52 protein-coding genes, 1 tRNA gene and 1 riboswitch (1 of these 54 running past the window's edge) are annotated in these 56,678 nt (G+C 64.7%); of the genes, 39 read left to right on the top strand and 14 right to left on the bottom strand.

The window, feature by feature from the left end:
• From AC3A4M_RS21985 to hisF, 11 genes are all read left to right on the top strand, one after another.
• Positions 1 to 988: the 3' portion of an RsmB/NOP family class I SAM-dependent RNA methyltransferase gene (locus tag AC3A4M_RS21985; protein ID WP_498738642.1), read on the top strand. The gene continues 563 nt to the left of window position 1, outside the view; 988 of the gene's 1,551 nt are visible here — the last part of the coding sequence; the start codon falls outside the window, past its left edge; it ends in the stop codon at positions 986 to 988.
• Between the two features lie 8 nt (positions 989 to 996).
• A complete protein-coding gene (gene rpe / locus AC3A4M_RS21980) occupies positions 997 to 1,656 on the top strand; it encodes a ribulose-phosphate 3-epimerase (RefSeq protein WP_498738640.1) in 660 nt (219 codons plus the stop codon).
• Between the two features lie 75 nt (positions 1,657 to 1,731).
• Positions 1,732 to 1,876: riboswitch (FMN riboswitch) on the top strand.
• A 113-nt stretch (positions 1,877 to 1,989) separates the two neighbouring features.
• Positions 1,990 to 2,691, top strand: a complete 702-nt coding sequence (gene pnuC / locus AC3A4M_RS21975; RefSeq protein WP_498738638.1) for a nicotinamide riboside transporter PnuC — start codon at positions 1,990 to 1,992, stop codon at positions 2,689 to 2,691.
• Positions 2,688 to 3,773, top strand: coding sequence for a bifunctional diaminohydroxyphosphoribosylaminopyrimidine deaminase/5-amino-6-(5-phosphoribosylamino)uracil reductase RibD (gene ribD / locus AC3A4M_RS21970; protein ID WP_498738636.1), 1,086 nt, complete (start codon positions 2,688 to 2,690; stop codon positions 3,771 to 3,773). The genes pnuC and ribD overlap by 4 nt, the downstream gene beginning before the upstream one ends.
• A complete protein-coding gene (locus AC3A4M_RS21965) occupies positions 3,773 to 4,429 on the top strand; it encodes a riboflavin synthase (RefSeq protein WP_498738635.1) in 657 nt (218 codons plus the stop codon). The genes ribD and AC3A4M_RS21965 overlap by 1 nt, the downstream gene beginning before the upstream one ends.
• On the top strand, positions 4,426 to 5,124 hold the full coding sequence (ribB, locus tag AC3A4M_RS21960) for a 3,4-dihydroxy-2-butanone-4-phosphate synthase (protein WP_498738633.1): 699 nt from the start codon (positions 4,426 to 4,428) through the stop codon (positions 5,122 to 5,124). Before AC3A4M_RS21965 ends, ribB begins: the two co-directional genes overlap by 4 nt.
• A 29-nt stretch (positions 5,125 to 5,153) precedes the next feature.
• Positions 5,154 to 5,792 carry a GTP cyclohydrolase II gene (gene ribA, locus AC3A4M_RS21955; protein WP_498732004.1) on the top strand — a complete coding sequence of 213 codons (639 nt, stop codon included), beginning with the start codon at positions 5,154 to 5,156 and terminating at the stop codon, positions 5,790 to 5,792.
• An 87-nt stretch (positions 5,793 to 5,879) separates the two neighbouring features.
• Positions 5,880 to 6,365: a 6,7-dimethyl-8-ribityllumazine synthase gene (gene ribH, locus AC3A4M_RS21950; protein WP_139003677.1), complete on the top strand. Its 486-nt coding sequence runs from the start codon at positions 5,880 to 5,882 to the stop codon at positions 6,363 to 6,365.
• Between the two features lie 80 nt (positions 6,366 to 6,445).
• Entirely contained in the window at positions 6,446 to 6,709 is a 264-nt protein-coding gene (locus AC3A4M_RS21945) for a phosphoribosyl-ATP diphosphatase (RefSeq protein ID WP_074702518.1), read from the top strand.
• A 99-nt stretch (positions 6,710 to 6,808) separates the two neighbouring features.
• Positions 6,809 to 7,651 (top strand): ATP phosphoribosyltransferase, encoded by an 843-nt coding sequence (hisG, locus tag AC3A4M_RS21940; protein ID WP_498738630.1) that lies wholly within the window; start codon positions 6,809 to 6,811, stop codon positions 7,649 to 7,651.
• 15 nt (positions 7,652 to 7,666) lie between these two features.
• Complete coding sequence (hisF, locus tag AC3A4M_RS21935) at positions 7,667 to 8,437, top strand: imidazole glycerol phosphate synthase subunit HisF (protein ID WP_139003675.1); 771 nt, start codon at positions 7,667 to 7,669, stop codon at positions 8,435 to 8,437.
• 18 nt (positions 8,438 to 8,455) lie between these two features.
• Here the strand turns inward: hisF and AC3A4M_RS21930 are convergent, their stop codons facing one another.
• Positions 8,456 to 9,100 carry a TIGR03085 family metal-binding protein gene (locus AC3A4M_RS21930; protein WP_498731885.1) on the bottom strand — a complete coding sequence of 215 codons (645 nt, stop codon included), beginning with the start codon at positions 9,098 to 9,100 and terminating at the stop codon, positions 8,456 to 8,458.
• 108 nt (positions 9,101 to 9,208) lie between these two features.
• Between AC3A4M_RS21930 and hisI the strand changes: the two genes are divergently transcribed.
• The 11 genes from hisI (at position 9,209) to pyk (ending at position 24,301) form a co-directional block, all read left to right on the top strand.
• Positions 9,209 to 9,646 (top strand): phosphoribosyl-AMP cyclohydrolase, encoded by a 438-nt coding sequence (hisI, locus tag AC3A4M_RS21925; RefSeq protein ID WP_498738628.1) that lies wholly within the window; start codon positions 9,209 to 9,211, stop codon positions 9,644 to 9,646.
• Positions 9,646 to 11,217: an anthranilate synthase component I gene (locus AC3A4M_RS21920; RefSeq protein WP_498738626.1), complete on the top strand. Its 1,572-nt coding sequence runs from the start codon at positions 9,646 to 9,648 to the stop codon at positions 11,215 to 11,217. Before hisI ends, AC3A4M_RS21920 begins: the two co-directional genes overlap by 1 nt.
• Positions 11,217 to 11,831, top strand: coding sequence for a Trp biosynthesis-associated membrane protein (locus AC3A4M_RS21915; protein ID WP_498738624.1), 615 nt, complete (start codon positions 11,217 to 11,219; stop codon positions 11,829 to 11,831). Before AC3A4M_RS21920 ends, AC3A4M_RS21915 begins: the two co-directional genes overlap by 1 nt.
• Positions 11,832 to 11,921: 90 nt before the next feature.
• On the top strand, positions 11,922 to 12,203 hold the full coding sequence (locus AC3A4M_RS21910; RefSeq protein ID WP_498738622.1) for an HGxxPAAW family protein: 282 nt from the start codon (positions 11,922 to 11,924) through the stop codon (positions 12,201 to 12,203).
• A 2-nt stretch (positions 12,204 to 12,205) separates the two neighbouring features.
• Positions 12,206 to 13,033, top strand: a complete 828-nt coding sequence (gene trpC, locus AC3A4M_RS21905; RefSeq protein WP_498738620.1) for an indole-3-glycerol phosphate synthase TrpC — start codon at positions 12,206 to 12,208, stop codon at positions 13,031 to 13,033.
• Between the two features lie 90 nt (positions 13,034 to 13,123).
• On the top strand, positions 13,124 to 14,449 hold the full coding sequence (gene trpB / locus AC3A4M_RS21900; RefSeq protein WP_498731891.1) for a tryptophan synthase subunit beta: 1,326 nt from the start codon (positions 13,124 to 13,126) through the stop codon (positions 14,447 to 14,449).
• Positions 14,446 to 15,249 (top strand): tryptophan synthase subunit alpha, encoded by an 804-nt coding sequence (gene trpA / locus AC3A4M_RS21895; RefSeq protein WP_498738618.1) that lies wholly within the window; start codon positions 14,446 to 14,448, stop codon positions 15,247 to 15,249. Before trpB ends, trpA begins: the two co-directional genes overlap by 4 nt.
• A 40-nt stretch (positions 15,250 to 15,289) precedes the next feature.
• The gene (gene lgt / locus AC3A4M_RS21890; RefSeq protein ID WP_498738617.1) at positions 15,290 to 16,390 is read left to right on the top strand and encodes a prolipoprotein diacylglyceryl transferase; all 1,101 of its coding nucleotides are present in this window, start codon (positions 15,290 to 15,292) and stop codon (positions 16,388 to 16,390) included.
• 284 nt (positions 16,391 to 16,674) lie between these two features.
• Positions 16,675 to 21,303 (top strand): glutamate synthase large subunit, encoded by a 4,629-nt coding sequence (gene gltB / locus AC3A4M_RS21885; RefSeq protein WP_498738615.1) that lies wholly within the window; start codon positions 16,675 to 16,677, stop codon positions 21,301 to 21,303.
• Positions 21,296 to 22,762, top strand: coding sequence for a glutamate synthase subunit beta (locus tag AC3A4M_RS21880; RefSeq protein ID WP_498738613.1), 1,467 nt, complete (start codon positions 21,296 to 21,298; stop codon positions 22,760 to 22,762). Before gltB ends, AC3A4M_RS21880 begins: the two co-directional genes overlap by 8 nt.
• 60 nt (positions 22,763 to 22,822) lie before the next feature.
• On the top strand, positions 22,823 to 24,301 hold the full coding sequence (gene pyk, locus AC3A4M_RS21875) for a pyruvate kinase (RefSeq protein ID WP_498738611.1): 1,479 nt from the start codon (positions 22,823 to 22,825) through the stop codon (positions 24,299 to 24,301).
• A 71-nt stretch (positions 24,302 to 24,372) separates the two neighbouring features.
• Here pyk and AC3A4M_RS21870 read toward each other — a convergent pair whose 3' ends face one another.
• Positions 24,373 to 24,966 carry an ANTAR domain-containing response regulator gene (locus AC3A4M_RS21870; protein ID WP_169994733.1) on the bottom strand — a complete coding sequence of 198 codons (594 nt, stop codon included), beginning with the start codon at positions 24,964 to 24,966 and terminating at the stop codon, positions 24,373 to 24,375.
• A gap of 150 nt (positions 24,967 to 25,116) precedes the next feature.
• Between AC3A4M_RS21870 and AC3A4M_RS21865 the strand changes: the two genes are divergently transcribed.
• Positions 25,117 to 25,201, top strand: a tRNA-Leu gene (locus tag AC3A4M_RS21865).
• Positions 25,202 to 25,609: 408 nt separating this feature from the next.
• Here AC3A4M_RS21865 and AC3A4M_RS21860 read toward each other — a convergent pair.
• Together AC3A4M_RS21860 and AC3A4M_RS21855 are read right to left on the bottom strand one after the other, a co-directional pair.
• Entirely contained in the window at positions 25,610 to 25,957 is a 348-nt protein-coding gene (locus AC3A4M_RS21860) for a hypothetical protein (RefSeq protein WP_498738609.1), read from the bottom strand.
• 1,013 nt (positions 25,958 to 26,970) lie between these two features.
• The gene (locus tag AC3A4M_RS21855) at positions 26,971 to 27,111 is read right to left on the bottom strand and encodes a hypothetical protein (RefSeq protein WP_498738607.1); all 141 of its coding nucleotides are present in this window, start codon (positions 27,109 to 27,111) and stop codon (positions 26,971 to 26,973) included.
• Between the two features lie 1,558 nt (positions 27,112 to 28,669).
• Here AC3A4M_RS21855 and AC3A4M_RS21850 point away from each other — a divergent pair.
• Positions 28,670 to 29,032: a hypothetical protein gene (locus AC3A4M_RS21850; protein WP_498738605.1), complete on the top strand. Its 363-nt coding sequence runs from the start codon at positions 28,670 to 28,672 to the stop codon at positions 29,030 to 29,032.
• Between the two features lie 62 nt (positions 29,033 to 29,094).
• Here AC3A4M_RS21850 and AC3A4M_RS21845 read toward each other — a convergent pair whose 3' ends face one another.
• Positions 29,095 to 29,796, bottom strand: coding sequence for an SCO1664 family protein (locus AC3A4M_RS21845; protein WP_498738604.1), 702 nt, complete (start codon positions 29,794 to 29,796; stop codon positions 29,095 to 29,097).
• A 13-nt stretch (positions 29,797 to 29,809) separates the two neighbouring features.
• The gene (locus AC3A4M_RS21840; protein WP_498738602.1) at positions 29,810 to 30,469 is read right to left on the bottom strand and encodes an MSMEG_4193 family putative phosphomutase; all 660 of its coding nucleotides are present in this window, start codon (positions 30,467 to 30,469) and stop codon (positions 29,810 to 29,812) included.
• Positions 30,470 to 30,565: 96 nt separating this feature from the next.
• On the opposite strand from AC3A4M_RS21840, the gene AC3A4M_RS21835 reads away from it, so the two are divergent.
• The gene (locus AC3A4M_RS21835; protein WP_498738600.1) at positions 30,566 to 31,954 is read left to right on the top strand and encodes a magnesium chelatase ATPase subunit I; all 1,389 of its coding nucleotides are present in this window, start codon (positions 30,566 to 30,568) and stop codon (positions 31,952 to 31,954) included.
• A gap of 27 nt (positions 31,955 to 31,981) precedes the next feature.
• On the top strand, positions 31,982 to 33,985 hold the full coding sequence (locus tag AC3A4M_RS21830; RefSeq protein WP_498738599.1) for a vWA domain-containing protein: 2,004 nt from the start codon (positions 31,982 to 31,984) through the stop codon (positions 33,983 to 33,985).
• On the opposite strand, the gene ligD (AC3A4M_RS21825) is transcribed toward AC3A4M_RS21830, so the two are convergent.
• Positions 33,980 to 35,218 (bottom strand): non-homologous end-joining DNA ligase, encoded by a 1,239-nt coding sequence (ligD, locus tag AC3A4M_RS21825; protein ID WP_498738597.1) that lies wholly within the window; start codon positions 35,216 to 35,218, stop codon positions 33,980 to 33,982. The two genes, AC3A4M_RS21830 and ligD (AC3A4M_RS21825), sit on opposite strands and share 6 nt — an antisense overlap.
• A gap of 62 nt (positions 35,219 to 35,280) precedes the next feature.
• A complete protein-coding gene (gene arfB, locus AC3A4M_RS21820) occupies positions 35,281 to 35,703 on the bottom strand; it encodes an alternative ribosome rescue aminoacyl-tRNA hydrolase ArfB (protein ID WP_498738595.1) in 423 nt (140 codons plus the stop codon).
• Between the two features lie 162 nt (positions 35,704 to 35,865).
• Here arfB and AC3A4M_RS21815 point away from each other — a divergent pair, with 162 nt between their 5' ends.
• Entirely contained in the window at positions 35,866 to 36,693 is an 828-nt protein-coding gene (locus AC3A4M_RS21815) for a VOC family protein (protein ID WP_498738593.1), read from the top strand.
• A 73-nt stretch (positions 36,694 to 36,766) separates the two neighbouring features.
• Here AC3A4M_RS21815 and AC3A4M_RS21810 read toward each other — a convergent pair whose 3' ends face one another.
• Positions 36,767 to 38,239 (bottom strand): MFS transporter, encoded by a 1,473-nt coding sequence (locus AC3A4M_RS21810; RefSeq protein WP_498738592.1) that lies wholly within the window; start codon positions 38,237 to 38,239, stop codon positions 36,767 to 36,769.
• 67 nt (positions 38,240 to 38,306) lie between these two features.
• Here AC3A4M_RS21810 and hrpB point away from each other — a divergent pair, with 67 nt between their 5' ends.
• The gene (hrpB, locus tag AC3A4M_RS21805) at positions 38,307 to 41,003 is read left to right on the top strand and encodes an ATP-dependent helicase HrpB (protein ID WP_498738591.1); all 2,697 of its coding nucleotides are present in this window, start codon (positions 38,307 to 38,309) and stop codon (positions 41,001 to 41,003) included.
• A gap of 25 nt (positions 41,004 to 41,028) precedes the next feature.
• Here the strand turns inward: hrpB and AC3A4M_RS21800 are convergent, their stop codons facing one another.
• Positions 41,029 to 41,766, bottom strand: a complete 738-nt coding sequence (locus tag AC3A4M_RS21800; protein WP_498738654.1) for a VOC family protein — start codon at positions 41,764 to 41,766, stop codon at positions 41,029 to 41,031.
• 135 nt (positions 41,767 to 41,901) lie between these two features.
• Between AC3A4M_RS21800 and AC3A4M_RS21795 the strand changes: the two genes are divergently transcribed.
• A complete protein-coding gene (locus AC3A4M_RS21795; RefSeq protein ID WP_498738589.1) occupies positions 41,902 to 42,495 on the top strand; it encodes a DnaJ family domain-containing protein in 594 nt (197 codons plus the stop codon).
• A gap of 153 nt (positions 42,496 to 42,648) precedes the next feature.
• A complete protein-coding gene (locus AC3A4M_RS21790) occupies positions 42,649 to 42,714 on the top strand; it encodes a hypothetical protein (RefSeq protein WP_498738652.1) in 66 nt (21 codons plus the stop codon).
• Between the two features lie 53 nt (positions 42,715 to 42,767).
• Here the strand turns inward: AC3A4M_RS21790 and AC3A4M_RS21785 are convergent, their stop codons facing one another.
• Complete coding sequence (locus AC3A4M_RS21785; protein ID WP_498738588.1) at positions 42,768 to 43,433, bottom strand: alpha/beta hydrolase family protein; 666 nt, start codon at positions 43,431 to 43,433, stop codon at positions 42,768 to 42,770.
• A 120-nt stretch (positions 43,434 to 43,553) separates the two neighbouring features.
• Between AC3A4M_RS21785 and AC3A4M_RS21780 the strand changes: the two genes are divergently transcribed.
• Positions 43,554 to 45,734: an elongation factor G-like protein EF-G2 gene (locus AC3A4M_RS21780; RefSeq protein WP_498738586.1), complete on the top strand. Its 2,181-nt coding sequence runs from the start codon at positions 43,554 to 43,556 to the stop codon at positions 45,732 to 45,734.
• Between the two features lie 5 nt (positions 45,735 to 45,739).
• Here AC3A4M_RS21780 and AC3A4M_RS21775 read toward each other — a convergent pair whose 3' ends face one another.
• Entirely contained in the window at positions 45,740 to 46,360 is a 621-nt protein-coding gene (locus AC3A4M_RS21775; RefSeq protein WP_498738583.1) for an L-threonylcarbamoyladenylate synthase, read from the bottom strand.
• 83 nt (positions 46,361 to 46,443) lie between these two features.
• On the opposite strand from AC3A4M_RS21775, the gene ligD (AC3A4M_RS21770) reads away from it, so the two are divergent.
• The 3 genes from ligD (AC3A4M_RS21770) to AC3A4M_RS21760 are packed head-to-tail and all read left to right on the top strand — an operon-like array spanning position 46,444 to position 49,932.
• Positions 46,444 to 47,463, top strand: a complete 1,020-nt coding sequence (gene ligD / locus AC3A4M_RS21770) for a non-homologous end-joining DNA ligase (RefSeq protein ID WP_498738581.1) — start codon at positions 46,444 to 46,446, stop codon at positions 47,461 to 47,463.
• An 11-nt stretch (positions 47,464 to 47,474) separates the two neighbouring features.
• Positions 47,475 to 48,782 (top strand): type I glutamate--ammonia ligase, encoded by a 1,308-nt coding sequence (locus tag AC3A4M_RS21765; protein ID WP_498738579.1) that lies wholly within the window; start codon positions 47,475 to 47,477, stop codon positions 48,780 to 48,782.
• Positions 48,772 to 49,932, top strand: coding sequence for an amidohydrolase family protein (locus AC3A4M_RS21760; RefSeq protein WP_498738577.1), 1,161 nt, complete (start codon positions 48,772 to 48,774; stop codon positions 49,930 to 49,932). Before AC3A4M_RS21765 ends, AC3A4M_RS21760 begins: the two co-directional genes overlap by 11 nt.
• 30 nt (positions 49,933 to 49,962) lie before the next feature.
• Here the strand turns inward: AC3A4M_RS21760 and AC3A4M_RS21755 are convergent, their stop codons facing one another.
• A complete protein-coding gene (locus AC3A4M_RS21755; protein WP_498738576.1) occupies positions 49,963 to 50,322 on the bottom strand; it encodes a nuclear transport factor 2 family protein in 360 nt (119 codons plus the stop codon).
• A gap of 196 nt (positions 50,323 to 50,518) precedes the next feature.
• On the opposite strand from AC3A4M_RS21755, the gene AC3A4M_RS21750 reads away from it, so the two are divergent.
• Genes AC3A4M_RS21750 through AC3A4M_RS21740 form a run of 3 tightly spaced genes read left to right on the top strand, consistent with a single transcriptional unit; the run spans position 50,519 to position 52,525 of the window.
• The gene (locus AC3A4M_RS21750) at positions 50,519 to 51,709 is read left to right on the top strand and encodes an inorganic phosphate transporter (RefSeq protein ID WP_498738650.1); all 1,191 of its coding nucleotides are present in this window, start codon (positions 50,519 to 50,521) and stop codon (positions 51,707 to 51,709) included.
• On the top strand, positions 51,706 to 51,930 hold the full coding sequence (locus AC3A4M_RS21745; RefSeq protein ID WP_498731934.1) for a hypothetical protein: 225 nt from the start codon (positions 51,706 to 51,708) through the stop codon (positions 51,928 to 51,930). Before AC3A4M_RS21750 ends, AC3A4M_RS21745 begins: the two co-directional genes overlap by 4 nt.
• A gap of 22 nt (positions 51,931 to 51,952) precedes the next feature.
• A complete protein-coding gene (locus tag AC3A4M_RS21740; protein ID WP_498738574.1) occupies positions 51,953 to 52,525 on the top strand; it encodes a dihydrofolate reductase family protein in 573 nt (190 codons plus the stop codon).
• A 26-nt stretch (positions 52,526 to 52,551) separates the two neighbouring features.
• Here the strand turns inward: AC3A4M_RS21740 and AC3A4M_RS21735 are convergent, their stop codons facing one another.
• Entirely contained in the window at positions 52,552 to 53,034 is a 483-nt protein-coding gene (locus AC3A4M_RS21735; protein WP_498738572.1) for a hotdog fold thioesterase, read from the bottom strand.
• Here AC3A4M_RS21735 and polA point away from each other — a divergent pair.
• Together polA and AC3A4M_RS21725 are read left to right on the top strand one after the other, a co-directional pair.
• Complete coding sequence (gene polA / locus AC3A4M_RS21730) at positions 53,033 to 55,804, top strand: DNA polymerase I (protein ID WP_498738570.1); 2,772 nt, start codon at positions 53,033 to 53,035, stop codon at positions 55,802 to 55,804. The genes AC3A4M_RS21735 and polA overlap by 2 nt on opposite strands.
• A gap of 103 nt (positions 55,805 to 55,907) precedes the next feature.
• Positions 55,908 to 56,660, top strand: a complete 753-nt coding sequence (locus AC3A4M_RS21725) for a DUF8692 domain-containing protein (protein WP_498738569.1) — start codon at positions 55,908 to 55,910, stop codon at positions 56,658 to 56,660.
• Positions 56,661 to 56,678 lie beyond the last annotated feature (18 nt).

Raw genomic sequence — 56,678 nt, 5'->3', positions numbered from 1 at the left:
CCCCGTCGCCGCTGCAGCTTTGGTGCACAGCCATCCGGAGTGGATAGTCAGGGCGATGCGACAGTCCCTCGTCGGGCACGGCCGCAGCGTCGGGGAAATCGAGGACCTACTGGCGGCGGACAATGCTGCACCGGTGGTGAACCTCGTGGCCCTGCCCGGGCTAGGCACATTGGACGAAGCGATTCAGGCAGGCGCGGAACCGGGCTCCCTGGTACAGGATTCGGCGCTGTTCTCCGGAGGCGACGTGGGACGGCTGGAATCCGTCCGGAAGGGAACAACGAGAGTTCAGGATGCCGGCTCCCAGCTGGTCGCCCGCGCCCTGGCCGAAGCGCAGACTCTGACCTCGGGTCCGGAGCGCTGGTTGGATCTTTGTGCCGGGCCCGGGGGCAAGGCCGCACTGCTGGCTGCCCTGGCCGCCAAGAAGTCCGCGACCCTGCTGGCCAACGAACCGGCCGAGCACCGGGCCGAGCTCGTACGGCAGTCTCTTCGGCCCGTCGACCGTGAGGTCTGGGAAGTCCGGACCGGGGACGGCCGCGACCTTGGCCAGTTACAGCCTGAAGGGTTCGACCGGATCCTCGTAGACGCTCCCTGCACCGGCCTGGGTGCTCTGCGGCGCCGTCCTGAGTCGCGCTGGCGGCGCAAGCCGTCGGACGTTGCCCAACTGGCGCCTTTGCAGCGCGAACTGCTTGATTCAGCGCTGGCTGCGGTGAAGCCTGGCGGGCTGGTAGCGTACGTCACATGTTCGCCGCACCCAGCGGAAACCACCGCCGTGGTCACGGACGCGCTGCGCCGCCATCCTGACATTGAACTGCTGGATTCGGCGTCGGCGCTGGATGCAGTCAGTCTGTCGGGACAGCTCCAGGCTGGCCACGCACAGGCGGAAGGAACGACGGCCCAGCTGTGGCCGCATATCCACGGAACAGACGCAATGTTCCTGGGCTTGCTGCGTAAGAAGACCTCAGACGATTCAGCCGGAAACGCAAAGTAAGGATCCAGATGGCACAGTGCTGCATACACCCAAGTATTTTGTCTGCCGATTTCGTCAATCTGGAGGCCGAGCTGGGGAGGATCGGGTCGGCCGACGCCGTGCATGTTGACGTTATGGACAATCACTTCGTGCCGAACCTGACCATCGGGCTGCCCGTGGTAGAGCGGATCCAGGAGATCAGCCGACTTCCGTTGGATGCGCACCTCATGATTGCGGACCCGGACCGCTGGGCGCCGGCCTATGCGGACGCAGGGCTTGACTCGGTGACCTTCCATGTCGAGGCTGCATCCGCACCCGTCCGCCTGGCCCGTGAGCTGCGGAAGCGCGGAGCCAAGGCAGGCATGGCGCTGAAGCCCGGCACCGCCGTCGAGCCCTACCTTGATCTGCTTCCCGAAATGGACATGCTGCTGATCATGACCGTAGAACCCGGATTCGGTGGGCAAGCTTTCCTTGATGTAACACTTCCCAAGATCCGCCGGGCAGCCTCGGCAATAGCCGGTTCGGGCCTGCCCGTGGCGATTCAAGTGGACGGCGGCGTGACCGAAGAAACCATCCAGCGGGCAGCGGAAGCGGGAGCCAACGTCTTCGTCGCTGGGTCGGCCGTATACGGTGCCGGCGATCCGGATGCGGCCATCTCCGCCTTGCGCAAATCCGCCGAAACAGCTTGATGTGTCATGTATTACACGACATGACAGGAATATGAGGCCTGCCATGCAGGTTGTGGCAGAATAACAACCACAAACAACGTGCTCCGGGGTCGGTGTAAGTCCGAACCGGCGGTTATAGTCCGCGACCCGTCGCCACGGATTCCGCAAGGAATTCAGGGCAACGGTTGAGCCGGTGAAATTCCGGTACCGACAGTTAAAGTCTGGATGGGAGAAGCACGTACAGTTGGCAGAACAGCCAGCGGTGCGTAGGTTCCGTGCGGAACCACGTCCACTGCCTGAACCTACCGCACTGTCGTTACCCCGGAGCCGCCGCGGCTTTCGGAAAGGAACGACATGGATTTTCTGCGGTGGCTCTTTGAAGCTCAGATTCCCGTCGCCGGCAGTTCACTGCTGCTGCGCGAAGTCGTAGGGAACATCTTCGGCCTCCTCAGCGCCCTTGGCGGCATGCGCCGCAAGGTATGGGCGTGGCCCGTCGGCATCATCGGCAATGCCCTGCTGCTTACGGTTTTTCTCGGGTCGCTTTTCGGCTCAGCCAATACTGCGAATCTGCTCGGACAGGCCGGCCGCCAAATCATGTTTATCGCAGTGGCGGTCTACGGATGGCAGCGCTGGCGCCAGAGCAAGCAAGACGGCGCGGGCCATGCTGTAACCCCTCAATGGGCATCTGGCAATGCCCGGATCGGCTTGGTGGCAGGCCTGATCCTGGGCACCGTCGCTCTGACGCCGCTCTTCGCCGCACTCGGTTCGTATGGACCTGTCTGGGCTGACGCTTGGACGTTTATGGGATCGTTGCTTGCGACCTACGGCATGGCGCGCGGCTGGGTGGAGTTCTGGCTGATCTGGGTTGCGGTCGACATTGTGGGAGTCCCGCTGCTGTTCAGCGCCGGTTACTACGCGTCCGCCTTCATGTATCTCTTCTACGGCGTGTTCACCCTGATCGGGTTCTTTGTCTGGTGGCGGGCCAAGGAACGGGCCACGCCCGAGGTCGAAACTCTTCTGCCGGATGTCCGCGTCAGTGCGGGGGGTCGATCATGAGCAGTCAGGGGTTCTCGCCTGCGGAAAACCGGGCGATGGAGCTGGCGCTGGACACCGCCAAGCTTGGATACCGCGGCGCGAATCCTTTGGTCGGCGCGGCAGTTCTGGACGCCACCGGTGAAGTGCTCAGTATCGGGTACCACAGCGGTGCCGGCTCGCCGCATGCGGAAATCGACGCGCTGGCCAATCTGCGCCACCGGATATCCCAGCAGCACGATCTTTCCGATTGCACCATGGTGGTGACCCTTGAACCCTGCAATCATCAGGGCCGCACGGGACCGTGCGCGGCAGCCATCGTCGATGCAGGCATCGGCAACGTCATCTATGCAGCTGCGGACCCTACGCCGGAGGCTACGGGAGGGGGAGATGTCCTCCGTAACGCAGGCCTCGGCGTACGCAGCAATCTGCTTCAGGAGCGGGCGCTTGAGCTGAACCACAGGTGGTTCCGGGCCAAATCGGAAAACCGTCCGTTCACCACCATGCACATTGCTCAGACGCTCGATGGGCTGATCGCAGCGCAGGACGGAACAAGCCAATGGATCACTTCCGCGGAGTCGCGGCAGGACAGCCACGGCATCCGCAGCCGCGTGGGCGCGATCATCGCCGGCACCGGAACAGTTCTGGCAGACAACCCGCGGCTGACTGCCAGGGACGAATCGGGCGCGGCAACGGAGTTCCAGCCGCTGCGAGTGGTCATGGGGCTGCGCGATGTTCCCGAAGACTCCGCCATCCGTGGGGACGATGGACGGTTCCTGCAGCTGCGAACGCATGATCCGGCCGAGGTGCTGGGCGAACTGGCAGAGCGCGGAGTCGCGCATGCCATGGTCGAAGGCGGTGCAGCGGTGGCGGGAGCCTTCCTGCAGGCGGACCTCGTTGACGAACTGGTCCTCTATCTGGCGCCCATGCTCCTGGGTGATGGGACCAGGTCCACCGGCGACTTGGGCATCCGGACGTTAGCTGAGGCCTATCAGTGGCGCTGGGACAACAGCGGCGGCGGCCGCACCTCAAATCTTGGCGCAGATCTGCGCCTTCATCTGGAACCGATGCCACTCGGCATCCCAAGCGGCAGGAAAGGCCTCTAATGTTTACCGGAATCATCACTGAGCAGGGCAGCGTGGAATCGCTGGTCCTGAACCCGGCGAAGGACAGTGCTGTCCTGACCATCAAGGCAGGGGAAGCGATCGCGGACCTTGAACTGGGCGGGTCCCTGGCCGTCAACGGCGTTTGCCTGACCGCCGTGGAATCTAAGCCGGGCGTTGTCAGCGTAGACGTCATGGGGGAGACGCTGACCCGGACGACCACCGGTGAGCTCAAATCCGGCGCCAGCGTAAACCTCGAGCGGTGCGTTCCAGCCGGAGGGCGTATGGATGGACATGTGGTGCAGGGACACGTGGACGGTGTCGGCGCACTGCTCGAACGCGAAAATATGGGCGACTGGGAGCGGCTGCGTTTCAGTGTCCCCTTCCAGCTCGCCCGCTACATCGCTGAAAAGGGGTCCATCGCGATTGACGGTGTCTCCTTGACCGTAACGACGGTCAGCCCGGTCGACGCAGAGGACGCCTATTTTGAGGTGGGGCTTATTCCCACCACCCTGGCCGAAACTAGCCTGGGCGCCAAAGCCACCGGCGACAAGGTCAACCTCGAGGTAGATGTGCTCGCCAAGTACGCAGAGCGGTTGCTGGCTTTCTCCCAAGCGGACAAGGCAGCAGCCCGCCACGTAGCAGGAGCGCACTCATGAGCGCGGCAGTGGAACCTCGGATCCGGCTCGACGCCATCGAGCAAGCCATCAGCGCCATCGCCGCCGGCCAGCCGGTTGTGGTAGTCGACGACGAAGACCGGGAGAACGAAGGCGACATCATTTTCGCGGCCGACGCCTCCACGCCTGCCTTGATGGGCTGGACGGTCCGGTACACGTCCGGAGTGATCTGTGTCCCGATGCCGGGCAGCCGTGCTGATGAGCTTGGCCTTCCGCCGATGGTTGAAGTCAACCAGGACGCGAAGGGTACCGCCTACACGGTTTCCTGCGATGCGGCCACCGGAGTTACCACCGGCATCAGCTCCACCGACCGTGCACGAACGGCGCAGGTGCTGGCGTCTGAGCTGAGTACTGCCAGCCAGCTGAACAGGCCTGGTCATATCTTCCCGCTCCGGGCTGTCGACGGCGGCGTCCTGGCGCGCCGCGGGCATACCGAAGCTGCCGTCGATCTCTGCCGGCTCGGCGGCCGGTCGCCGGTAGGCGTGATCGCGGAGCTCGTGCACGACGACGGGGAAATGATGCGGCTGCCCGCGCTGCGCGACTTTGCCAATGACCACGGTTGCCCGCTCGTATCCATCGAGGACCTTGTCCAGTTCATCACGGCCGAAGGAACGGGCACACAAACTAGGCAGTCGTTCCAGACACGTGAACCCGCCGGGCAGGAGGCGCACCAGTGACCACCAGAAACGACCCATCGCCGGCTCAGGTGTCTGTTCCGCCGGCCACCCTTGCGCAGGTGACCGGCGGTCCGGCCGTGCAGCTGCCCACGGCTTTCGGCTATTTCACGGCGCGGGCTTGGACAGACAGTGCCACTGGCGTGGAGCATCTGAGCATCACTTCGCCGGTGCGCCCGGACACGGCTCCGCTGGTTCGGCTGCATTCGGAATGCCTGACAGGGGATGTGTTTGCTTCCTTCCGCTGCGACTGTGGTGAGCAGCTGGACCAGGCCCTGGCTTTGATCGCCGAACAGGGCGGCACCGTGCTGTACCTGCGCGGCCAGGAGGGGCGCGGTATCGGACTGGCGAACAAGATCCGTGCGTACGCCCTGCAGGAGGACGGCGCGGACACAGTTGAGGCCAATGAACAGCTGGGTCTGCCGGTGGATGCGCGCGACTATTCGGCCGCGGCGTCGATCCTGCACAGCATGGGGCTGGACACGATCCGGCTCCTGAGCAATAACCCGGCCAAGAGCAGTACGCTCTCGGGTTATGGCATCAGCGTCGTGGAAATGATCTCCTCCGAGGTGCCATCCCGGGAGCAGAACTTGCGGTATCTGCAGACCAAGCGGGATCGAATGGACCATCGGCTGGCCTTGCTTGAAGACCACCCGGTCCACCAAAGCTGATAACAGCGGTACCTTCCCAGTACTGACGATGAACCCGCCGCCAATCCCGGCTGGGTACGAACATTCACAGAAAGCAGAGAGTAAAACATGAGCGGACACGGAGCACCAGTTATCGACGTCGCCGAACTGAACGGCAATGCGGGCGAACTGAAACTGGCCATCGTCGCAGCCAGCTGGCATACGCAGATCATGGACGGCCTGATCGACGGCGCCCTGCGGGCCGCCAAGGAAGCCGGCATCGCCGAGCCCGCCTTGGTTAGGGTTCCCGGCAGCTTCGAGTTGCCGGTGGCGGCTGCGCGGCTGGCACCGCACTATGACGCGGTGGTGGCCCTCGGCGTCGTTATTCGTGGTGGAACCCCGCACTTCGAGTACGTCTGCCAGGCAGCCACCGAGGGGCTGACCGACGTCAGTGTCAATACCGGGACACCCGTAGGATTCGGGGTCCTGACGTGCGATACGGAGCAGCAGGGGCTTGACCGGGCCGGGCTCGAGGGCTCAAACGAGGATAAGGGCCACGAGGCCGTCACGGCCGCACTGGCGACGGCGGCCACCCTCCGCCAGCTCGGCGTCTAAACGCCTCCGGACAAGGGGATTCGTCACATAGCCCGGGCCGGTTTGCGGCCCGGGCCATGTGCTGGCGTAATCTTGGGAGCGTGAAATCCTTCGAATCCCTTTTTGCCGAGCTGAGCGAGAAAGCGCAGACGCGCCCGGAGGGCTCGGGTACCGTAGCCGAACTGGACTCAGGTATCCATGGCATCGGGAAGAAGGTTGTGGAAGAGGCGGCCGAAGTATGGATGGCTGCGGAGTACGAGTCGGATGAAGCGGCGGCGGAAGAAATTTCCCAGTTGCTCTACCACCTGCAGGTCCTGATGATCGCCAAAGGCCTGACCCTGGCAGACGTATACAAGCATCTGTAGCGGGACGCCGCCAGAGGTGTTCCGCCAAGCCTGCCCGGGGCAGTTTCCCCAAAACCGGCCGTCTTACGGCCAACCGATCCTCTGCAGAAAGTCATCTTCATGCTACGCGTAGCCGTCCCCAACAAAGGTTCCCTGTCCGAAGCCGCGTCCGAAATGCTCACCGAGGCCGGATACCGGCAGCGTCGTGACAGCCGTGAGCTGGTCATGATGGATCCGGACAACGACGTCGAATTCTTCTTCCTCCGTCCGCGAGATATTGCCGTCTACGTTGGCAAGGGAACGCTGGACGTCGGCATCACCGGCCGCGACCTTTTCCTCGATGCACAGGTGGAGGCCGAAGAGCTCCTGAGTCTTGGCTTCGCCGTCTCAACGTTCCGGTTCGCCGGCCCGGTTGGTGAATTCTCCGATGTGCAGCAGTTGCAGGGCAGGCGCCTTGCCACCAGCTACGACGGACTGCTGCAAAGCTACCTGACCGAGCGCGGCGTGCATGCCAAGGTGGTCCGGCTGGACGGAGCCGTGGAGTCCTCCGTGCGCCTGGGGGTCGCCGACGCCATCGCGGATGTGGTGGAAACCGGAAGCACGCTCAAGGCTGCCGGCATGGAGATCTTCGGCGAACCCATCCTCCGGTCCGAGGCCGTCCTCATCGGACGCAGGGGCGAGGTACCCGCGGGCCTGGAGGTCCTGATCCGCAGGCTCCGCGGCGTCATTGTCGCCCGCGAGTTCGTGATGATGGACTACGACATCCGCAAGGAACTGGTGGAGCAGGCTGCCGCCCTGACACCCGGTCTGGAGTCGCCCACCGTTTCGCCGCTGCGCGACTCCGAGTGGGTCGCGGTACGCTCCATGGTCAGCCGCACGCAGACCAACCGGATCATGGATGAGCTGTACGACCTGGGCGCGCGCGCCATTCTGGTCAGCACCATCCACGCCTGCCGCATCTGATCGGGGGAAGTACAAGTGTCTGTAGCAATCCGCGTCATTCCCTGCCTTGACGTCGACGCCGGCCGGGTAGTCAAGGGCGTCAACTTCGAAGGCCTGCGCGACGCCGGGGATCCGGTTGAATTGGCACACCGCTATGACCGTGCCGGGGCCGACGAACTGACCTTTCTGGATGTGACCGCCTCTTCCGGCAACCGCGAGACGACGTTCGACGTCGTTGCGCGCACCGCGGAGGAAGTTTTCATCCCGCTGACGGTCGGCGGGGGTGTCCGCAGCGTCGCCGACGTCGACAGGCTGTTGCGCTTCGGTGCCGACAAGGCGTCGATCAACACCGCGGCCGTGGTCCGCCCGGAGGTCATCGACGAGATTACCAACCACTTCGGCTCGCAGGTCCTGGTGTTGTCGCTGGATGCCCGGCGGACGGCTGATTCCTCAGTGCCATCCGGCTTCGAGGTCACGACGCACGGCGGCAGGCAAGGCACCGGCATTGATGCGGTGCAGTGGGCCAAGGAAGCCGCCGACCGCGGGGTAGGAGAAATTCTGCTGAACTCCATCGACGCCGACGGCACCAAAGAAGGCTTCGACCTCGAGATGATCCGGACCGTGCGTGCCGCGGTGCAGGTTCCGCTGATCGCCTCCGGCGGCGCTGGCAAGCCCGAGCATTTCCCGCCGGCGGTGGCGGCCGGTGCCGATGCCGTCTTGGCCGCGTCCGTGTTCCATTTCGGACCCGATGATGCCATCGCCCAGGTGAAGAACGCTATTCGCGCCGCAGGCTACCCGGTGCGCTGAGACCGGACGTGTCCGGAGTCAGAGACCGATTTCGGCGCTCTGCAGCAATGCGACGGCGTCCGGCTGGCCTTCGAAAGTTACGAGGGCGTGCTGGGTACGTCCATGTGCGTGCATGAGCAGTTCCCCGGGCTCTCCGACGATCGCTACCGACACCGGGGCACGCTTCGCAACGTGCCGGGGGCCATCGGGGCGCACCAGCACGATGCCCAGATCCACCCCGCGGTACAGGAGGGCGGCCCGCTTGATCAGGTCGTCCCACAAGGCGTTGGAGTATTCCTCATCCAAAGCGCGCGGTGCCCACCGGGTGGTGGCACGCCGGACGTCTTCGGTATGCACAAAGTATTCAATAAGATTCGCGGCGGCATCCACCGACTTGAACTTCAGCGGCGAGAGGCGGGGCGGGCCGGCGCGGAAGGCCTTGACCAATTTGCTGTAGCCCGCTGTTCCCCGGGACTTGTCCGCCAGCTTTTTGGTCGCTTCGTCCGAAACCTTCGACAAGGGCTTGAAGGCCATGCCCAGTTGGGCCGTCAACCGGTGTTCGCGCAGATACAGATGCGCCGCCAGTTCGGCAGTCCGCCAGCCTTCACAGAGCGTGGCGGAGTCCGGGCCGGCTGCTAGCAGAGTCTCGGCCAGAACTTCACGGGACGGGTCAACGAAATGCATCAATCCTGAACCTAGCATGAAGCGGCCATTTTTGGGCCGCCCATAACGTTGTGTGGCCTCGTTGGCGCGCGGCAAGCGGCCCACTGCCGAAGCACTAGACTTGAAGGGATGTCCTCCCAGCCTGAAACCCAGAACGTATCCTTGGCCGGCGCCGGCAGCGAATCCCTGCCCTCCGCCGTTGCAGACCTGCTCAAGCGTGATGCAGCCGGCCTCGTCGCCGCGATCATCCAGCAGCATGACACCTCCGAAGTGCTCATGCTGGGCTGGATGGATGACGAGGCGCTGCGCCGGACGCTCTCCTCCGGGAGGGTGACGTTCTATTCGCGGTCACGCCAGGAGTATTGGCGCAAGGGCGATACGTCCGGGCACGTGCAGTGGGTAAAATCCGTTGCGCTCGACTGCGACGGCGACGCCCTCCTGATCCAGGTCGACCAGGTCGGCGCAGCCTGCCACACCGGCACCAGGACCTGCTTCGATGGCCGCAGTGTCGACGTCGTTGTTGGAAACCGTGCCATAGAAGAACCGCTAGCGAAAGAAAACAAGTAATGCAGGACCTTGGTGTCATCAGCCCCACGCTGGAGGAGTTCCGCTCCCTTGCCCGCGACCGGCGGGTTATCCCGGTCTCCCTCAAGGTGCTCGCTGATGACCAGACACCCATCTCCCTTTACCGCAAGCTCGGCGGCGGGCAGTCGGGAACATTCCTGCTTGAGTCCGCTGCAGTGGGCGGGGTCTGGTCCCGCTACTCGTTCATCGGAACCCATTCCAAGGCCACGCTGACCAGCAAGGACGGCCAGGCGCACTGGCTGGGGGAGCCGCCGGCCGGCGTACCGCTGGACGGCAATCCGGTGGAGGCGCTGCGCCAGACGGTGGAGGCGCTGCGCACCGAACGTTTTGACGGGCTCCCGCCGTTGACGTCCGGACTCGTGGGCTTCGTGGGTTGGGAAGCGGTGCGTCGTTGGGAAAAGCTGACGAGCCCGCCCGAAGAGGACCTTCCGTTGCCGGAGCTGGCCATGTGCCTGGTCACGGATATGGCCGTCCACGACAACGCCGAAGGGACCGTTACCCTGATCGCCAACGCCATCAATTTCGATGGCAGCGACGAGCGGGCGGACGATGCCTGGCGCGACGCGGTTGAGCGCGTCCGCCGGATGCTGGCCCAGCTCAATGAGCCGCTGGTCCAGCAGATTTCCGTACTGGAGAACAGTGCGCTGTCGACCGATGAGCTGATGGACTCCGTCACGCACAGCTGGGCCGAAGAGCAATACCTGGCGGCTGTGGACCGGGGCAAGGAAGCGATTGTCGACGGCGAAGTCTTCCAGGTGGTGATTTCGCGCCGGTTTGAAACGGAGTGTTCGGCCTCGGCGCTGGACGTCTACCGGGTGCTGCGCAACCTCAATCCGAGCCCCTACATGTACCTGTTCAGCCTGGAAGACGCCGAGGGCAACGCCTACTCCATCGTCGGGTCTTCGCCCGAGGCGCTGGTCACGGTGACCGGGGACGAAGTCATTACGCACCCGATCGCAGGATCCCGCCCGCGCGGCAAAACCGTGGAACAGGACCGCGAGCTCGCAGAAGAGCTGCTCGCCGACCTGAAGGAGCGCGCCGAGCACCTGATGCTCGTGGACCTGGCGCGGAACGACATCTCGAAGGTCTGCGATCCGGGCACCGTGGATGTCAGCCAGTTCATGGAGGTGGAGAAATTCAGCCACATCATGCACCTCGTTTCCACCGTGGTCGGCAGGCTCTCTGACGATAAGTCGGCCTACGACGTGCTGGCCGCTACTTTTCCGGCAGGCACGCTCTCCGGTGCACCGAAACCGCGGGCCCTGCGTCTGCTGGACGAACTCGAACCGCACCGCCGCGGCATCTACGGCGGCGTAGTGGGCTATCTGGACTTTGCCGGTGACATGGACATGGCTATTGCCATCCGTTCCGCCCTGCTGCGCGATGGCCGCGCCTATGTTCAGTCGGGCGGCGGAATCGTGGCGGACTCGGATCCCGCAAAGGAAGCCATCGAATCCGTGAACAAGGCCGCGGCTCCGCTGCGCGCGGTGACCTTGGCCACCCGGCTGCATGCCGCCGATCCGGCAGCCATCGTCACCGGTGAAGGCAACTGATGGCTGAGCGGACCGAAGTGAAGCCACCGTCGCGGTGGCAGCGCAAGAGCACCGTAGTGATGGCTTCCATTCTGGCCTCGCTGGCTGCCTTCGGCGCCACTACCCAGACCTGGCTCAACGTGAGGCTGCCGCAGAGCACGGTGCAGACGCCGGACCTAAGCGTGGCCGGCAGCGAGGCCGCCATCGCGGTCACGGCGCTGGCGTTGGTAGGACTGGCCGCGGCACTGGCGGCGTCCATCGCCGGGCGGATTGCCAGAATTGTCATTGCCGTGCTGCTGGCGTTGGCCGGCGCCGGCATCGCACTCTCCAGCTACCAGGTCATCGCGGATCCGACTGGTGCGGCCTCAACCGCCATTGGGGAGGCCACAGGACAGGTCGGGCAGGCCGCCGAAATCACTTCCACGATGTTTCCCGTACTGGCGATGGTGGCGGGTCTCCTGATGGCCGCTTGCGCGGTATGGCTGGTGCTCGCCGGCCGCCGCTGGCAGGCCAGCAGGAAGTACACCAGCGCGACCGTTCGGCAGGCGGACGGTTCGCCGTCCGACCGGGGCGGTCCTGTGGACGAGATCGACAGCTGGGACCAGCTCAGCCGCGGCACGGATCCCACAGACTAGGGGACAGGGCGGGCCTAAAGTCATACTGGCCGGTCCGCCGAAAATCAATGGCAGAATATAGTCAGTACCGTTTCTTCAGGGAGTTAGATAATGGGCAATCACGCCACCGTCACCGAGAAATCATCCAATGAGCAGGCCGTTGCCAGCATCCACGACGAAGTCATTGGCCACGGAAACAGCCCGGCGGCCTGGACCTGTGTCCTGATCATGATCGTAGGCAGCATAGTCTCCGGTATCGGTTTCGTCATGGCTTCGCACCTGTTTTTCTGGAGCGGCGTTGTTGTCATGTTCATCGGCTTGATCGTTGGCTGGATCATGAAGAAGGCCGGCTACGGCGTGGACGGCGACAAGCTCATGAACAGCGGTCACTGAGAGTGACTGTTCTCGACGACATCATCGTTGGGGTCAGGGAAGATCTTGAAGCCCGTCGGGCGGAACTTCCGCTGGAGCAGCTGACGGAACGCGTTTCCGCCGCGGCTGCGCCGCGTGACGCCTATGCCGCCCTCGGCGGCCCGGCCAGCCCTCGAATTGAACTCAAGGTGATTTCCGAGGTCAAGCGCAAGAGTCCGTCCAAGGGCGAGCTGGCGCAGATCACAGACCCGGCCGAACTGGCACGCCGCTATGAAAAAGGCGGTGCGGCAGTTATCAGCGTGTTGACGGAGCAACGCCGCTTCGGCGGGTCGCTCGCGGATCTGGATGCCGTGCGCGACGCCGTCAACATTCCGGTCCTGCGCAAGGACTTCACGGTGGACGAATACCAGATCTGGGAAGCGCGGGCACATGGTGCGGACCTCGTCCTGCTCATCGTCGCTGCGCTGGAAGATTCCCAGCTGCGCGCGTTCCTGGACCTGACGCACCGTTTGGGCATGAACGCTCTGGTGGAAACACATACAGCCGAGGAGATTGAACGTGCCGTTGCCGTCGGTGCCCGGATCATCGGGGTCAACGTGCGCAATCTCAAGACGCTGGACGTGGACCGTTCCATCTTCTCCTCGCTGGCCGAAAAGATTCCGTCGGAGGCGGTCATCGTGGCCGAATCCGGTGTGCGCAACGCCGACGACGTTGCCGACTACGCGGCGAACGGCGCCGATGCGGTGCTGGTCGGCGAGGCACTGGTGATCGGCAACGCACCGGAGAAAGCCGTCGCCGATTTCGCTGCAGCCGGTGCCCGGGCAATCGCGGACCGCGGCCAGGGCAGCTAACACAAGCAATACCTTCTCGGCGGCAGGCCCGGCTCTTCAGGTTCCGGGCCTGCCGCCGAAAGGTTCGAAACAGACAGGACGGCCCAGGCCATGACGCAGAGCCCCGAGACGCCCGACGCCGGCGAAAAGCCGGACGCGGCAGATGCATTCCTTTCCGGCGGAAGCCTCCGCCATGCCCCCGGTCCCTACTTCGGCAACTACGGCGGGCGCTGGATGCCCGAATCCCTGATCGCCGCACTTGATGAACTGCAGGACACGTTCGACAAGGCCAAGGCCGATCCGGAGTTCATCGCCCAGGTGGCGGAGCTGAACCGGAACTACTCAGGCAGGCCGTCACTGCTGACGGAGGCCAAGCGGTTTTCGGCCCATGCCGGCGGCGCCCGGATCTTCCTCAAGCGCGAAGACCTGAACCATACCGGCTCCCACAAGATCAACAACGTGCTGGGCCAGGCCCTGCTGGCCAAGCGGATGGGCAAGACCCGCATCATCGCCGAAACCGGCGCAGGACAGCACGGCGTGGCAAGCGCGACGGCGGCGGCACTCCTCGGCCTCGAGTGCGTTGTTTACATGGGTGCCGAAGACACGCGGCGCCAGGCACTGAACGTCGCCCGGATGGAACTGCTCGGCGCCACGGTTGTCCCTGTCACCGCCGGCTCCCAAACCCTGAAGGACGCCATCAACGAGGCGCTGCGTGACTGGGTTGCCAATGTCCACACCACGCACTATCTGTTGGGCACTGCCGCCGGAGCCCACCCGTTCCCCGCGTTGGTGCGCTACTTCCATGAGGTCATCGGCGACGAGGCGCGCGAGCAGATCCTCGCCCAGACCGGCCGGCTTCCGGACGCAGTGTGCGCATGTATCGGCGGCGGATCGAACGCCATCGGCATTTTCCACGGCTTCCTGGACGATCCTTCGGTGGAACTTTACGGCTTTGAAGCAGGCGGCGAGGGCGTCGACACTGACCGCCATGCAGCCACCATTACACTCGGCCGTCCCGGGGTTCTCCACGGCGCCAGGTCCTACCTCATGCAGGATGAAGACGGCCAGACCATCGAGTCCCACTCCATCTCGGCGGGCCTGGACTACCCGGGCGTCGGTCCGGAACATTCCTACCTCTCGGACATCGGACGTGCCAAGTACGAACCCGTGACCGACAGCGAAGCCATGGACGCCTTCCGGCTGCTTTGCCGCACCGAAGGCATCATTCCGGCCATCGAATCCTCGCATGCACTCGCCGGTGCCCTCCGGGTCGGCAAGAAGCTCACTTCCGGCAAGGAGAACCCGCAGGACGTCATCATCGTCGTCAACCTCTCCGGCCGTGGAGACAAAGACGTGGCTACCGCAGCGGAATGGTTCGACTTGCTGGACGGAAACTCGCCGGAAGCCGAAATCGGCGCTGAAGGAGAACAACTGTGAATTCTGCCGCCATCACCAGCAAATCAGCTGCCGCGATCGAGAAGGCACGCTCGGAGGGCCGTACCGCGCTGGTCGGCTACCTGCCCGCCGGCTACCCCGATGTGCAGGGCACCATTGACGCCGCCGTCGCACTGGCCGAAAACGGTGCCGATGTGATCGAGATCGGGATCCCGTACTCGGATCCCGTCATGGACGGCCAGGTCATCCAGGCCGCCACCGTGCAGGCCCTCGCAAACGGATTCCGTGTCCACCAGGTGTTCGACATCGTGGCCGGCATTACCGCCCGCTGCGAGGCTGCCGTCCTCGTCATGACCTATTGGAACCCGGTCATGCGCATGGGAGTCGACGAGTTTTCCCGGCGCCTGGCGGAGGCCGGGGGAGCAGGCCTGATCACCCCAGATCTGATCCCGGACGAAGCAGCCGAATGGTTCGAAGCGTCGGACAAGTACGGACTGGACCGGGTCTTCCTGGTGGCCCCCTCGTCGACGCCGGAACGCATGGCCATGACCGTCAAGGCCAGCCGCGGATTCGTCTACGCCGTGTCCATCATGGGCGTGACGGGCGCACGTGACAGTGTCAGCAGCGCTGCGCAGCAGGTCGTCGAGGCTGCCCACGCGGCCGGCGCCGAGCGCGTCTGCGTCGGCCTGGGCGTTTCGAAGGCCGAACACGTCCGCGAAATCGGCGCCTACGCCGAGGGCGCCATCGTCGGAACCGCGCTGGTCGCCACACTGGGCGCCGAGGGCGTGGAAGCCGTGGGCAAACTCGCGGCGGAACTGCACAGCGGTACCGCCAAAAACTGATCCTCCGCCGCCACCAAAGCCGAACAAAGGACCGCTACCGGTGCAGACGACTACTTCCCTTGTGATCCCGGCGTCGATTCCGAGTCCGGACTGGTCCGGGTTCAGCATCGGCCCGCTGACCATCCACGCGTACGCCTTGTGCATCCTCGCCGGCATTGTCGCGGCTTTGTGGCTGACGGACCGCCGCTGGAAGGCAAGGCAGGGACCTGAAGGGGTGGTCTGGGACATTGCCATTTGGGCAATTCCCTTCGGCATCATCGGCGGGCGGCTCTACCACGTCTTCTCGTCGCCGGACGCCTACTTCGGTCCGAATGGTGACCTGGGCCTGATCCCGCAGATCTGGTTGGGCGGCCTTGGTATTTGGGGAGCCGTGGCACTGGGCCTGCTCGGCGCATGGATCGGCTGCCGCCGGGCAGGCGTCAAACTGACCGCGTTTATGGACGCCGCCGCTCCAGGCGTGCTGCTGGCCCAAGCCATCGGCCGCTGGGGAAACTGGTTCAACCAGGAACTGTTCGGCAGCCCCACCGACCTGCCCTGGGGCCTGGAAATCGATGCCGACCATGCCAATTTCCCGCCCGGCGTCGAACCGGGCACGCTGTTCCACCCGACGTTCCTTTACGAATCGCTCTGGAACCTGGCCGGCGTTGCCCTGCTGCTGCTGATCGATAAGCGCTTCAAACTCCGCCGCGGGATGCTCTTCTGGCTATACGTCGCGTACTACACGCTGGGCCGCGTCTGGATCGAAATGATGCGCATCGACGATGCGGAAATGATCACGCTCTTCGGCGTGACGCAGCGTTTGAATGTCTGGACCTCGCTGCTGCTGTTGGTGGCCGCGCTCGTCATATTTGTCCTGCTGTCCCGGAAACCGCGGACTCCCGAGACTGACTCCGTCTACCTGTCCGGCCGCGAGCCAGCGGCAGAAATAGACCCCCAGAACGACGGCGGTGCTTCCGCCGCCTCCCGTGACGCGGGCACCGGCGGTGTTAACACAACAGAAACCGGAAAGAAAAAAACGGACAAAAACGTGTCCGGGGCCACCGGGCGTGTTAGTGTCTCTGAGAATCCTTCGGAGACAGGAAAATCCTCTGCGTCCGGCACCAGCGGCACGACTGGGCCCGCGGACTCCGAAGGCAAATAGCGCCCCCCGGGCCACCGCCCGGTGAGTTGCAGCATCTGTGCCGACCACACTGATGTGGAATCTCCGTTAGATATCCGTCAACCAGTGCGGGTGCAGCGGGTATGACTGCGCTTCTGTCCGGTTTTTCCGGAATCAGCAAAATTGTTATGCACCAACCGTGCTGCATAACGTGGGCTAGGTCATACAATTTCCAGTACTAAAGTACGGCCTCGTGCAAGCTGCCGTGCTGCGGGGCCAACGGCGTCCCCTTCTCGAGTTCCACTTACGGGAGAAGGAAAACCGTTATGACTCCTCCGTTCAACGGATCCAGTACACCACGCAACTTCGGCGGCGGGAATGGCAGCGCGCAGGTCGCTTCGCCGTTTACCCGTTTCGCCGCCTATCCTGAACGCGCGGGCCTCTACGACCCCGCCAATGAGAAAGATGCCTGTGGACTGGCAGTTATTGCCACCCTGCGCGGCGAACCCGGCCACGACATCGTCGATGCAGCCCTGACCGCCCTGCGCAACCTCGAACACCGCGGTGCGGTGGGCGCGGATGAAGGTACCGGGGACGGAGCAGGATTGCTCACGCAGATCCCGGACGAGTTCTTCCGTGCCGTGACCGGATTTGAGCTCCCGCGCGCCGGCGAGTACGCCGTCGGAACTGCCTTCCTCCCGAACGAAGAGGCCGAAGCCGAGGTAGCCCAGGCCGGACTGGAATCGCTGGCCGAAGAAGAAGGCCTCGTGGTCCTGGGCTGGCGCGAAGTCCCGATTGTCTCGGACCTTGTCGGCGCCATGGCACGGGCCTGCATGCCGCACTTCGTGCAGCTTTTCCTGGGGATGGATCCCCGCGGCGGTACGGATGTGTCGGAACTCGATGCCAAGGTCTTCCGCGTCCGGAAGCGTGCGCAGAACAAGTTCGGTGTCTACTTCCCGTCCTTGTCGTCCAAGACCATTGTGTACAAGGGCATGCTGACCACCGCGCAGCTGGAGCCGTTCTATCCGGACCTCTCGGACAGCCGCTTCAAGACCAAGCTGGGGATTGTCCACTCCCGCTTTTCCACCAACACGTTCCCATCGTGGCCGCTGGCCCAGCCGTTCCGCACCATTGCGCACAACGGGGAGATCAATACCGTCAAGGGCAACCGGAACTGGATGCGTGCCCGTCAGTCGCAGTTGAGCAATCCTGTTCTCGGGGACATTCCGGAAGAACTGTTCCCGATCTGCACCCCCGGGGCCTCGGATTCGGCTTCCTTCGACGAAGTCGCCGAGCTGCTGATGCTTTCCGGCAAGCCGATCACCCAGGCCATCATGATGATGATCCCGGAGGCCTGGGAGAACCACGCCACCATGGATCCTGAGCGTCGGGCGTTCTACCAGTACCACTCGATGCTGATGGAGCCGTGGGACGGTCCGGCAGCGGTGTCGTTCACTGACGGCAGGCTGGTAGGCGCGGTGCTCGACCGCAACGGTCTTCGGCCGGCCCGTTACTGGGTGACGGAGGACGGCCTCGTGGTGCTCGCTTCCGAAGTCGGCGTGGTCAACATCGAGCCGGAGCGGGTAGTCAGGAAGGGCCGGGTTTCGCCCGGCAAAATGTTCCTCGTCGACACCGAAGCCGGCCGCCTGATCGAGGATCAGGAGATCAAGTCCGAGATTGCCGCGGCGAACCCGTGGGGCGAATGGGTCAAGGACAACATGATCCGCCTCGAGGACCTGCCCGAGCGCGAGCACGTGATCCACACCCCGGCGTCAATCAACCGCCGCCAGCGCACCTTCGGCTACACCCACGAAGAGCTGCGGATCCTGCTGGGCCCGATGGCCCGCACGGGCGCGGAACCGCTGGGCGCCATGGGAACCGACACGCCGATAGCCGTGCTCTCCAAGCGGCCGCGGCTACTGTTCGACTACTTCGTGCAGTCCTTTGCCCAGGTCACCAATCCGCCGCTGGATGCCATCCGCGAAGAGCTCGTCACGAGCATGCGAGGTTCCATCGGCCCGGATGGCAACCTGCTGGCTACCGGCCAGGTCCGCGCCAAGCAAGTAGCGCTGAAATTCCCGGTCATCAACAATGATGAGCTGGCCAAGATTACTGCGCTCGAAACCGATGAGGGTGCCAAGGCCACGCTGAAAGTCCGCGGCCTCTACCGTCCCGACGGCGGCGAGTCGGAGTTGCGCGCCCGGCTGCAGGAGATCTGCGAAAAGGTCTCGGCTGCCGTCAACCGCGGCGTCAAATTCATCATCCTTTCCGACCGCGACTCGAATGCCCAGTGGGCACCGATCCCGTCGCTGCTGCTGACCAGCGCGGTCCACCACCACCTCCTCAAGAGCGCCAACCGCACCAAGATTTCCCTGCTGGTTGAGGCGGGCGACGTCCGGGAGGTGCATCACGTTGCCGTTCTGATCGGATACGGCGCCTCTGCGGTTAACCCGTATCTGGCGATGGAAAGCTGCGAAGAGCTGGTCCGCAACGGCGACATCCAGGGGGTGACTGAAACCGAGGCCGTCTACAACCTGATCAAGGGCTTGGGCAAGGGCGTCCTGAAAATCATGTCCAAGATGGGCATTTCCACCGTCGCGTCCTACTGCGGCGCGCAGACCTTCGAAGCCCTTGGCCTGGCACAGGGCATGGTAGACCAGTATTTTGCCGGCACCCAGTCCCAGCTCGGCGGGGTTGGCCTTGATGTCATCGCGGCCGAAACCGCGGCGCGGCATGCACAGGCCTACCCGAGCGACGGAATCGAAGATCCCCACCGTTCACTGGAGGTTGGCGGCGAGTACCAGTGGCGCCGTGAAGGACCTCCGCACCTGTTCAACCCGGAGACGGTTTTCCGGCTGCAGCACTCCACACGTGAGCGCCGCTACGACATCTTCAAGGCCTACACCCAGGGTGTGGATGACCAATCCAAAGAGCTGATGACCTTGCGCGGGCTGCTCAAGTTCAAGACCGGTAACCGTCCGGCCGTGCCGCTGGAAGAAGTCGAACCGGTAGCCAGCATCGTCAAGCGGTTCTCCACCGGCGCGATGAGCTACGGGTCCATCTCCAAGGAGGCCCACGAGACGCTGGCCATTGCCATGAACCGGCTCGGTGCCAAGTCGAACACCGGCGAGGGCGGCGAGGACGAGGACCGGCTGCTGGATCCGGAGCGCCGCTCCGCCATCAAGCAGGTGGCTTCCGGCCGGTTCGGCGTCACCAGCCTGTACCTGACCAACGCCGACGACATCCAGATCAAGATGGCCCAGGGTGCCAAGCCCGGCGAAGGCGGGCAGTTGATGAGCCAGAAGGTCTACCCCTGGGTAGCCCGGACACGGCACTCGACCCCCGGCGTCGGGCTTATTTCGCCGCCCCCGCACCACGATATTTACTCCATCGAGGATCTGGCGCAGCTGATCTACGACCTGAAACGGTCCAACCCGTCGGCCCGCGTGCATGTGAAGCTGGTGTCGGAGGTCGGGATCGGCACCGTGGCCGCGGGCGTCACCAAGGCGAAGGCCGACGTCGTGCTGATTTCAGGGCACGACGGCGGTACCGGCGCCAGTCCGCTGAACTCGCTCAAGCATGCTGGTGTTCCCTGGGAGCTTGGCCTGGCCGAGACGCAGCAGACGCTGATGCTCAACGGCCTGCGTGACCGCGTGGTTGTCCAGGTGGACGGGCAGCTCAAGACCGGACGTGATGTCGTGATCGCGGCGCTGCTCGGCGGCGAGGAATTCGGCTTCGCCACCGCGCCCTTGGTGGTTTCGGGCTGCATCATGATGCGGGTCTGCCACCTCGATACCTGTCCCGTGGGCGTGGCGACCCAGAACCCGGAGCTGCGCTCCCGGTTCACCGGGAAGCCGGAATTCGTTGTGAACTTCTTCGAGTTCATCGCCGAGGAGGTCCGCGAGATCCTGGCCGAACTGGGTTACCGCAGCTTGGACGAAGTCATCGGCCATTCCGAGCTGCTTGATGCCGGCAAGGCGATTGATCACTGGAAGGCCGACGGGCTGGACTTGGATCCGATCCTCCGCGGCTACCGTTTTGATGCCCACTCGCCGCTGCGCAACACGACGCAGCAGAACCACGAGTTGGACAAGCATTTCGACAACCAGCTGATTGCAATGAGCGCCGAGGCGCTGACCAACCGGGCGCCGGTGCGGATCAGCCTGGACATCGTCAACACCGACCGTTCCGTGGGGACCATGCTCGGTCACGAAGTCACCAAGCGTTTCGGCATCGACACCCTGGCCCAGGACACGATCGACGTAACCCTGATTGGCCAGGCCGGGCAGTCGCTGGGGGCCTTCCTGCCCGCCGGCATCACGCTGCGGCTGCTGGGCGATTCCAACGACTATGTGGGCAAGGGCCTCTCCGGCGGACGCATCATCGTCCGTCCGGACCGTGGCAACGTGTTCGCCGCCGAACGCAACGTGATCGCCGGAAACGTGATCGGCTACGGTGCCACCAGCGGCGAGATGTTCCTCCGCGGCCAGGTGGGCGAACGGTTCCTCGTTCGGAACTCGGGTGCCACCGCCGTCGTCGAGGGCATTGGCGACCATGGCTGCGAATACATGACCGGTGGAACGGCATTGATCCTGGGCCGGACCGGCCGGAACTTCGGTGCGGGCATGTCCGGCGGCGTGGCCTACGTGCTGGAGCTGGACCGGGCACGGCTGAACAAGCAGAGCATGGACAACAAGGAGTTGCTGCTGCTCCCGCTGGATGCCGAAGACCGCGAGACTGTTGGCGCGCTGATCAAGCAGCATGCGGAGGAGACCGGTTCCCGGTTGGCCGAGCAGCTGCTGCAGGATCTTGACGCAACCATTTCACGCATGACCAAGGTGCTGCCGCGGAACTACTCGGCCGTGCTGGAAACCCGGGCTACCGCTGAATCCGAGGGACTCGATCCCGACGGCGATGTTGTCTGGTCACGAATTTTGGAGGTAACCGGTGGCTGATCCACGCGGATTCATGAAGGTACGCGAACGCCAGACCCAGCCGAGGCGGCCGGTCCCGGTCCGCATTATGGACTGGAAGGAAGTGTACGAGGCGCAGGAAAAGGGCGTGCTGAAGGCCCAGGCCGGACGCTGCATGGACTGCGGCATCCCGTTTTGCCATCAGGGCTGCCCGCTGGGGAACCTGATTCCGGAATGGAACGATCTCACCTGGCGCGGCAAGGGACAGGAAGCGATCGAGCGCCTGCACGCCACGAACAACTTCCCGGAATTCACCGGGCGGCTGTGCCCGGCACCGTGCGAGTCGTCATGCGTCCTGGGGATCAACCAGCCTGCCGTGACCATCAAGCAGGTGGAGGTTTCCATCATCGACGAGGCTTTCGACAATGGGTGGGTTACGCCGCTGGCGCCGGAGCGTCTGACCGGACAGACCATCGCCGTCGTCGGTTCCGGCCCCGCCGGCTTGGCGGTTGCGCAGCAGCTGACACGGGCGGGACACACCGTCGCAGTGTACGAGCGTGACGACAAGGTCGGCGGCCTGCTCCGTTACGGCATCCCGGACTTCAAGATGGAGAAAGTCCATCTGGAGCGGCGTCTGGAGCAGATGCGTGCCGAGGGCACCCGTTTCCGCACCGGCATCGAGATCGGCAAGGACGTCAGCTGGGAGCAGCTGCGCCGCCGGTACGACGCCGTGGTGATCGCTACCGGCGCCACCGTGCCGCGGGACCTGGCGATACCCGGCCGCGAGCTGGACGGCGTCCACTTCGCCATGGAGTATCTGGTCCAGGCCAACCGTGTGGTGGCCGGCGAGAAGGTAGAGAACCAGATCGACGCGCGCGGCAAGCACGTGGTGATCCTCGGCGGCGGTGACACCGGAGCAGACTGCCTCGGTACGGCGCACCGCCAGCAGGCTGCATCGGTCACCACGCTGGCCATTGGCAAGCAGCCGCCGGCAGAGCGGGCCGCGCACCAGCCCTGGCCGACGTTCCCCACACTGTTCGAAGTGGCTAGCGCCCACGAGGAAGGCGGCGAGCGAACCTACCTTGCCTCCACCGTTGAATACCTGGGCGACGGCGACGGCAAGCTGCGCGCGCTGAAGGTCGCTGAGACCGAATTCGTGGACGGCAAACGCGTGCCCAAGGCAGGCACCGAACGTGAAATACCGGCAGATCTAGTCTTGCTGTCCCTCGGCTTCACCGGTCCGGAACCGGCAGGTATCGCGGAACAGGTGAAGGCAGAGTTCGACAGCCGCGGCAACGTGGTCCGGGACGGTTACTACATGACTAACACGGACGGCATCTTCGTGGCCGGTGACGCCGGCCGCGGCCAGTCACTGATTGTCTGGGCCATCGCCGAAGGCCGCGCCTGCGCTGCCGCCGTCGACAAGTGGCTGACCGGTCAGACGCGGCTGCCCGCGCCTGTGGCTCCGACCGACAGGCCGATAGCCGCACTGCCGATGTAATGAACCCGGCTGTACGCTGTGGATACGCCCATAACTGCATGAGAGAACTAGGCTAGGTTTATGAGACGAGCGAAAATAGTTGCAACTTTTGGTCCTGCTATTTCCAGCTACGAAAGCACCTTGGAAGTCCTCAAAGCGGGCGTTGATGTTGCCCGCATGAACATGAGCCATGGCGACTACAGCGTGCATCAGGGAACCTACGAGAATGTGCGCCGCGCCGCGGCCGAGCTGGGCAAACCTGTTGGCATCTTCGCCGACCTCCAGGGACCCAAAATCCGGCTCGGCCGCTTTGCGGACGGCCCGCACGATTTGAAGGTGGGGGACACCTTCACCATTACCACCGAAGACATCGAAGGCACGGCCGAGCGGTGTTCGACCACCTTCAAGGGCCTGCCGAAGGACGTCAACGCGGGAGATCCGCTGCTGATCGATGACGGCAAAGTTGCCCTGCGTGCCGTGAAGGTCACAGACACCGAGGTCGTCACGGAAGTGACCGTGGCAGGAGCCGTCTCCAACAACAAGGGCATCAACCTGCCCGGTGTTGCGGTCAACGTCCCGGCATTGAGCGAGAAGGACGAAGCGGACCTGCGCTGGGCCATCCGCACGGGCGTGGACATGGTGGCGCTTTCCTTCGTGCGCAACGCAGCCGACGTGCGCCGTGTGCACGAGATCATGGACGAAGAAGGCCGTCGCACTCCCGTCATCGCCAAGATCGAAAAGCCCCAGGCCGTGGATGCGCTGGAAGAGATCATTGACGCCTTCGACGCCATCATGGTGGCCCGCGGCGACCTCGGCGTCGAACTGCCGCTCGAGGATGTCCCTGTGGTACAGAAGCGGGCCATTGAACTTGCCCGCCGCTGGGCGAAGCCTGTGATCGTGGCCACCCAGGTACTGGAATCCATGATTGAAAATCCGAGGCCTACCCGTGCCGAGGCGTCCGACTGCGCCAATGCTGTGTTGGACGGTGCGGATGCGGTCATGCTTTCCGGTGAAACCAGCGTAGGTGCATACCCGCTGGAGACGGTCAACACGATGGCCCGGATCATCGAGTCCACGGAGCAGCATGGACTGGACCGCGTTCCGCCGCTGGGCAGCAAACCCAAGACCCGCGGCGGTGCCATCACCCGTGCCGCCGTCGAAATCGCGAACCAGCTGGACGCGAAGTACCTCTGTACCTTCACGCAGTCCGGAGACTCGGCACGCAGGCTTTCGCGCTTGCGGCCGGGCCGGCCGATCTTCGCCTTCACCCCGCTGCAGTCCACCTTGAACGTCATGTCACTGATCTGGGGCATCCAGCCGCTTCTGGTGGAGTTCGTCGAGCATACGGACAAGATGACAGCCCAGGTTGACCGCGTGCTTTACGAGAAAGGACTGGTGGACGTCGACGACTTGGTCGTCATCGCCGCGGGTTCCCCTCCCGGAAAAGCCGGATCGACCAACTCGCTGAAGGTTCACCGTGTCGGCGACCTCGCAGACGCCGGTGAATTGCTGAACGGCTCGAACCCCCGGCACGAGAAGGTGGGTCCCTGGCCTAGTTAGGGCAGGTGCAGCGTCGCTGCTAAACGCTAGTGGCCGGTCCCGATCAGGACCGGCCACTAGCGTTTCCTGGGCTAGTTGACCTGGTTGATGATGGTTTCGGCGACTTCGCGCATGCTCAAGCGGCGGTCCATAGAGGTCTTCTGGATCCAGCGGAAGGCCTCGGGCTCGGTCAGCCCCATCTTTGTGATGAGCAGGCTCTTGGCCCGCTCCACGAGCTTGCGGGTGGCGAACTGCTCCTGCAGATCGGAGACCTCCGACTCCAGAGCCTTGATCTCCTGGTGGCGGGAGAGCGCAATCTCGATGGCCGGCACCAGATCGGCGGGGGTGAACGGCTTGACCACATAGGCCATGGCACCGGCGTCACGTGCCCGCTCGACCAGTTCCTTCTGGCTGAAAGCGGTCAGCAGCACTACGGGGGCAATGCGTGCCTTCACAATCTGCTCTGCCGCGGTAATCCCGTCCATTACAGGCATTTTGACGTCCATCAGGACCAGATCTGGCTTGAGCTCGGTGGCAAGCTCGACGGCCTTCTCCCCGTTGTCGGCTTCGGCAACGACGTCGAAGCCTTCGCCGCGCAGGATCTCGACAATGTCCAAGCGGATCAGAGTTTCGTCTTCGGCGACGACAACGCGGCGTGTGGGGGTGGACTCGGTTTGCTCAGACACTGGTACTCCTCGATGAGTTTTTGTAACCCTTTTGCTGCGGTTCTCGGAAATAGCCTATCGGCATGTAGAGTAGATTCGCGCACTCAAGGAGCATGACGGTCTTCACAAAAGGCTGTTGGTTGCCGGTTAAGTAACGGCGGCGTGTTCCATGCCCGAGTGGCGGAATTGGCAGACGCGCTGCACTCAAAATGCAGTATCGAAAGGTGTGTGGGTTCGAGTCCCACCTCGGGCACCAGCAGGCCCCTTCTCTTGTATTCCAAGGGAAGGGCCTTGTTGATTTTGGCACCGGAACATTCCATTGATGACTTTGTGGCCGTGCTGGTGCACGCCAACAGCTTCCCCGAAGGGACACCGTATGGAGACACTTGCACCAAGTGACTAACGTCAACGACGGCAGCGTCCGGCTGCTACCCGAGGACACCGAACGACTGCTGGCCTTCGGCGCAATGATCCAGGGCAGGGCGAGCGTGGCCATGGTGCTGCGCTGGCAAGAAGACGGTCTGGTGGATGACGTGGAAATCTCTTGGACTGAGGACCCTCCACGCCCTGGCCGACCTGACAATCATCGATGGCTGATGCCGTCCCCACGGAAGGGCCGGATGCCGCGCCCGACAGACCGAGGTGAGGCTTGGAGGTGTTGCGCTCACCGCCATCTGTCGCCCTTCGCCGTCACATACTGCCGCCACACATAGCGCCACGGAATCACTGCCAGGATGATGACGACCATGGAGCAGTTAAACATCAGTTCGGACATGGCAGGATCAACGGCGTCGTCCATGATGGCGGGCAGCGCCACGGAAGCTAGCCAGATGAGCTTCCAGATCGACTCGAACAGCAACAGCGGCAGCATACGAACCGGATACCGCAATCCGACGAAGGCGAGGATGCACATGGCGGCCAGGATGCAGGTGACAACGCCCTCCATCAGGGGCCTGGAAGCGCCGCTGCTGAAGAGCTCCGGCACCTTGAAGATGGCGAGGCCAACCGCCATGTAGAAATAGCCTGCCCGCATCAGATGGAGACGGTAAAGGGGCAAAGCTTCTGCTAAGGCAGCAGCGGGCTGAGACGGGCTTGAGGCTTGCCGAACGGTCATGGCGGGCTCCGGTGTGGCTGGACGCTGCTCTGGCATTGATGCAAACCCGGAAGGGCTTATGAGCAGACTGCGTCGTCGCCGTGCCCGGCTGCCATTCCTACGATTGTGGCCGGCGTCTGTTATAGGCGCGTCATTCGATCTTCTGGCGGGCGACCGCAGATCCCAATGGCAGGTAATGGGCCATGAAAAGCCAGGTTGACGCCACCCCAGAGATTGAGGACTGGGGTGGCCTGAACGTTTTCATGAGCGCAGTCGGGCGCAAAATGGTGGATGTCGGAACGGCCGTTGACGTCCTGTTCCGACAGTTGCGTATTCCTTGGAGGCGGCCGTCCATCGGCCGGGGTGGGAACACCCGAGAATCCGCGGCAACAGCGAGATGGCTTGAAGTGAGTTGGCTTGGGGAGGCCTGACTTCAGGCCATTTCGCACGTCCGGGCTTTCCGCCGACGAGCCCAAGGCAACTCTAAGAGTGAGTTGGAACAGGTGCCGGGGCCGGCAGGCTCTCCCCAAAGTACTGCCGGTGCCCCGCACCCGATGAGCCGAGACGAGCCGGCCGCTGACAGTCCGTGCACTCCCCAGTAGCCCGGACTCCGGCTTCAGTACCCGCCATCTGCTGCTCCAAGCGTGGCCGACCGACCGCAAGGTTTCCGCAGGCCCGGATCAAGTTTGGCTCAAGATGCGCGTCCTGTCTTCCCCGCCGGAGCGCCGGAAATAGTGTGGTCTTTCGGCGCCGTCCTGCCGTCCCCCGTGGCGGGGCGGCGTCGAATCCACGCCAGTCCGTGACTAAAGTCGGACCATGACAGACGGGTCCAAGCAGTGGTTCCTCAGAGCGCGATGAGCCCGGCCGACTGGGATGAGGAACCCGAGGGCCCGTACTGTGCATCAAAACGCCTGGATGCCGTTGGCCTGGAATTACTCAATAATCTCTGTCAACAGCGGCAGGCCGACGGAGAAGAACACGGTAATGCAGCCAGCGAGGAGCAAGGCCGTCACCACGACGACGAAGATCATCAAGGGCCAGCGTCGGGGCTTAAACGCTCCCTTCTCATCCATATCTCCACGGTATGGGCTCGGCCATAAGCCCACCTGTGACGAAACTGTGAAGCTGCTGTAGAGCCACGCTGGTCATTCTCCAGGTCCTCCCAATCGCCCCAGTTGCCACGGTCACCGTCGTCGATGACCTGACTGGACGCATTCTGCTCGTGTCGACAACTCGCTGTCCTACCTAGATGCATGCAAGGCGAGAGGCAAGGTCGACATCACTGTATGACTTGGCCGAGCGGAAGGGGCGGCGCCACTGTCTACTCCAGCGTTTTCCAAGTCAGCGGTCATGTGGTCGGGTTGATGGACCTGATGGCAGAACCGTCGCCTCTCCTTGGAGGGATGAAGGCATCGCCCCCGGCAAACACCTCCAACGCCGGGGTGATGCGTTCTGCCTGCAAGTGCGGTCTACCGAGTGCCCTGGTCCATTTCCGTAGGGGCGGCAATTCCCGCTACCCCGTCCCACCATTCGACCGACAGGCGAGCCTGCAGGTGGTTTCGCTGAGTGGTCTGCGGGTGGAGGCGGAACAGGTTCAGGTGTCGCTGAGGCCACACCTAAGTTCAGAAGATCCCAGTGGATGGGGAAGTTTACGCGACCGGGCCCTCCCTGACATCCGCCACGAAAGCGACGGCGCTCCGCCGCCCTCCTTGATGGACTTGTGGTGGTAGACGCGGCCGCACATGGAGCACCGAGACCTGCAGCAGCATTCGGATGCCAAATGGCGGCTTCCCTGAAATGAGACTGTTCCGTCATGAATGGAGGGCGAGCTTGGCATGGCCGGACGCGTCACGAGACCCAATGAACGATTTGTTCCTTGCGCCAGCGCCGGAGAGTCATCAAGCATGCGAAAGGGTACACGCTTTTTTATACGTATCCCTGAGGTGGTGTTGGCGGCCAACAGAAACTGCCCCTAGAAGGCCAATAGGATTTTTGCAGTTTGTGCTCTCATGGCCACTTGAGCTGCCCACTGACGGCCAGTCGAAACGCCGTCGCTCGAGGCGCCGGGAGGGTTTGGTTTCTTGCCGCTCTCGCCAGGATTCGGAGGCGAAAGCCCTGCCGGCTTGCCGTTCACTCGGGTCCTGCATCGTGGCCCGACTTCGACTGGCGGGCTGGAAAACAAGGGGAAGAACCCGAAACGGACGGCCCGGGCCTCGCCTCGGCTCGGGCAATTTCAAAGCCCTCTTGACCCCTTTGGACACGATAAGTTACGGACCTTCCTTGGGTAGCTATCGGTCGAATCGGATCTGGGGATTCATCAATTGTGGAGTGCCCACTGGTGCCACTGACGGCCAGCTCCTGATGGCCATCTATGGGCAACGTGCTGACCGCCGGTGGGCAGTTTCTCCTGTCCGCTAACAACATGGCTAGGAAAGCGTGGATGAACATCGTTCGTCCGAGAATTCGACCAGATCGACGTCACGGCGAGGAACAGCCACCAGAACATCGGGGGCGAATCCGGCTGGGGATGACCGGCGGCGAATCGCTGCGGTAGATGTAAGCCTTGCGACCGGCATCCGACTGCGGCAGGCATAGGCTGGGTCAGGGACCAACTATGACAGGAGTGGGCAGATGAAACATGAACCAGCAACTCCGGGGATCCGTGAGGTTGTCCGGCAACTGACGGATGATCTGGGACCGACTATGGTCTCTGCCCTGGCCGGCGACCGCGTCCGGCTAACCGCCGATGACTGGGTCATGGAAGACGGCCCGGAGCCTGACGAAAAGGAGGCAGAACGTCTCCGGTTCGCCTACGACCAGTGGCAGCTGCTGGTTGCACAGGGAGCTGACCGTGCCCGGGCCTGGTTCATCGGAGACAACCCGAGGCTCGGTGACGAGTCGCCGGTGGTGGCTATCCACGACGGCCGGTTCGATGATGTGAGGAACGCGGTGCGTGCTTTCTTGGAGGAAGGCACTCCGGCTGACCGGTGGTAAACCCAGAACGACGAGTAGGCAGAGGCCTACGGCCCGGCTCTCGGCCCGGAATCTTAACTCCACTACACAAGGGGCCACGGGTAACGCATGCCGGTGTCGTCGACCGGCAGCACCCTCTCACGCAGCAGGCGCTTCACCCGAAGCCGCAGGGCGGCAACCTCCATGTCGTCGAGGAGTTCGGCTACGTCGGGAGGCACAGCTTGTGCGAGCGGGGCGATGTCATCCAGAAGAGCGCCCGGGATAGCTTCGCCGGCGAAATCCCAAATAACAGTGCGAAGTTTGAAATGTGCTGCGAAGCACAGCCCGTGGTCGATGCCCCATACCCGTCCGTCGTAGCCGCGCAGTACATGCCCGCTTTTGCGATCAGTGTTGTTGGCGATGCAATCGAACAGGGCGATCTGTGCCAAGCAGTCATGGGTTTCGGCTGATTCTTCATAGAGCGTGAAGTAATGCTCACGCTGGTCGTTCTCGACGAACCACTGTAGCGACCCGATGCCCAGGGGAGAGTCCTCGCGGATTACCGTCGGCGGTACTAGGCCCCACCCCAGATTTTCGCTCAGCAGATAAGCCGCACGTTCCCGCCGGTAGAGCCCAGGCTCAAAGTCGGACAGCGGCCGTTCCCCGGCCTCCGGCTTGTAAATTGCCCACGCAGACTCCTCTCGGCAGGAGACCTGGACGAGGAACGTTGCGTTGCTGCTGCGCAGGATACGTCCGAGCATCTCGATGCGCCCCTCGGCGAGCAGTGTCAGCTGCTGTCCGGACACAGTTTGTCCCTTTTCATGACGCCCTCAGCTCGCTCAGTGATTCCAGAGTCGAGTTCACCATGAGCACGGCCGGCGCCTGACCCTCCACATACGAGATGACCGAGACCGAGCACGGGCTGATAACGATCCTCTGGAAGAGGTCCAGGTGGGTGCCCAGGGCGTGGGCAACGGCGGCCTTGATCGGGTCGGCGTGGGAGAAGCAAACGACGACGCCGCCAACGTAGGCGGTGCACAGCCCCTCGAGGGTGCCGACCATCCGTGCTTGCATCTGCGCGAAGCTTTCCCCGTCCGGGAAGCGGAAGGCGGACGGAGTGTGCTGTACGGTCTGCCACTGCGGCAAACGCGCCAGCTCGGTGAGCGCGGCTCCGGTCCACGCGCCGAAGTCACACTCGATCAGTCCGGCGTGCTCGTTCACCTTGAGCCCAGTGCTGGCTGCCGTCGCCTCGGCAGTCTCGCAAGCGCGCTCCAGTGGAGAGGAGTAGATGCCGTCGATCGGAAGCGCTGCGAGCCGCTCCGCGACCCGTTGGGCCTGGCCCCGGCCCCCGTCGGAGAGGTGTAGCCCGGGGGCAAGCCCGGGCAGCACCGTTCCCGTCGTGGGCGTCTGCCCATGACGCACCAGAAGGAGCAGGGTACTCGGCGGTTTCGCTGGCGCCGACGGTGTTGTTGCAGTCATCAAAATCCAGCGTATGCCGTTCCAGAGGCTGACGCGTTGGAATCATGAGAAAGTTGGATGCTCGATTCACGGCAGTTCGAGGACTACCTTTGAGGTGTGAGTGATCGTCCCGAAATCTTTACTGTCGGTGAACTACGTGCAGCCGGCCATGTTCACAAGGACCTGCGCCACGAGATCCGCGACAACCTGCTCGCCGCGCTCGCCGCAGACCGCGATCCGTGGCCCGGCATGTTCGGTTTCAGCCGCACCGTTCTTCCCCAGCTCGAGCGTGCCTTGATCGCCGGCCACGACGTTGTCCTGCTCGGCGAGCGGGGACAAGGCAAGACGCGGCTCCTTCGCACGTTGGTCGGACTTCTCGACGAGTGGTCTCCGGTGATCGAGGGATCGGAACTGAACGAACACCCGTACGAACCGATTACGGAGCAGTCCCGCACCCGTGCCCTCGCCGAAGGGGACCGGCTGCGTGTGGGTTGGCGGCACCGCTCGGAACGCTACGTCGAGAAGCTCGCCACCCCGGACACCTCTGTCGCCGACCTTATCGGCGACGTCGACCCAATGCGGGTAGCCGAGGGCCGCAGACTCGGGGACCCGGAAACCATCCACTATGGTCTCGTCCCGCGCTCCAACCGCGGCATCATCGGCATCAATGAACTTCCCGACCTTGCAGAGCGCATCCAGGTCGCGATGCTCAACGTGATGGAGGAGCGCGACATCCAGATCCGCGGCTACGTACTGCGGCTGCCTCTCGATGTGCTTGTCGTCGCGTCGGCGAATCCGGAGGACTACACCAACCGTGGCCGGATTATCACTCCACTGAAGGACCGCTTCGGCGCCGAGATCCGCACCCATTACCCGATCGAGCTGGAAGACGAGGTGGCAGTCATTGCGCAGGAGGGTCGGCTTGTCGCCGACGTTTCGCCCGTCATCCTCGAGATCCTGGCCCGCTACACGCGTGCCCTCCGCCAATCCCCGGCGGTTAACCAGAGCTCCGGAGTCTCGGCGCGCTTCGGCATCGCGGGCGCCGAGACCGTCGCCGCGGCAGCGCTTCGCCGGGCTGCCGTGCGCGGGGAAGAGGAGGCAGTCGCCCGGATCGTCGACCTGGAGAGTGCGGTCGATGTCCTCTCCGGCAAGATTGAGTTCGAATCGGGTGAAGAGGGGCGGGAACGTGCCGTCCTCGATCACCTCGTGCGCACGGCCACTGCCGAGGCCGTGCGGATGCACTACCGCGGCATCGATTTCGGACCGCTCGTTGCCGCACTCGACGGACACACGACCGTAACCACCGGGGAAGAAGTCACCGCGCGGGAGTTCCTCGCAAACCTCCCGGCTCTTGACGGATCCGACCTGTACGACCAGATCGGCGCGCGTCTGGGCGCGAAAAACGAGGGGCAGCGCGCCGCCGCCATCGAACTTGCACTGGAGGGTCTTTTCCTCGCCCGCCGGATTTCCAAGGAGTCCGACGACGGGGAGACGATCTACGGCTAGGAATCAGGACTAGGGATAGGCACCATCATGAGCGCTCACCACCGGTCCTCCCGGTACGGCCGGTACACGGGCGGACCCGATCCGCTCGCCCCGCCGGTTGATCTGGCCGAGGCGCTTGACGCGGTCGCCGAAGACGTCATGGCAGGCTACTCGCCCCGGCACGCCCTGCAGGAGTTTCTGCGCCGCGGCGGCCGGGACCGGGAAGGGCTGGACGACCTCGCCGGCCGTGTCCAGCAACGCCGACGGGACCTGCTGAGCCGCCACCGGCTGGACGGCACCCTCGGCGAAGTCCGGAAGCTGCTTGATACCGCTGTGCTGGAGGAACGCAAGCAGCTGGCCCGCGACGCCATGATGGACAACACCGACCGCGCATTCCGTGAGATGCAGCTGCAGAACTTGCCCTCGTCCACCGCCGCAGCCGTCAATGAGCTCGCCTCCTATGACTGGCAGTCGAGCACGGCCCGGGAGGCCTACGAACGGATCAAGGACCTGCTGGGCCGAGAGGTTCTTGACCAGCGGTTCGCCGGCATGAAACAGGCGCTCGAGAATGCCACCGACGAAGACCGCGAAGCCGTGCGCGGCATGCTGCGCGATCTCAACGAGCTGCTCGACAAACACCGGCGCGGCGAGGACACCGACGAAGACTTCCAGAAGTTCATGTCTCAGCACGGCAGCTTCTTTCCGGAGAATCCGGAATCGGTCGAGGAGCTGATTGATGCTCTGGCCCAGCGGGCGGCCGCGGCCCAGCGGCTCCTGCAATCCATGTCCCAGGAGCAGCGCGATGAGCTGATGCGTCTGTCGGCGCAAGCGTTCGGCTCGCCCGAACTGATGGCGCAGCTCGATCAGCTCGACGCGAGCCTGCGTGCCCTGCGCCCCGGCGAGGACTGGACCGGCTCGGAACGCTTCGAGGGGCAGGAAGGGCTCGGGCTGGGCGACGGAACGGGAGTGCTCCAGGACATCGCCGAACTCGACGAGCTTGCCGAACAGCTCTCCCAGTCCTACAACGGATCACGCCTCGATGATCTGGATTTGGACGCCCTCGCACGCCAACTTGGTCAGAATGCGGCCGTGTCGGGCCGCGCCCTCGCGGACATCGAACGGGCGATGCAGGACGGCGGGTATCTGCAGCGCGGTGCCGACGGCGACCTACGTTTGTCGCCACAGGCCATGCGGCGGCTGGGGAAGTCGCTGTTGCGGGACACTGCCAAGCAGCTCTCCGGCCGCCAAGGACGCCGGGATACGCGTGACGCCGGGGCCGCGGGCGATCAGACCGGCGCCAGCCGTGAGTGGCAGTTCGGGGACGCCGAACCGTGGGACGTCACCCGCACCATGACGAACGCGATCCGCCGGACGATGGCCGACGGCGGCGATCCGAGCCGGGGCGTACGTCTCGGAGCGGGCGACATCGAGGTGGCCGAAACGGAGGCCCGTACGCAGGCCGCCGTCGTCCTGCTCGTCGATGTGTCGTTCTCGATGGCCGCCGAGGGACGTTGGGTGCCGATGAAACGCACCGCGCTCGCCTTGCACCAACTCGTCTCAACCCGTTTTCGTGGGGACCGGCTGCAGCTGATCACTTTCGGCCGGTACGCGCAGTCGATGGACATCGGCGGCCTCACCGCCCTGCCGGCGCTGCGGGAGCAGGGAACAAACCTGCATCACGGCCTGCTGCTGGCCAATCGCTTCTTCCGGCGGCACCCTTCAATGCAGCCTGTCCTCCTTGTGGTGACCGACGGCGAACCTACTGCGCACCTGCTGGCGGAAGGAGAATCGTATTTCTCCTGGCCGCCCGCTCCGGAGACAATCCGCGTAACGGTCGCCGAACTCGACCGGCTTGGACGTGCCGGCACGCAAGCCACGTTCTTCCGGCTCGGCGACGACCCAGGGCTTGCGCGGTTCGTCCAAAAAATTGTCCGGCGAATCGACGGCAGGGTCGTCGCTCCAGAGCCCGGGGATCTCGGTGCAGCCGTTGTGGGGGAGTACCTCCGCGCCCATTTCCATGGCACCTACGACGATACCGATTGGGGTTTATAGCCGCCCCGGCCACTCCTTGCCTGCCCATGGGTCGTAATCAGCGATGAGCTCCTCCTGCGGTGGACGCTCCGCTTCGGGGACGTGCTGCAGGTTGACCCGCACCCTGTACCAGAGCGAGCTCGATCCGCGCATTCCGTCGACGAGCACATCAGCTGGGTGCAACGCCGTGACAACGTCGGCATGCCGGGTCTTCCACTCGCCGAGCGCAGCGAGTGCCTCGGGCTTGGTCTTGGTGCGTGCCACCTCGATGAGCGGCATCATCGACTGCCGGCGGCCGGAGCCGTCGCCGCCGCGTGGCGGCTTCTCGGCGGGGCCGAGCTCGGCTGCCAAGGCGAGGAGGCCGTCAAGTGTGCCGACGGCGTCGTCGATACCGGCGTGAGAATCTCCCAGCTCGGCGAACCGCTCGGGCACCGTGCGCACGGTGAATTGTTCGGGACGGGTGGAGCGGACCTCGTCCCAGGCGAGCGGCGTCGAGACGCGGGCATCGGGCAGGGGCCGGACCGAGTACGCCGACGCCACGGTGCGGTCCTTGGCGTTCTGATTGAAGTCGACGAACACGCTCTCGCCGCGCTCCTCCTTCCACCACCGAGCGGTGGCGAGGCCGGGAGCGCGGTTCTCGACCTCACGGGCGAGGGTCTCGGCGGCGAGCCGCACGTCGCGGTACGACCACTTCGGCGCAATGCGCACCAGAATGTGGAGTCCGCGTGACCCGCTCGTCTTCGGCCAACCCACCAGTCCCACGTCGTCGAGCACCTCGCGCGCTACATATGCGACGTCGACGATCTGTGACCAGTCGACGCCCGGCATCGGATCGAGGTCGACCCGGAGCTCGTCGGGGTGCTCAAGGTCCTCGGCCCGCACAGGGTGCGGATTAAGGTCCAGACACCCAAGATTCACCACCCACGCCAAGCCCGCGGCATCCCGGATGACGGTCTCTTCGGCTGATGTCCCCGACGCATAGTGCAGGGTTGTTGTGTCGATGAAATCGGGGTGGTTTTCTGGCACGCGCTTCTGGAAGAACGGCTCAGCGTCGATGCCCTTCGGAAAGCGTTTGAGCACCATCGGGCGGCCGCCGGCGCCGCGCAGCGCACCCTCTGCGACGGCGAGGTAATAACGGATCAGGTCAAGTTTCGTCAGCCCGGGCTCGGGGAAAACCATCTTGTCCGGACTCGAGATACGGACCTCGGAGCCGGCGATGGTGAGGATCTCGGCCGGGGTCTTCGACGGCGTCATTCCACCACGCTAGCAACGATCGGCTGTCCCAGCCACAGCTTGGTGATGTCGGCTGGCCGGTGCTACTCGGCGGACGGTCGCTTGCGTTGCTGTTTCGTCGCCGCACGCTGTTGCTTTGCTTCGAGGCGCCGCCGGTTCGAGCCCCGGGTGGGTTTGGTTGCCCGGCGGCGAGCAGCTTCGGGAGCAAGACCTTCTGCCACCAGGTCGGCGAGCTTGGCCAGCGCAATCTCGCGATTGCGCAACTGGGAGCGCTGCTCCGAGGCGGTCACCGTGATCACGCCGGCGATGAGACGTCGTCCGAGACGCTCGACCAGCATCAGCCGTTGCTCGTCCGAAAGCGCCGCCGAGTCGGCGACGTTCCACGACAGCTCGACCCGGCTGTCCGAAGTGTTGACGTGCTGACCCCCTGGCCCGGACGACCGCGAGAACCGCCAGCTCAGTTCCGACGCGGGAATCGTGAGCGTGCGCGATACCTCCAGATCCATGTAACCAGCCTTGCACAATATCGGAACGATCAAGACGCCCACCCTCATGGCGGCCAACGCAACCGGCGCGTGAAAGTGACCTGGCTACGTTTTGACCGACGCTTTAGGAGTTCCCAGCCGTGCCATGAGTGGCTAGGCTGTGCGGGTGGATTGGAGTCAGTTATGACCAAGCGCACGTATCCGCCGGGTGTTCCGTGCTGGATCGACACGGAGCAGCCCGATGTCCAAGCGGCTATTGATTTCTACGGTGGCATCTTCGGCTGGACGTTTGAAGATGTGATGCCTCCGGAATCACCGGATCGCTATGTGATTGCAAAGCTCGACGGACAGGATGTCGGCGCCATCGCCGGTCCCCGCAAGGGCACCGCTGTGTGGAACACCTACGTGTCCGTTAACAGCGCGGACGCTGCGGCAAAGCGTCTGGTTGCCGCCGGCGCCGCCATCCGATCTGCGCCGGCCGATGCGGGTGAGGGCGGCCGCGGGGCAGCACTGATCGATCCGGAGGGCGTCGAGTTCCGCCTCTGGGAAGCCAGACGGCGGCCGGGCGCCCAGCTGGTCAATCAACCGGGCGGATGGAATTTCAGCGATCTCCATACGGCCAATATCGACGCCGCCACTGCCTTCTACGGGCCGGCGTTCGGCTGGCAAATAGACGACATCGGATTCGGCAGGATGATCCGCCGGCCCGGCTATGGCGACCATCTGGAAGCGACCATCGACCCGGGTATCAGAGCCCGGCAGTCGGAGATAGCCACCCCGGTAGGGTTCGAGGATGCGATTGGTTGGCTCGCTCAGGTTACCCCTGGCGAGGTGCCGCACTGGCATGTCACTTTCACAGTGGCCGATCGTGACCAGACCGTGCTTGACGCTGAGCAGCTTGGCGCGCAGGTTCTCGGGCAGGACGACAACGAATGGACCCGCAGCGCATTGATCCGCGATCCGCAGGGCGCGGAGTTCACCGCCAGCCAATTTGCGCCGACGGGCTTCTGAAGGGCCGACGGGAGCCTGAAGGAAAGACCCGTGTCCGCCGAGGGGGCGAGGCGCCGTCGTCGTAATTTTCGAATCAGCGGGTGGGGAGGGGCTCACCGCCCTGCAGGCCGGCGTGGTGGTCGGCGACGATCATCCGCCGGGCAATGATGGAGCCGATCAGCGAGGTCAGCGCGATGGCAAACAGCAGGATGGCCGGACCCAGCGAACTGCCGCCCGTCATAGTGAGGATCCAGGCGGCGAGCGCCGGCATGAACCCGGCGATGATGCCGGAGATGTTCGCGGACAGGGCGATGGCGGAATAGCGCAGCCGGATCGGGAAGAGCTGGGTGAGCGTTGTCCCCACGGGTGCATACGGAATGGACGCGAAACCCAGCCCCAGGATCATGGCCACGGTGATCAACAAGGAGCTGCGCGTGTCCACCAGCCAGAAGATCGGGAAGGCAACGACGACGGCGATCACGTAGCCGATCACCACCATCTTGGCCGGGGTGATCCGGTCTGCCACCTTGCCGGCGATGGTCATGGAGATGATCTGCGCGACGGCGCCCCAGGAGATGGCGGTGAGGATCACCGTGGGATCCAGCTCAAGGACCCTGCTGACGTAGCTGATCATGAACGTGGTGAGCAGGAAGAAGCCGGCGTTGCCGAACAGATAGGTGCAGATGCCCACCACCAGGCGGCCGGGAATATGCCGGAAGATCTCGACCACCGGGATGGTCTTGTGCGCGGCCGGTGCGGCGCCGGCGGCGGCACGGTAGTCGGGCGTTTCGTCCACGGCCAGCCGCAGCCAGACGCCGACCGCCACGAGCACGATCGAAATCAGGTAGGGGATCCGCCAGCCCCACTCGAGGAACTGGTCCCCGGTCCAGGCCACGACGCCGGCCACAATCAGGCTTGACAGCAGTGTGCCGGTGGGGGAGCCGAGCTGGACGACGGCGCCGTAGAAACCGCGCTTCTCCGGCGGCGCCGACTCGACGGCCATCAGGGTGGCCCCGCCCCATTCGCCGCCGGTTGCCAATCCCTGGACGAAGCGCAGTGCGGCCAGCAGGATCGGGGCCACGATGCCCGCCGTCTCGAACGTCGGCAGCACGCCGATGAGGGCAGATGCCACGCCCATGACCACGATGGTAATGACGAGGATGCCCTTGCGGCCCAGCCTGTCGCCGAAGTGGCCGAAGACCAGGGCGCCGAGCGGCCGGCCGATGAAGCCGACGCCGAAAGTCAGGAAGGCCTGGATGGTCCGCAGCGCCGGGTCGTCGCCGCCGAAGAACAGCGGGGCGAAGACGATGGCGGCGGTAGTACCGAACAGGAAGAAGTCGTACCACTCCAAGGAGGTCCCGACGTAGGAGCCCCAGAGTGCTCTGCGCGCTTTTTTGGGGTCGGTCTGGATGGGGGCCAGGGGTGCGGCGTCGTCGGTTTCTCCGGGAATATCGATGCGCCGATGGTGCAGATGGCCCGACCGCCCGGGATCGGAGGGAGGCGTTGTATTCAAGGTTCCGTCCTTATCGTCGTCGTAACGGTCTTCGCCAGCGGTTGTGCCACTCATGATGCTCCTTTGGCCCGGCTAACGGAAGAGCGGCGCCCCTGCAGCAGGACCAAGGCACAATGGAGGCGTGACTTCTGCGTACCTCTCCTCCGGCCCCGCAAGCAGCCCCGGCCCCTTTGACCTGGCAACCATCGGTGCGGGTCTGGTCTTTGCGGAGTCGCTGGAGGAGCTGGCCGCGGCGATTAGTGCGGGAGGCCCGGCCGGATCCGCCGTGGTGCAGGCTCCGCCCGGTACCGGCAAGACCACCCTGGTTCCGCCGCTGCTGGCGAACTTCGCCTGGCACGGGGCCGGACATGGCGCGCGGGACAAGGGCGGACTTCCCCGCGTGGTGGTCACCCAGCCGCGCCGCGTTGCCGCACGCTCGGCTGCCCGTCGTCTCGCCGCACTGGACGGCACCCGGCTCGGCGACCGCGTCGGGTACACGGTCCGAGGTGAACGCCGCACCGGGCCTGCAACCCTGGTCGAGTTCGTGACCCCGGGCATCCTGCTGCGCCGCCTGCTCGCGGATCCGGGGCTGGAAGGCACGGACGCGGTGATCCTGGACGAGGTCCACGAACGCGGGCTCGAGACGGACCTGCTGCTGGGCATGCTCGCCGAAGTCCGCGAACTGCGCGGCGATCTGACGTTCGTGGCCATGTCCGCCACCCTCGACGCCCCGCGGTTCGCCGCTTTGATCGGCAAATACGACGGCGAGGGGCCAGCTACCGTTGTCGACTGTCCTTCCGCACTCCATCCCTTGGAAACAATCTGGGCGCCGGCAGCAGCGGCGCGGCTGGACGGACGCGGCGTCACCCGCGCCTTCCTGGACCACGTCGCGGATACGGCGGCGGCGTCGCACCAGAAAGCGCTCGCCGCCGATCCGGGGATCGATGCGCTGGTCTTCGTGCCCGGTGCCTGGGAAGTTTCCCTCGTCGCCACGCGCATCCGGAACCGGCTGCGTGAGCGGGGAGCGGGGACCGAGGTATTGGAGCTGCACGGGCAGGCCGGTCCGGCGGCCCAGGATCGGGCGGTCTCCGGCCGTGAGCAGGGCGGACCGCCGCGGATCATCGTGTCCACGGCGCTCGCCGAATCCTCGCTGACGGTTCCGGGCGTCCGGCTGGTGATCGACGCCGGCCTGTCGCGCGAGCCCCGACGGGATGCTGCCCGGGGCATGTCCGGATTGGTCACTGTGTCCTGCTCCCGCGCGTCCGCCGAGCAGCGCGCCGGCCGCGCCGCGCGGCAGGGCCCCGGCACGGTGGTGCGTTGTTACGACCAGAAGACTTTCGGGGCTGCACCGGCCCACCGGACGCCCGAGATCATGGCCGCGGACCTGACCGGTGCGGCGCTGGTCCTGGCCTGCTGGGGCGCGCCCGGCGGCCAGGGACTCGCCCTGCCGGACGATCCTCCCCGGAATGCGATGGACGAGGCCGTCGCAGTGCTGTACGATCTCGGCGCCGTGGAGCCCTCCGGGCATGCCACGGAGCTGGGCAGAACTCTCGCCCGGATTCCGGCAGATCCGCGGTTGGGGCGCGCCTTGCTGGATGGCTCGGCTTTGCTGCGGGGCTCCGCCACAGCCAAACGAAGTACCGCGGCGGAGAGCGTTGCCATGGTCTCCGGCGAGCTGCGAGCGCCGGGCGCAGACCTGACGCGGCTGCTGTCCGCCCTGCGTTCGGGCCAGGAACCCGGAGCCGCGCGTTGGGCAGAGGAGGCGCGGCGGTTGGAGGGAATCGTGCGGGAGGAGGTTTCCGGCGTCGTACTTCCCGGGGAACCATCGGAGCCTGTGCCGGAGAGTGATGCGGTGGGGTTCGTCATCGCGCTGGCGTTCCCCGACCGGGTGGCCCGCCGTGTTCCGGGCGGCGGACCGGAACAGTATCTACTGGCCTCCGGTACCCGGGCCGGCCTGCCCGCCGGCAGCACGCTGGCCGGACACGAATGGCTGGCCGTCGCCGAGGTGTCACGGGCGCAGGGGCGCGCTGCGGCCGGAACCGGCGCCGTGATCCGTTCGGCCGCACCGCTGGCGGCGGAGACCGCGGAGGCGGCAGCCAGGCACTTGCTGGCCGACACCGTGGAAGCCTCCTTCGCTAACGGCAGGGTGACGGCACGTCGGCAACGCAGGCTAGGCTCCATCGTGCTGTCCTCGACTCCGATCCGGCCCCCGGTGGCCGAGGGGCGTGCCGCTGTCGTGCGCGCTTTGGAGCAGGACGGACTGTCGATTATCGGATGGTCGACGACGGCGGGCGCACTGCGCCGCCGGCTCGCCTTGCTGCACCGGGAACTGGGCGAACCCTGGCCGGACGTTTCCGAGGACGCGCTGCTCGCGCGGCTGGATGAGTGGCTGGGGCCGGAGATCGATACCTTGGCCGGCGGCACCCCGGCGAATGCGGTCAATCTGACGGATCCCTTGCGGCGGCTGCTGCCCTGGCCGGAGGCGGCTCGGCTCGGCGACCTCGCACCCGAGTCGCTGGAAGTGCCGAGCGGTTCGCGGGTGCGGATCGATTACCCCGAGCCAGGGGACGGGGAGGGCCGGCCGGTGGTGGCGGTCAAGCTGCAGGAGTGTTTCGGCTGGGCGCGGACACCCCGGCTGGTGGATGAGCGGGTGCCGGTGTTGTTCCACTTGCTCTCGCCGGCCCGGCGCCCCTTGGCCGTAACAGACGATCTTGCCTCATTCTGGTCCGGACCCTACGCACAGGTACGGGCGGAAATGCGCGGTCGCTATCCGAAGCACCCCTGGCCCGAGGATCCCTGGACGGCGCGGGCGACGGCACGGGTGACGAGGAAAGCCTGACGCTTGCGGTACCGGCATAGACGGCTCAGCCCGAGGTGAGGACGCAGAACTCATTGCCCTCCGAGTCGGCGAGGCACACCCATGGCACCTCGCCCTGGCCGACGTCTGCGTCAGTGGCCCCCAGAGCCCGGAGGCGGGCCACCTCTGCCGCCTGATCATCACCTGGGTACGGCATCAGATCGAGATGGACACGGCCACACTCGGTCTTCAGGACGGGGGTGCGAAGGAACTCCAGATACGGCCCGACGCCCTTGGACGAACGCAGCCTCGCGTGATCGTCGGTCACCTCGTGCGGGGGCCAGTCCATCGCCTCGCTCCAGAACCGGGCCATGGCCCGGGGATCCGCGCAGTTGACCACCACCGCAGCGATCGGCCCGGTGTCCCGGTAAACCGATCGCGGCTCCAGCACGCGGAACAGGTTGCCCTCCGGGTCGGCAAGAGCTGTCCACAGTACGTCACCCTGGCCCACATCGGCCGGCGTCGCACCGAGCTCCTGCAGGCGTGTGACCAGCTCTCTCTGATGGGCAGCAGAGGTGGTATTGAGATCGAGGTGCGCGCGGTACCTCACGGTCTCGGGATCCGGCACGGTGACGACGTCGACGCAGACGGCGGAGGGGTCCGGCCAGTGGAAGCCCACGGGTTCAACATTGGTCACACCGGGTCCTTCGCTCGAAACGCCCCAGTCGAGCGCCTCCGCCCAAAACTGCCCGAGCGCTGAGTCATCCCGAGCCTTGAAATTCACCTGAACGAGTCGCAGCGCCATACCGTCCGAGCCTATACCCAAGCAATACCTGAGATAAAGAGGCGCACCCGGCTGTCCGTTGCCGGTGCCGCAAGGTGCTGGGACGATAGTGGCATCAGAATATCGGTGTGGCGCAGGTATCCAAGGCGGTGGCAGATGATGGGCGGCATGACCTCCGGCGAGCACGAGCGCAGGTTGGCGCGCGCGGCCGAGCTTCGTGCCGCACGCAACTCCGGCGGACGGGCCCGCGACGCGGACGCGGACGAGGAAGGCCGCCGCAAGCGCAACAAGATCAGCGATGCGGCCAAGGCCGACTACCTCATCCGCGATGCAATGGCGCGCGGTGAATTCGACAATCTGGAGTACGCCGGAAAACCGATCCCGGGGCTTGGGGAGCGCTACGACCCGGACTGGTGGATTAAGGGCCTGATCCAGCGCGAACACATCACCGGGCTGGGACCGGCAGCCATCATGCTGCGCACCGAGGACGCCGAGCTGGACCAGGTGCTCGACAAGCAGTACACGGAGAAGCAGGTCCGCGAGATCGTCGAGGACTTCAATACCCGCGTGATCGAAGCCCGGCGCCAGCTGCTCGGCGGACCGCCTGTCATTACCAAGACCAGGGATGTCGACGGTGAAGTAGCCCGATGGCGCGAACGCAAGGCGGCCCGTGCGGCCGCTGCCCCGGCCAGCCCGGCACCGGAAATTAAGCTTCCCTGGTGGCGGCGGATCTGGAGCCGACCGGGCTAAGGGCCACGGACGTTGGGGCTACTTCTTGATGGTCTTCTCGATGATCTCGAGGATGAAGGGCGCGACGACCGTCTGGCTGATGCGCATGTCCACCACCAAGGTGCCTTGCGCGCCGGCCTCAACCCAGTCTTGAACGCCGCCGTGGCCAACCGCATGCACCTGATGCCGTTTGCGGCGCTGACCAACCGGGTCGGCGGGGCGTTGGTCCTGTATTCGTGACCGCACTGCTGGTCCCCTTTATGGGCTGACAAGAGCTACGCGTGGCCCAACGCCTAACGGTGCGCGGCCAGGAACGCAGCGGCGGGTTCCGCCAGGGAAGCGCCTACCTGGCCCGCTGTGCGCTTCAAGCCCGCGACCTCGAAGGAATGGCCGCCGCCCTCCAGCCACTGCAGCACAGCGGCCGCCCCGATGCGGGAAACAACATTCTCCAGGAGCTCAGGCGTGGCGAACGGATCGCGCGTCCCTTGGAGGAAAAGCATCGGCAGCGTCAGTCCGTAGAGGTGCTCATCACGGAGCTTCTCCGGCTTACCCGGCGGATGCAGCGGGTAGCCAAGGTAGACCAGGCCCGCAGCAGGCATACCTTCGGCGACGGCCATCGAGGCCATGCGCCCGCCGAAGGATTTGCCGGCCGCCCACAGCGGTTCGCCGTTGGATTCCGCGGCGGCGAAGTCCATGGCCGCCCGCCAGGCGGCGATTGCGGCCGGCGGGCGGTCCGGAAACTTCCTGCCTGCCTCGCGGTAGGGGAAGTTGAAGCGCAAGGTGGCTACGCCGTCGTCGTTCAATGCCCGGGTGAAACCCTGCAGGAACGGATGTTCCATGCCGGCGCCTGCGCCGTGAGCCACGACCATCGTGGCCAGCGGGTTATCGGGCCGGGCGTAGACTGCCGAGACCGACGTCTCGCCGACGGAGATGCTGACGGGGGATTCGGAGGTGGCCATGTATCCATCATGCTGGATGCGGCGCTCAACCCTTGCCGTTTCCGCTCCCGCGGGTGTCGAATCTAAGGACAGGGGATGGGCAAAGGCGGCTGCGGCTAGGTGAGGGCTAGGGGAGATGTCATGTCGGTAAAAGGCACCAACGGTCCGGGGAAGGGACCCGGGCGGGCCGCGACGGCGCTGCGGCGGGTGGACGGCACCACGCCGATGCACGCCGAGCGGCCGGGGGAGATCCGCAATGTCGCGCTGGTGGGGCATTCGGGGGCAGGGAAGACGATGCTTGCCGAGGCGCTGCTCGCTGCCACCGGAGCGATCGCGAGAATGGGTTCCATTGCCGACGGGACGACGGTCAGTGACTCGGATCCCGCGGAGATCCACCAGCAGCGATCGGTGTCGCTGTCCGTGGTTCCGGTGGTTTTCAGCGACGTCAAAGTGAACCTGCTCGATACGCCCGGCTACGCGGACTTCATCGGCGAACTGCGGGCCGGACTGCGCGCTGCGGATGCTGTGCTGTTCGTGGTGTCGGCCGTGGACGATATCGATGCGGCCACCATCGCACTATGGAACGAGTGCGAAGAAGCCGCAATGCCCCGGGCCGTGACGATCAGCCGGCTGGATCATCCCCGGGCCGATTACGCCCGGGCGCTCGCAGCTGCCCAGCAGGCATTCGGCGAGGCCGTCCTGCCGCTCTACCTCCCGGTGGGGGCCGGCGGAACGTTCGTAGGGTTGCACGGGCTGCTCTCAGGTACGGTGTCGGAATACCCGGCCGGGGAGGTGCAGCCTGTCCAACGTGCCGTAACCGAGGACGAACTTGCCGCCGCGGAATCCGCCCGAGGTGCGCTGATCGAGGGGATCATCGCCGAAAGCGAGGACGAGACGCTGATGGACCGCTATCTCGGTGGTGAGCAGATCGCCGAGGAGACCTTGGTCGCGGACCTGGAGACCGCCGTCGTCCGTGGTTCCTTCTTTCCGGTCATTCCGACCTCCGCTGAAACAGGCGTGGGGACGGCCGAGCTGCTCCGGGTGCTCGTCCAGGCTTTCCCCTCGCCGGTTGAACGTGACCTGCCGGCGGTGATGAACCTCTACGGGAAGCCGGCCCGGGCGCTGGATTGCGACCCTGCTGGTCCGCTCGCGGGCGAGGTGGTGCGCACCAGCACCGATCCATTTCTGGGTCGGGTCTGCCTGGTGCGCTTGTTCTCCGGCACACTACGCGAGGACACCGCTATCCACGTGAGCGGGCACGGTCTGGCCGAGCGGGGCCACCAGGACCATGACAGCGACGAGCGGGTCACGCATCTGCATGCTCCGGTCGGGTCGGCGCTGCAGGCCGTACCGTTCGCCGTGGCGGGGGATATCTGCGCGCTGACCAAGGTCGGCAACGCCGAAACCAGCGACACGATCTCGGCCAAGGACACGCCTTTGCTGATCGAACCGTGGTCCATGCCGGAACCGCTGCTGCCGGTGGCGGTCGAGGCCGCGTCGCACGCTGATGAAGACGCCCTTGGCCGCAGCCTGGCGAAGGTGGCATCGGGGGATCCGACGCTGCGGGTGGAGCGCAACGCCGAGACCGGCCAACTGGTGCTGTGGTGCATGGGTGAAGCCCACGCGGACGTAGTGCTGTGGAGGCTGGCCGACCAGGGCGTCCAGCTGCAGACGGTCAACGTCATCACACCGCTGCGAGAGACCTTCGCCGAGCCAGCCAAGGGGCATGGGCGGTACGTCAAGCAGTCCGGCGGCCACGGCCAGTTCGCCATCTGCGACATAGAAGTTGAGCCCCTCGGACGCGGGGCAGGGTTCGATTTTGTCGACAGGATCGTCGGGGGTGCGATCCCCGGGCAGTTCATTTCGTCGGTGGAGAAAGGCCTTAGGGCACAGCTGCTCAAGGGCGTTTCCGCGGGGTTCCCGGTTGTGGACATCCGCGTGACGCTGGTCGGCGGCAAGGCGCACAGCGTCGACTCCTCGGATGCCGCCTTCCAGTCCGCCGGGGCGCTGGCTTTGCGTGAGGCTGCGGCGGCGGCACGCATCCAGCTGCTGGAACCGGTGTCCGCCGTGACCGTCATGGTGCCGGACGAATACGTCGGCGCCGTCCTCAGCGACTTGTCGTCCCGCCGCGGCCGGGTGACAGGAACGACGTCGGTGGGCGGCGACCGTACTGAAATCAGCGCCGAAGTGCCGGACGAGGAATTACTGCGGTACGCCATCCAACTTCGCTCGCTGACCGCAGGCACCGGCAGCTTCCGGCGCGACTACCTGCGGCACGAGCCGGTGCCTTCCACTGTGACGCCGGCAGCTGTGGGCGCCTAAGACCCCTACTCGAACCGGGAGGGATCGCCCATGCCGCGCCGGACAACCGCGGCGCCCCCGCCCGAGAAGTCGATCACGGTGGTCGGCTCGGCACCGCAGTCCCCGGAGTCCACCACGCCGTCGACAACGTGTTCAAGGCGTTCCTTGATTTCCCACCCCTGCGTCAACGGCTCCTCCTGGCCGGGAAGCAGCAAAGTGCTGGAGAGCAGCGGTTCGTTGAGCTCGGCCAGGATCGCATGGACTACTTTGTTGTCGGGAATGCGGACTCCCACGGTTTTCTTCTTCGGATGCAGCAGCCGGCGCGGAACTTCCTTTGTCGCCGGCAGGATGAAGGTATAGCTGCCAGGCGTGACCGACTTGATGCTGCGGAAGACGTCATTGTCGATCAGGACGAATTGACCGAGCTGGGAAAAATCCTTGCAGACCAGGGTGAAGTGGTGCTTGTCATCGAGCTGGCGGATGGTGCGGATCCGCTCCAGCGCCTCCTTGTTGCCCAATTGCGCGCCCAGCGCGTAACAGGAATCCGTGGGGTATGCGATCAGCCCGCCCGACTGCACCAGGTCGACGATCTGCCCGACGGTGCGCGGTTGTGGGTCCTCAGGATGAACATCAAAGTATCTCGCCATGGAACGAGCTTACGGACCAAGGGCGTCAGATGCACTCGCCGGAAGTGGGTGACGGCCGCCGTGGTTGTCGGTATGTTGTTCCCATGGCCAGCGAAGCAACGACGCTCACGGTTGAGGGACCCCACGGCGAGCGGGAAATGCGCATTTCCAGTCCCAGCAGAGTGTTATGGCCCGAACTCGGCCTGACGAAGCTGGATCTCGCCCGGTACATCGCCGACGTGGGCGAGGCGTTCGTCGCCGCGAACGGGGACCGACCCGTCTCCCTCCAGCGGTTTCCGGAGGGGATCGACGGCGAAATGTTCTTTTCGAAGAACCCACCCAAGGGTGTGCCCGAATTCGTGCGGTCCGTGAAGGTGGTGTACCCCAGCGCCAGATCGCACCCCCAGCTTGTTATCGATGAACCTGCCGCCGCCGTCTGGGCAGTGCAGATGAACACGATCGTCTTCCACCCCTGGCCCTCGCGCTCCGGGAACTCGGACAATCCGGACCAGCTGCGCATCGACCTCGACCCGCAACCCGGGACCGACTTTGATGACGCCGTTCCTGCGGCCCTGGAACTTCGATCGGTACTCGCCGAAGCCGGACTGACGGCCTTCATCAAGACGTCGGGCAACCGAGGGCTGCACGTGTTCGCACCGATCGAACCCACCCGCGAGTTCCTGGACGTACGCCACGCGGTGATTGCCGCCGCCCGCGAACTGGAACGCCGCATGCCGCAGCAGATCACCACCAATTGGTGGAAGGAAGAACGCGGCCAGCGGGTGTTTGTGGATTTCAACCAGGCCAACCGGGACCGGACCATGGCCGGTGCCTATAGTCCGCGGGCCTTGGCCCATGCTCCCGTTTCCTGTCCGCTCGAGTGGGACGAGCTGGAAACGGCGGACCCGAAGCAATTCACTATCGCCACGGTTCCTGACCGGCTCAGGACCACCGGCGATCCGTGGGCGGACATGCACGCCAGTCCCGGCACTATCGACGTGCTCTTGAAATGGTGGGAGCGAGACCTGGCGGCAGGGCTCGGTGAGATGCCGTTCCCGCCCGATTACCCGAAGATGCCGGGTGAGCCTCCGCGGGTGCAGCCGAGTCGGGCGAAGAAAAGCTAGCGGCATCCGGGATGGCTGCGAACGAGCTGGCGTTCATTGCCACGAACGATCTGTGCGCGACCACCCGGGGCCGTTCAATGCCGTTGCCGGAACTGGATATGGAAACAGGCTGTGGCTGGGTTCCGGCAAATCTGGGCGTGCACGCTTTCGGGCAAATAGCCCGGGACAGTCCGTTCGATGCCACCGGTGATCTGCGGTTGATTCCGGACGAGCACTCGCTAACACGGATCGCCGGGATACCCGGCAGACCGCCGATCACTGTGGTTCTTGCGGATATCACCCGTATGGACGGCTCCGAGTGGCCCTGTTGCCCGCGCACCTTCCTGCGACGCGCCATCAGGGATCTCAGGGAGGAAACCGGACTGAGCATTTTTGGCGCGTTCGAGCACGAATTCATGCTGGTGACCGACGAAGCGCCGGAACCACCTATGTCCCTGCAGGCCATGCTCCGGGCCGAACCGTTAGGGACCGAACTGGTGGGAATCCTCGCGGCTGCCGGGCTGCAGCCTGAGAACTGGCTCGCGGAGTACGGCGCCCACCAGTACGAGATCACGGTCAAGGCCAGCGATGCCTTGACCGCCGCCGATCGCGCGGTGCTGCTGCGTGACATCGTTCGGAATCTTTTCCATGCGGTTGGTAAGCGTGCCAGCTTTGCGCCGCTGCTGGATCCGGACAGTGTGGGAAACGGGGTCCATGTCCATTTCAGCCTGAGGGACCTGGACGGCAGGCCCGTGATGCATGACATCACCCGGCCAGGCGGTCTATCGGCAGCGGCGGGAGCCTTCGCCGCCGGAATCATCCGCCATGCCCCGGCGATCGTCGCTTTCACCGCCGCCAGCGAAGTCTCCTACCTGCGGCTGGCACCCCACCGATGGTCAGCCACCCACGCGTTTCTGGGCAACCACAACCGCGAAGCCATGATGCGGGTGTGCCCCACCATCCAGACGGGTGGCCGGACGCCGGCGTCCCAACTGAACCTCGAGTTCCGGGCCGGAGACGCAACCGGCAACCCCTGGCTGGTCATGGGGCTGCTGATCCGGGCCGGATTGGAGGGAATCCGGCAACGGTTGGAAGCACCGGCCATTCTGGACCGCCCCGTGGAAGAGTTCAGCGACAAGCAGCTAACGGCCGCAGGTATCGCGCGGCTGCCGGCGTCATTGCCGGACGCACTGCGGCATCTCGGCTCGGACCAGGTTGTCCGCAAGTGGTTTTCCGCCGACTTCCTGAAGGTATTCCAAGCCGTCCGGGAGGATGAACTCCGCCTGCTCGACGGTCTGGACCCTGCAGCAAAGTGCAAGCTATACGCCGATGCCTATTGATCCTGGGGATGGGCTGGACGGCGGTGCCCTGATGGACGGCGTACCGCTCATCGACCACCACTGTCATGGCGTTGTCAGCGCTGACCTGGACCGGGCATCTTTCGAAGCCCTGGCGACCGAATCGAACTGGCCCGCCCCTAAGGGCAAAACTACCTTCGACTCGCAGCTCGGCTTCGCCATCCGCCGCTGGTGCGCGCCCGTGCTGGACCTTGAGCCGCACGCCAGCCCGGAGGCTTACCTCGAGCAGCGCTCGCGGTTGGGCGCCGGCAACGTGAACCGGCTCCTGCTCAGCGCCTCCGGCATCAGCACCTTCCTCGTCGACGCCGGGATTCGAGAAGACTCGCTGACCTCGCCGGAGCAAACCGCGGCTTTGGGCGGCGGCAACTCAGGGGAGATAGTCCGGCTGGAACGCCTTGCCGAACAGATCACCGAGCAGGGCACCACTCCGTCGTCGTTCATTGCCGATTTTGAGCTGGCCCTGGAAACAGCGGCCAAGGATGCCGCAGGGCTCAAGTCCATTGCCGCATACCGTTACGGCTTGGATTTTGAACCCGCCGCGCCTTCAGAGCACGAGGTCCGGGAGGCGGTGGGCAGGTGGCTGGGCAGGCAGAATCCGGAAGCCGGCGGGATGAGGCTGGATGAGCCCGTCCTGTTGCGTCACATCCTTTGGGCCGGTCTGAAGCTGGGCAAACCGATCCAGTTCCATGTGGGCTACGGTGATGCCGATGTGGACTTGCTTCGCTGCAATCCGCTGCAGCTGACAGGGTGGCTCAGGGCCACGCGGGAATCCGGCGTGCCGATGATGCTGCTGCACTGCTACCCGTACCAGCGCGAGGCCGGCTATCTGGCGCAGATTTTTCCGCACGTCTACGTGGACGTCGGTCTGGCGGTGAACCACACAGGTTCCCGCTCGGCAGCGGTCATCGCCGAATCCCTCGAGCTGACCCCCTTCCACAAGGCATTGTTCTCCACCGACGCGCTGGGTCTCGCGGAACTCTACTACCTGGGTGCCGGCCTGTTCCGACGCGGTTTGGCACGGACAATCGCTCAGTGGATTAACGACGGCGATTGGTCCCGCCGCGATGGTGAACGCGTCGCCCGGATGATCGGCCATGAGAACGCCGCACGTGTCTACGGAACCGAGCCGTAGAAATGCGTGTCGGGGTCGCGGAGCAACTGGTTAGGAAGGGTTGCTCTGGTCCATCCACCACTCGGTGAAGGACCGGGCCCTGCCCTCGGCCGTTAGCTTGATCACCCACAGGTTGCTGTAGGTCGGCCCGTCCCGGTAAACCGTCGTGCCCTGGATGATGGCCACGTCCGGGGTAGAGACCAGTTCGGACCATTCGAAGGCTGTCGTGCCGGCTACATCTTTCTTCTCCAGCCAGCCGGCCACGATCTCTTCGTGTCCCCGCCAGGGTACCGCCCACGGATCGGTCCGGTACTCGGCGTCGTCGGTGAACAGCGCGCGGATATCATCAGGTTGATTTGATTCCCAAGCCCGCCGGTATCCCGCGATCCATGCCTCAAGATTGCCGCTCATGGACCAGTTGTACTGCCCGCGGCGTCGCGCCACAAGCCCAAGGATCCGCTGCTTCCCTGACCTATGGTGGCCGGACCGTGTTTGTCGCCGCTCCGGCGGCATCTACAATCGGTAAGCGCCGCACCCGCAACTGAACCAATCATGACCCGCGGGTGAACGGCAGATGAACTTTCCCGCTGACCAGATTGGGCACCAGGTGGATCTCACCTTAATGGTCGTGCTTGTCATAGCACTGGCCTTGTTCTTCGACTTTACGAACGGCTTTCACGACACGGCGAATGCCATGGCAACCCCCATTGCCACCGGTGCCATCAAACCCAAGGCTGCGGTCCTGCTGGCGGCCATCCTGAACCTCGTGGGCGCCTTCCTGTCCACCGAGGTGGCCCAGACCATCTCCGGCGGGCTGATCAGGGAAGGCGAGGGCGGAATCCAGATCAGCCCAGTCATGATCTTTGCCGGCCTGATCGGGGCCATCGTGTGGAACATGATCACGTGGCTGCTGGGGCTGCCGTCGAGCTCCTCGCACGCCTTGTTCGGCGGCCTGATCGGCGCCGCCATCGTCGGTGCCGGACTCGCCGCGGTGGACTACGGCGTCGTTGTCTCCAAACTTCTGCTGCCGGCCGTGCTAGCGCCGCTGATCGCCGGCACCGTGGCCTACCTCGGCACCAAGCTGGCGTACGCCATTACCCGGCGGCAGGGAAGTTCGGCTGCGCCCAAACGAGGCGGCTTCCGCTTTGGACAAATCTTCTCCTCGTCGCTGGTGGCGCTGGCTCACGGTACCAACGATGCCCAGAAAACCATGGGCGTCATCACCTTGGTACTGATTGCCGGCGGCTTCCAGACGGCCGGCAGCGGCCCGGTTTTCTGGGTGATCGCCGCCTGCGGCCTGGCCATCGCCCTGGGCACCTACTCCGGTGGCTGGCGGATCATCCGCACCATGGGCTCGGGGCTGACCGAGGTGAAGCCGGCGCAGGGTTTCGCCGCCGAGACCTCCACCGCGTCAGCCATTCTGGCGTCGTCGCACTTGGGTTTCGCACTCTCCACCACGCAGGTCGCTTCCGGCTCCGTGATCGGCTCCGGGCTGGGCCGCAAAGGGGCCACGGTGCGCTGGAACACCGCGGGCCGGATCGGTATCGGCTGGCTGCTGACTCTTCCTGCCGCTGGCGGCGTCGGTGCACTGGCTGCGTGGGTGGCCCACCTCGGCGTGGCGGGCATCATCATCGACGCAGTCGCGGGAATCCTGATCATCCTCGGAATGTACGTCGTTTCCCGACGGTCCAAGGTCGGCCATGACAACGCCATCAGCGACGTGGACCAGGCAGGCGAGGTAGTCAAGATCAAGCGCAAACGCAAGAAAAAGAAGGACCGGCTGGAGGCAGGACAATGAGTATCGACTGGTTTGCTTTTGTTATTGTCGCCGTCGCCACGCTGGTGGCTTCCATGATCGTGGTCGGGTTTTACGGGCTGGGCGTGCGACTGCTGGCGGTGGCCACGGACGCCGTTCCAACGCGGCAGCCCGTGGTTCGGCTGGGCGCATATGCCTGCTTTGCGGTGTGCGTTGCCGCCGTGCTGTACGGCATCTATCTGATCGTGCCTGCTTTTCACTGACGAACCGGGCTAGCATGAGCCCATGGCACGCACGCTCTACTACGTTGCAAGCTCGCTGGACGGGTACATCGCCGACGAAAACGACAAGCTGGACTGGTTGTTCCGGTTTAACGACGCCGAAGGCGTGGCGGACACCTACAGGTCATTCATCGCCGGGATCGGCGCCATTGTCATGGGCTCCCAGACGTACAAGTTCATTCTGGACCAGGGCGGCGCCGAGGCCTGGGAGTACGGAGAGATGCCCACCTGGGTCTTTACGCACCACGAGCTGCCGGGCATTGCCGGCGCGGACATCACCTTTGTCCGCGGGGACATCTCGCTGTTCCATGCGACCATTGTTGCCGACGCCGGGGACAAGGACGTCTGGGTGGTCGGCGGTGGTTCCCTGGCCGCGCAGTACCTGGACGCCGGGCTGCTGGACGAGTTGATTGTCACATACGTGCCGGTCGCCATCGGCCGGGGAAAGAGCCTGCTGCCCGTGGGCTCGGCGACGGAACCTGCCCAGCTGCTTGGCTCGCGGACCCTGGGCGCCGGCATGGTGGAGCTAAGCTACCGCTTCACCGCAGCCGGTCCCGCAACCGAAGCGGACCAGTAGACGCGGGTTTAAACGTTGTTCCTGCTTTACGCGTTGTCCCTGATCATGTTGGTGATGCGGGCGGTGGAAAGCCGGCGCCCCTGGTCGTCGGTCATGACCACTTCGTGGACCGTCAGCGTCCGGCCCAGGTGGATGGCGGTGGCCGTACCGGTCACCAGCCCCGCGGCCGCGGCACGGTGATGGGTAGCACTGACTTCGATGCCCAGCGCGTGCCGGTCAGGTCCGGCATGGATAGCAGCGGCGAAGGATCCGAGGGTTTCGGCCATCACCGTGTGCGCGCCTCCGTGCAGGATCCCGGCCACCTGCGTATTGCCCTCGACCGGCATGGTGGCAACCATCCGCTCCGCGCTCATGTGCGAAAAAACGATCCCCATTTTCACCACCAAGGCACCGACGCCCATATGCCGCAGCCACGGACGCAGCTCCACGGGTACCCCTGCGGAAACAAGCTCGTCAGTCAAGTCCGGTGCTGCCGCCGGAACCGCTTCCGGTGTGAAATTGTCGCTCATGGGAACTAGGCTGGCACCTGTGAGTGAAACTAACAAACCGGTGTCCCCAACCGGCGATACGCTGACGGCCACGGCCGCAGCCCCTGAAGAAAATTCCAGCCAGGAACGAAAGCGGCTGCTGGTCATCGACGGCCATTCCATGGCATTCCGCGCGTTCTACGCCCTGCCGGCGGACAAGTTCTCCACGGATACCGGGCAGCACACCAATGCTGTCTACGGTTTCACTTCCATGCTGCTGGTCATGATCCGCGAACACAAGCCGACGCACGTGGCGGTGGCCTTCGACCTGGACACCCCCACGTTCCGGGACCAGGAATACAGCGAATACAAGGGCGGCCGGAGCAAGACCCCGCAGGAATTCCATGGCCAGGTGGACCTGATCATCAAACTCATGGAGGCAATGCGGATCCCCACCATCTCCATGGACGGGTTCGAGGCCGATGACATCATCGCCACCCTTGCCACACAGGGCGAAGCCGCCGGTTGGGATGTGCTGGTGGTCTCAGGTGACCGGGATGCGTTCCAGCTCATCACGGACAACGTGACGGTGCTCTACCCGAAGAAGGGCATCAGCGACATCCCGCCCATGGACGCCGCAGCTGTGGAGGCCAAGTACTTTGTGTCCCCGGCCCGCTACTCGGATCTGGCGGCGCTCGTTGGCGAGACCGCGGACAATCTTCCCGGCGTGCCGGGCGTGGGGCCGAAGACGGCCGCCAAGTGGATCAACCAGTATGGCGGTCTGGACGGCATCCTGGAGAATCTGGATTCCATCGGTGGCAAGGTCGGTGACGCCCTCCGGGCCAGTGTCGATGACGTCAAGCGCAACCGCCGGCTCAACCACCTGCTGAGGGACATGGACCTGCCGGTCAACTTGGAAACCATGCTCCTGCAGCAGCCGGACCGGGATGCCATCGAGGAACTCTTCGATGCGCTCCAGTTCAACACACTGCGCAAGCGGCTGATCGACACCTTTGGCGGCGAAGAGCAGGTCGAGGACACCGAGGTCCACGCACCGCAGCACGTGGTTCTGACAAACGAGAAGGAACTGGACGACTGGCTCGACAGCACGAACCAGCTCCCGGTTGCCGTGCAGCTGGTCACCGAGCAAACCACAGCAGGGGACGACGCCGTGGGGCTGGCCCTGGTAAGTCCCTCGGCTGCCGCTTACGTTGCCTTTGAGGGCCTCGACGCCGACGCCGAGCGCCGGCTCGCCGAGTGGCTGGAGGATCTGGATGCGCCCAAGGTCATCCACGATTTTAAGTCGGCCTACAAGCTGCTCTCCGTCCGGGGCCTCGAGCTGGCGGGCGTCGTTGATGACACGGCGATCTCCGCGTATCTGATCCAGCCGGACCGCCGCAACTACGATCTGGCCGACTTGGCCCAGTACCACTTGAAGCTGTCGGTAGCATCGGCGGTGTCGTCCGGTGGCGGCCAGTTGGAGCTGAGCCTGGGCGAAGACGATGTGGCGGCTCCCGCCGTCGCAAAAGCATTTGCCTCGCTCGAACTGAGCGAACACTTTGCCGGCCAGCTCATCGAACGCGGCGCGAACCAATTGCTGGCGGGGCTGGACCTGCCGCTGTCCTGGGTGCTTGCGCGGATGGAACTGGACGGTATCGCCGTCGCCGTGGACAAGCTGGACGGCCTGCTGGACGGCTTCAGCTCCACCATCAATGCCGCCAGTTCGGAAGCTTTCCGGATCATCGGCAAGGAGATTAATCTCGGGTCGCCGAAGCAGCTCCAGACCGTCCTGTTCGACGAGCTGGAACTGCCCAAGACGAAGAAGATCAAGACAGGCTATTCCACGGATGCGGACGCGCTGAATGATCTGATCGCCAAAACGCAGCATCCGTTCCTGGTGCAGCTGCTGGCCTACCGGGATGCCAGCAAACTCAAGCAGACGGTTGAAGGGCTGAAAAAGTCCGTGGCCGAGGACGGCCGCATCCACACCACGTACGCGCAGACGGTGGCGGCGACCGGGCGCCTGTCCTCGAACAACCCGAACCTGCAGAACATCCCCGTCCGTTCCGAAGAAGGCCGCCGCATCCGCGAAGTCTTCATCGTGGGGGAGGGCTACGAAACGCTGCTCACGGCGGACTACTCGCAGATCGAAATGCGCATCATGGCGCACCTCTCCGGCGACGAGGGACTGATCCAGGCCTTCCGCCAAGGCGAGGACCTGCACAGGTTCGTCGGCGCCCACATCTTCGGCGTGGCCCCGGAAGAGGTCACCAGCGAGATGCGCGCCAAGGTGAAGGCGATGTCCTACGGCCTGGTGTACGGCCTGAGTTCCTTCGGACTGTCCAAACAGCTGAAGATTTCGGTCGACGAGGCCCGGACGCTGATGAAGGACTACTTCGCGCGGTTCGGGGCAGTACGGGATTACCTGCGCGGCATCGTCGAGCAGGCACGCAAGGACGGTTTCACCTCCACGATTGAAGGCCGACGCCGCTACCTGCCGGACCTGAACAGCGATAACCGCCAGCTTCGCGAGATGTCGGAGCGCGCTGCGCTGAACGCGCCTATCCAGGGTTCGGCCGCGGACATCATTAAGAAGGCAATGCTCGGGGTCGATGCCGGGCTCAGGGCCCAAAAACTGTCCTCGAGGATGCTGCTGCAGGTGCATGACGAACTGGTACTCGAGGTCGCCCCGGGGGAGCGCGAGACTGTGGAGAAGCTGGTGCGGGAGCAGATGGCGGCAGCGGCCGAGCTGACTGTTCCGTTGGACGTGTCGGTCGGTGTCGGCAGCAACTGGAACGAAGCCGGCCACTAATCCGGATAGCTGAAGCCGGCCGCTTGCGCCGGCTTCAGCGGTGCTGTCAGCACCGGGCCGATTAGGGGCTGCGGCTCTCATTTTTGTCTCATTTACTGCCGGTATGGTTTCCCTGATCGTTGAAGCCGGCTACGCCAGGAGAATTGAATTGCTTTTCGGCCAACAGCCGCCTGCCCGCGCGGCCGTCCGCTTCCTTCTGCTGGTTACAGCCCTCATCATGGCGCTGTTCATAGCCGTGTTCGCCCTCCACTACGTGATCCCGTTGGACGAAGCGAAGGAATTCGTGGACATCGGGGCGGAGGCAAATCTGCCTACCTGGTGGAACTCCGCGCTGCTGTCCCTGGTGGGGGCGCTGGCCGCAACATCCGCGCTGACTGCGCACGGCAGGACACGCTTCTCCTGGACGGTTATAGCAGCGGCAGCCGCGTACTTGAGCCTCGACGAAGCCGCCCGGCTGCACGAGCGGCTCGCCCGGCCGCTCCTGGCGACAGGACTAGACACCCCGACCTACCCCTGGCTCGCGCTGGGTGCGGTCGTCGGGATTGCCGGTACCACTGTGCTGATCTTCGCCGGGCGGTCGCTGCCCCGGGACACGGGACGGCGCCTCGCCCTGGGGCTGGGCTGCTACGGTGCTGGCGCGCTGGGTGTCGAAGCGTTCAACGGCTGGATCCGTCAGAACGGCCCCGATTACGTCTTCTCCGCGGGCTTGATCCTGGAGGAAGGCCTGGAGATGCTCGGCTGCATCATCGCTGCCGGCGCCATCGCTGATTACCTCGCGCGGCGGCTGCAGCGGTCCCGGGGTCCCCGGGGAATCATGTCAAGATGCCCGCTTCGATTGATTCGTGGAATCATCTGATTTTGCCCGGATAGCAGG

The sequence above is a fragment of the Arthrobacter sp. Soil_C_60 genome, assembly GCF_057656375.1.
The sequence above is the reverse complement of the archived record's forward strand: the minus strand, read 5'-3'. Positions and strand labels throughout refer to the sequence as shown.

What these genes read in the sequence shown, in the direction of transcription:
- rpe (WP_498738640.1), top strand. Translation starts at nt 997, where the DNA reads ATGGCACAGTGCTGCATACACCCAAGTATTTTGTCTGCCGATTTCGTC.
- pnuC (WP_498738638.1), top strand. Translation starts at nt 1,990, where the DNA reads ATGGATTTTCTGCGGTGGCTCTTTGAAGCTCAGATTCCCGTCGCCGGC.
- ribD (WP_498738636.1), top strand. Translation starts at nt 2,688, where the DNA reads ATGAGCAGTCAGGGGTTCTCGCCTGCGGAAAACCGGGCGATGGAGCTG.
- AC3A4M_RS21965 (WP_498738635.1), top strand. Translation starts at nt 3,773, where the DNA reads ATGTTTACCGGAATCATCACTGAGCAGGGCAGCGTGGAATCGCTGGTC.
- ribB (WP_498738633.1), top strand. Translation starts at nt 4,426, where the DNA reads ATGAGCGCGGCAGTGGAACCTCGGATCCGGCTCGACGCCATCGAGCAA.
- ribH (WP_139003677.1), top strand. Translation starts at nt 5,880, where the DNA reads ATGAGCGGACACGGAGCACCAGTTATCGACGTCGCCGAACTGAACGGC.
- hisG (WP_498738630.1), top strand. Translation starts at nt 6,809, where the DNA reads ATGCTACGCGTAGCCGTCCCCAACAAAGGTTCCCTGTCCGAAGCCGCG.
- AC3A4M_RS21930 (WP_498731885.1), bottom strand. Translation starts at nt 9,100, where the DNA reads ATGCATTTCGTTGACCCGTCCCGTGAAGTTCTGGCCGAGACTCTGCTA.
- hisI (WP_498738628.1), top strand. Translation starts at nt 9,209, where the DNA reads ATGTCCTCCCAGCCTGAAACCCAGAACGTATCCTTGGCCGGCGCCGGC.
- AC3A4M_RS21920 (WP_498738626.1), top strand. Translation starts at nt 9,646, where the DNA reads ATGCAGGACCTTGGTGTCATCAGCCCCACGCTGGAGGAGTTCCGCTCC.
- AC3A4M_RS21915 (WP_498738624.1), top strand. Translation starts at nt 11,217, where the DNA reads ATGGCTGAGCGGACCGAAGTGAAGCCACCGTCGCGGTGGCAGCGCAAG.
- AC3A4M_RS21910 (WP_498738622.1), top strand. Translation starts at nt 11,922, where the DNA reads ATGGGCAATCACGCCACCGTCACCGAGAAATCATCCAATGAGCAGGCC.
- trpB (WP_498731891.1), top strand. Translation starts at nt 13,124, where the DNA reads ATGACGCAGAGCCCCGAGACGCCCGACGCCGGCGAAAAGCCGGACGCG.
- gltB (WP_498738615.1), top strand. Translation starts at nt 16,675, where the DNA reads ATGACTCCTCCGTTCAACGGATCCAGTACACCACGCAACTTCGGCGGC.
- pyk (WP_498738611.1), top strand. Translation starts at nt 22,823, where the DNA reads ATGAGACGAGCGAAAATAGTTGCAACTTTTGGTCCTGCTATTTCCAGC.
- AC3A4M_RS21860 (WP_498738609.1), bottom strand. Translation starts at nt 25,957, where the DNA reads ATGGCGGTTGGCCTCGCCATCTTCAAGGTGCCGGAGCTCTTCAGCAGC.
- AC3A4M_RS21855 (WP_498738607.1), bottom strand. Translation starts at nt 27,111, where the DNA reads ATGGATGAGAAGGGAGCGTTTAAGCCCCGACGCTGGCCCTTGATGATC.
- AC3A4M_RS21850 (WP_498738605.1), top strand. Translation starts at nt 28,670, where the DNA reads ATGAAACATGAACCAGCAACTCCGGGGATCCGTGAGGTTGTCCGGCAA.
- AC3A4M_RS21840 (WP_498738602.1), bottom strand. Translation starts at nt 30,469, where the DNA reads ATGACTGCAACAACACCGTCGGCGCCAGCGAAACCGCCGAGTACCCTG.
- AC3A4M_RS21830 (WP_498738599.1), top strand. Translation starts at nt 31,982, where the DNA reads ATGAGCGCTCACCACCGGTCCTCCCGGTACGGCCGGTACACGGGCGGA.
- ligD (WP_498738597.1), bottom strand. Translation starts at nt 35,218, where the DNA reads ATGACGCCGTCGAAGACCCCGGCCGAGATCCTCACCATCGCCGGCTCC.
- arfB (WP_498738595.1), bottom strand. Translation starts at nt 35,703, where the DNA reads ATGGATCTGGAGGTATCGCGCACGCTCACGATTCCCGCGTCGGAACTG.
- AC3A4M_RS21815 (WP_498738593.1), top strand. Translation starts at nt 35,866, where the DNA reads ATGACCAAGCGCACGTATCCGCCGGGTGTTCCGTGCTGGATCGACACG.
- AC3A4M_RS21810 (WP_498738592.1), bottom strand. Translation starts at nt 38,239, where the DNA reads ATGAGTGGCACAACCGCTGGCGAAGACCGTTACGACGACGATAAGGAC.
- AC3A4M_RS21800 (WP_498738654.1), bottom strand. Translation starts at nt 41,766, where the DNA reads ATGGCGCTGCGACTCGTTCAGGTGAATTTCAAGGCTCGGGATGACTCA.
- AC3A4M_RS21795 (WP_498738589.1), top strand. Translation starts at nt 41,902, where the DNA reads ATGATGGGCGGCATGACCTCCGGCGAGCACGAGCGCAGGTTGGCGCGC.
- AC3A4M_RS21785 (WP_498738588.1), bottom strand. Translation starts at nt 43,433, where the DNA reads ATGGCCACCTCCGAATCCCCCGTCAGCATCTCCGTCGGCGAGACGTCG.
- AC3A4M_RS21780 (WP_498738586.1), top strand. Translation starts at nt 43,554, where the DNA reads ATGTCGGTAAAAGGCACCAACGGTCCGGGGAAGGGACCCGGGCGGGCC.
- AC3A4M_RS21775 (WP_498738583.1), bottom strand. Translation starts at nt 46,360, where the DNA reads ATGGCGAGATACTTTGATGTTCATCCTGAGGACCCACAACCGCGCACC.
- ligD (WP_498738581.1), top strand. Translation starts at nt 46,444, where the DNA reads ATGGCCAGCGAAGCAACGACGCTCACGGTTGAGGGACCCCACGGCGAG.
- AC3A4M_RS21765 (WP_498738579.1), top strand. Translation starts at nt 47,475, where the DNA reads ATGGCTGCGAACGAGCTGGCGTTCATTGCCACGAACGATCTGTGCGCG.
- AC3A4M_RS21760 (WP_498738577.1), top strand. Translation starts at nt 48,772, where the DNA reads ATGCCTATTGATCCTGGGGATGGGCTGGACGGCGGTGCCCTGATGGAC.
- AC3A4M_RS21755 (WP_498738576.1), bottom strand. Translation starts at nt 50,322, where the DNA reads ATGAGCGGCAATCTTGAGGCATGGATCGCGGGATACCGGCGGGCTTGG.
- AC3A4M_RS21745 (WP_498731934.1), top strand. Translation starts at nt 51,706, where the DNA reads ATGAGTATCGACTGGTTTGCTTTTGTTATTGTCGCCGTCGCCACGCTG.
- AC3A4M_RS21740 (WP_498738574.1), top strand. Translation starts at nt 51,953, where the DNA reads ATGGCACGCACGCTCTACTACGTTGCAAGCTCGCTGGACGGGTACATC.
- polA (WP_498738570.1), top strand. Translation starts at nt 53,033, where the DNA reads ATGGGAACTAGGCTGGCACCTGTGAGTGAAACTAACAAACCGGTGTCC.
- AC3A4M_RS21735 (WP_498738572.1), bottom strand. Translation starts at nt 53,034, where the DNA reads ATGAGCGACAATTTCACACCGGAAGCGGTTCCGGCGGCAGCACCGGAC.
- AC3A4M_RS21725 (WP_498738569.1), top strand. Translation starts at nt 55,908, where the DNA reads ATGGTTTCCCTGATCGTTGAAGCCGGCTACGCCAGGAGAATTGAATTG.